This is a genomic window from Arthrobacter sp. APC 3897, assembly GCF_030407495.1.
In the GTDB taxonomy this organism is placed as follows: Bacteria; Actinomycetota; Actinomycetes; order Actinomycetales; family Micrococcaceae; genus Arthrobacter_B.
Genome location: NZ_JASDDG010000016.1, coordinates 1 through 57,671 on the forward strand (window position 1 = coordinate 1; position 57,671 = coordinate 57,671).

48 protein-coding genes and 3 tRNA genes (1 of these 51 running past the window's edge) are annotated in these 57,671 nt (G+C 64.4%); 28 read left to right on the top strand and 23 right to left on the bottom strand.

The genetic code is table 11. From position 1 onward, the window contains the following. Positions 1 to 1,830, top strand: a 1,830-nt coding sequence (locus QMA10_RS09245; RefSeq protein WP_290167736.1) for a sugar-binding domain-containing protein, incomplete at its 5' end; no start/stop codon positions are given. Between the two features lie 229 nt (positions 1,831 to 2,059). Further along, positions 2,060 to 6,562: an ExeM/NucH family extracellular endonuclease gene (locus QMA10_RS09250; RefSeq protein WP_290167739.1), complete on the top strand. Its 4,503-nt coding sequence runs from the start codon at positions 2,060 to 2,062 to the stop codon at positions 6,560 to 6,562. Positions 6,563 to 6,658: 96 nt separating this feature from the next. Here the strand turns inward: QMA10_RS09250 and QMA10_RS09255 are convergent, their stop codons facing one another. Together QMA10_RS09255 and ctaD are read right to left on the bottom strand one after the other, a co-directional pair. Further along, positions 6,659 to 7,609, bottom strand: a complete 951-nt coding sequence (locus QMA10_RS09255) for a zinc-binding dehydrogenase (protein ID WP_290167741.1) — start codon at positions 7,607 to 7,609, stop codon at positions 6,659 to 6,661. A 118-nt stretch (positions 7,610 to 7,727) separates the two neighbouring features. Continuing rightward, positions 7,728 to 9,482 carry a cytochrome c oxidase subunit I gene (gene ctaD / locus QMA10_RS09260; RefSeq protein ID WP_290167744.1) on the bottom strand — a complete coding sequence of 585 codons (1,755 nt, stop codon included), beginning with the start codon at positions 9,480 to 9,482 and terminating at the stop codon, positions 7,728 to 7,730. 221 nt (positions 9,483 to 9,703) lie between these two features. Between ctaD and QMA10_RS09265 the strand changes: the two genes are divergently transcribed. Then, positions 9,704 to 11,197 carry an aldehyde dehydrogenase family protein gene (locus QMA10_RS09265; protein WP_290167746.1) on the top strand — a complete coding sequence of 498 codons (1,494 nt, stop codon included), beginning with the start codon at positions 9,704 to 9,706 and terminating at the stop codon, positions 11,195 to 11,197. 119 nt (positions 11,198 to 11,316) lie between these two features. Then, complete coding sequence (locus QMA10_RS09270; RefSeq protein ID WP_290167747.1) at positions 11,317 to 12,237, top strand: alpha/beta fold hydrolase; 921 nt, start codon at positions 11,317 to 11,319, stop codon at positions 12,235 to 12,237. Between the two features lie 16 nt (positions 12,238 to 12,253). Here QMA10_RS09270 and QMA10_RS09275 read toward each other — a convergent pair whose 3' ends face one another. Beyond that, positions 12,254 to 13,468 (bottom strand): MFS transporter, encoded by a 1,215-nt coding sequence (locus QMA10_RS09275; protein WP_290167749.1) that lies wholly within the window; start codon positions 13,466 to 13,468, stop codon positions 12,254 to 12,256. 44 nt (positions 13,469 to 13,512) lie between these two features. Continuing rightward, entirely contained in the window at positions 13,513 to 15,528 is a 2,016-nt protein-coding gene (locus tag QMA10_RS09280) for an FAD/NAD(P)-binding protein (RefSeq protein WP_356834414.1), read from the bottom strand. Positions 15,529 to 15,690: 162 nt separating this feature from the next. Between QMA10_RS09280 and QMA10_RS09285 the strand changes: the two genes are divergently transcribed. The 4 genes from QMA10_RS09285 to QMA10_RS09295 all read left to right on the top strand — a co-directional run bounded on the left by QMA10_RS09285 (position 15,691) and on the right by QMA10_RS09295 (position 19,600). After that, positions 15,691 to 17,829 (top strand): prolyl oligopeptidase family serine peptidase, encoded by a 2,139-nt coding sequence (locus QMA10_RS09285; RefSeq protein WP_290167750.1) that lies wholly within the window; start codon positions 15,691 to 15,693, stop codon positions 17,827 to 17,829. A gap of 114 nt (positions 17,830 to 17,943) precedes the next feature. Continuing rightward, positions 17,944 to 18,031, top strand: a tRNA-Ser gene (locus QMA10_RS09290). A gap of 195 nt (positions 18,032 to 18,226) precedes the next feature. After that, positions 18,227 to 18,505, top strand: a complete 279-nt coding sequence (locus QMA10_RS17675) for a CoA transferase (protein WP_356834458.1) — start codon at positions 18,227 to 18,229, stop codon at positions 18,503 to 18,505. A 66-nt stretch (positions 18,506 to 18,571) separates the two neighbouring features. Next, positions 18,572 to 19,600, top strand: coding sequence for an aldo/keto reductase (locus QMA10_RS09295; protein WP_290167751.1), 1,029 nt, complete (start codon positions 18,572 to 18,574; stop codon positions 19,598 to 19,600). Between the two features lie 32 nt (positions 19,601 to 19,632). On the opposite strand, the gene QMA10_RS09300 is transcribed toward QMA10_RS09295, so the two are convergent. Beyond that, positions 19,633 to 20,382: a hypothetical protein gene (locus QMA10_RS09300; protein WP_290167753.1), complete on the bottom strand. Its 750-nt coding sequence runs from the start codon at positions 20,380 to 20,382 to the stop codon at positions 19,633 to 19,635. An 87-nt stretch (positions 20,383 to 20,469) separates the two neighbouring features. Here QMA10_RS09300 and QMA10_RS09305 point away from each other — a divergent pair, with 87 nt between their 5' ends. Beyond that, the gene (locus QMA10_RS09305; protein WP_290167755.1) at positions 20,470 to 21,294 is read left to right on the top strand and encodes a crotonase/enoyl-CoA hydratase family protein; all 825 of its coding nucleotides are present in this window, start codon (positions 20,470 to 20,472) and stop codon (positions 21,292 to 21,294) included. Between the two features lie 266 nt (positions 21,295 to 21,560). After that, the gene (locus tag QMA10_RS09310; RefSeq protein ID WP_356834419.1) at positions 21,561 to 22,541 is read left to right on the top strand and encodes an FCD domain-containing protein; all 981 of its coding nucleotides are present in this window, start codon (positions 21,561 to 21,563) and stop codon (positions 22,539 to 22,541) included. Here QMA10_RS09310 and QMA10_RS09315 read toward each other — a convergent pair. Continuing rightward, a complete protein-coding gene (locus tag QMA10_RS09315) occupies positions 22,486 to 24,696 on the bottom strand; it encodes a RecQ family ATP-dependent DNA helicase (protein ID WP_290167756.1) in 2,211 nt (736 codons plus the stop codon). The two genes, QMA10_RS09310 and QMA10_RS09315, sit on opposite strands and share 56 nt — an antisense overlap. Before the next feature lie 128 nt (positions 24,697 to 24,824). Between QMA10_RS09315 and QMA10_RS09320 the strand changes: the two genes are divergently transcribed. Both QMA10_RS09320 and QMA10_RS09325 read left to right on the top strand, forming a co-directional pair. Beyond that, complete coding sequence (locus QMA10_RS09320) at positions 24,825 to 26,231, top strand: phosphomannomutase/phosphoglucomutase (RefSeq protein WP_290167757.1); 1,407 nt, start codon at positions 24,825 to 24,827, stop codon at positions 26,229 to 26,231. A 5-nt stretch (positions 26,232 to 26,236) separates the two neighbouring features. Continuing rightward, complete coding sequence (locus tag QMA10_RS09325) at positions 26,237 to 26,701, top strand: hypothetical protein (RefSeq protein WP_290167758.1); 465 nt, start codon at positions 26,237 to 26,239, stop codon at positions 26,699 to 26,701. Between the two features lie 77 nt (positions 26,702 to 26,778). On the opposite strand, the gene QMA10_RS09330 is transcribed toward QMA10_RS09325, so the two are convergent. Beyond that, positions 26,779 to 28,671 carry a phosphoenolpyruvate carboxykinase (GTP) gene (locus QMA10_RS09330; protein ID WP_290167759.1) on the bottom strand — a complete coding sequence of 631 codons (1,893 nt, stop codon included), beginning with the start codon at positions 28,669 to 28,671 and terminating at the stop codon, positions 26,779 to 26,781. A 305-nt stretch (positions 28,672 to 28,976) separates the two neighbouring features. Between QMA10_RS09330 and QMA10_RS09335 the strand changes: the two genes are divergently transcribed. After that, positions 28,977 to 29,052, top strand: a tRNA-Arg gene (locus QMA10_RS09335). Positions 29,053 to 29,157: 105 nt separating this feature from the next. Here the strand turns inward: QMA10_RS09335 and QMA10_RS09340 are convergent. Next, entirely contained in the window at positions 29,158 to 29,760 is a 603-nt protein-coding gene (locus tag QMA10_RS09340; RefSeq protein ID WP_290167761.1) for a helix-turn-helix domain-containing protein, read from the bottom strand. 152 nt (positions 29,761 to 29,912) lie between these two features. On the opposite strand from QMA10_RS09340, the gene QMA10_RS09345 reads away from it, so the two are divergent. Next, complete coding sequence (locus QMA10_RS09345) at positions 29,913 to 30,725, top strand: IclR family transcriptional regulator (RefSeq protein ID WP_290167762.1); 813 nt, start codon at positions 29,913 to 29,915, stop codon at positions 30,723 to 30,725. A gap of 53 nt (positions 30,726 to 30,778) precedes the next feature. On the opposite strand, the gene QMA10_RS09350 is transcribed toward QMA10_RS09345, so the two are convergent. From QMA10_RS09350 to QMA10_RS09380, 7 genes are all read right to left on the bottom strand, one after another. Beyond that, the gene (locus QMA10_RS09350) at positions 30,779 to 31,240 is read right to left on the bottom strand and encodes a hypothetical protein (RefSeq protein WP_290167763.1); all 462 of its coding nucleotides are present in this window, start codon (positions 31,238 to 31,240) and stop codon (positions 30,779 to 30,781) included. Between the two features lie 2 nt (positions 31,241 to 31,242). After that, positions 31,243 to 32,823 (bottom strand): AMP-binding protein, encoded by a 1,581-nt coding sequence (locus QMA10_RS09355; RefSeq protein ID WP_290167765.1) that lies wholly within the window; start codon positions 32,821 to 32,823, stop codon positions 31,243 to 31,245. Continuing rightward, positions 32,820 to 33,671 (bottom strand): SDR family NAD(P)-dependent oxidoreductase, encoded by an 852-nt coding sequence (locus QMA10_RS09360; protein ID WP_290167768.1) that lies wholly within the window; start codon positions 33,669 to 33,671, stop codon positions 32,820 to 32,822. The genes QMA10_RS09355 and QMA10_RS09360 overlap by 4 nt, the downstream gene beginning before the upstream one ends. 108 nt (positions 33,672 to 33,779) lie before the next feature. Then, positions 33,780 to 34,346 (bottom strand): 3-phenylpropionate/cinnamic acid dioxygenase subunit beta, encoded by a 567-nt coding sequence (locus QMA10_RS09365; protein WP_290167769.1) that lies wholly within the window; start codon positions 34,344 to 34,346, stop codon positions 33,780 to 33,782. Positions 34,347 to 34,373: 27 nt separating this feature from the next. Then, on the bottom strand, positions 34,374 to 35,585 hold the full coding sequence (locus QMA10_RS09370) for an FAD-dependent oxidoreductase (RefSeq protein ID WP_290167771.1): 1,212 nt from the start codon (positions 35,583 to 35,585) through the stop codon (positions 34,374 to 34,376). Positions 35,586 to 35,655: 70 nt separating this feature from the next. Next, positions 35,656 to 36,006 (bottom strand): bifunctional 3-phenylpropionate/cinnamic acid dioxygenase ferredoxin subunit, encoded by a 351-nt coding sequence (locus tag QMA10_RS09375; protein ID WP_104104844.1) that lies wholly within the window; start codon positions 36,004 to 36,006, stop codon positions 35,656 to 35,658. 28 nt (positions 36,007 to 36,034) lie between these two features. Then, positions 36,035 to 37,390 (bottom strand): aromatic ring-hydroxylating dioxygenase subunit alpha, encoded by a 1,356-nt coding sequence (locus QMA10_RS09380; protein WP_290167772.1) that lies wholly within the window; start codon positions 37,388 to 37,390, stop codon positions 36,035 to 36,037. A gap of 285 nt (positions 37,391 to 37,675) precedes the next feature. Between QMA10_RS09380 and QMA10_RS09385 the strand changes: the two genes are divergently transcribed. The 8 genes from QMA10_RS09385 (at position 37,676) to QMA10_RS09420 (ending at position 46,269) form a co-directional block, all read left to right on the top strand. After that, positions 37,676 to 39,055 (top strand): MFS transporter, encoded by a 1,380-nt coding sequence (locus tag QMA10_RS09385; protein ID WP_290167773.1) that lies wholly within the window; start codon positions 37,676 to 37,678, stop codon positions 39,053 to 39,055. Between the two features lie 107 nt (positions 39,056 to 39,162). Beyond that, positions 39,163 to 39,612 carry a PaaI family thioesterase gene (locus QMA10_RS09390; RefSeq protein ID WP_290167774.1) on the top strand — a complete coding sequence of 150 codons (450 nt, stop codon included), beginning with the start codon at positions 39,163 to 39,165 and terminating at the stop codon, positions 39,610 to 39,612. A 92-nt stretch (positions 39,613 to 39,704) separates the two neighbouring features. Continuing rightward, a complete protein-coding gene (locus QMA10_RS09395) occupies positions 39,705 to 40,646 on the top strand; it encodes a 3-carboxyethylcatechol 2,3-dioxygenase (protein WP_290167775.1) in 942 nt (313 codons plus the stop codon). Next, the gene (locus QMA10_RS09400; RefSeq protein ID WP_290167777.1) at positions 40,643 to 41,485 is read left to right on the top strand and encodes a fumarylacetoacetate hydrolase family protein; all 843 of its coding nucleotides are present in this window, start codon (positions 40,643 to 40,645) and stop codon (positions 41,483 to 41,485) included. The genes QMA10_RS09395 and QMA10_RS09400 overlap by 4 nt, the downstream gene beginning before the upstream one ends. A 138-nt stretch (positions 41,486 to 41,623) precedes the next feature. Continuing rightward, entirely contained in the window at positions 41,624 to 42,583 is a 960-nt protein-coding gene (locus QMA10_RS09405; protein WP_290167779.1) for an acetaldehyde dehydrogenase (acetylating), read from the top strand. Positions 42,584 to 42,592: 9 nt separating this feature from the next. Continuing rightward, complete coding sequence (gene dmpG / locus QMA10_RS09410; RefSeq protein ID WP_290167780.1) at positions 42,593 to 43,618, top strand: 4-hydroxy-2-oxovalerate aldolase; 1,026 nt, start codon at positions 42,593 to 42,595, stop codon at positions 43,616 to 43,618. Positions 43,619 to 43,692: 74 nt separating this feature from the next. Beyond that, positions 43,693 to 44,421: a helix-turn-helix domain-containing protein gene (locus QMA10_RS09415; protein WP_290167783.1), complete on the top strand. Its 729-nt coding sequence runs from the start codon at positions 43,693 to 43,695 to the stop codon at positions 44,419 to 44,421. Positions 44,422 to 44,553: 132 nt separating this feature from the next. Next, a complete protein-coding gene (locus QMA10_RS09420) occupies positions 44,554 to 46,269 on the top strand; it encodes a bifunctional 3-(3-hydroxy-phenyl)propionate/3-hydroxycinnamic acid hydroxylase (protein WP_290167785.1) in 1,716 nt (571 codons plus the stop codon). A gap of 85 nt (positions 46,270 to 46,354) precedes the next feature. Here the strand turns inward: QMA10_RS09420 and QMA10_RS09425 are convergent, their stop codons facing one another. Then, entirely contained in the window at positions 46,355 to 47,221 is an 867-nt protein-coding gene (locus tag QMA10_RS09425) for an alpha/beta fold hydrolase (RefSeq protein WP_290167787.1), read from the bottom strand. A gap of 193 nt (positions 47,222 to 47,414) precedes the next feature. On the opposite strand from QMA10_RS09425, the gene QMA10_RS09430 reads away from it, so the two are divergent. Next, on the top strand, positions 47,415 to 48,887 hold the full coding sequence (locus tag QMA10_RS09430) for an NAD(P)/FAD-dependent oxidoreductase (protein WP_290167788.1): 1,473 nt from the start codon (positions 47,415 to 47,417) through the stop codon (positions 48,885 to 48,887). Positions 48,888 to 48,943: 56 nt separating this feature from the next. Here QMA10_RS09430 and QMA10_RS09435 read toward each other — a convergent pair whose 3' ends face one another. The 3 genes from QMA10_RS09435 to upp form a co-directional block, all read right to left on the bottom strand. Next, complete coding sequence (locus tag QMA10_RS09435) at positions 48,944 to 49,468, bottom strand: histidine phosphatase family protein (RefSeq protein ID WP_290167790.1); 525 nt, start codon at positions 49,466 to 49,468, stop codon at positions 48,944 to 48,946. A gap of 58 nt (positions 49,469 to 49,526) precedes the next feature. Further along, positions 49,527 to 50,390, bottom strand: coding sequence for a winged helix-turn-helix domain-containing protein (locus QMA10_RS09440; RefSeq protein WP_290167791.1), 864 nt, complete (start codon positions 50,388 to 50,390; stop codon positions 49,527 to 49,529). A 517-nt stretch (positions 50,391 to 50,907) separates the two neighbouring features. Next, positions 50,908 to 51,543, bottom strand: coding sequence for a uracil phosphoribosyltransferase (upp, locus tag QMA10_RS09445; protein WP_290167792.1), 636 nt, complete (start codon positions 51,541 to 51,543; stop codon positions 50,908 to 50,910). Between the two features lie 98 nt (positions 51,544 to 51,641). Here upp and tadA point away from each other — a divergent pair, with 98 nt between their 5' ends. The 3 genes from tadA (at position 51,642) to QMA10_RS09460 (ending at position 52,820) form a co-directional block, all read left to right on the top strand. Continuing rightward, positions 51,642 to 52,109, top strand: coding sequence for a tRNA adenosine(34) deaminase TadA (tadA, locus tag QMA10_RS09450; RefSeq protein ID WP_290167835.1), 468 nt, complete (start codon positions 51,642 to 51,644; stop codon positions 52,107 to 52,109). 62 nt (positions 52,110 to 52,171) lie between these two features. Beyond that, a complete protein-coding gene (locus QMA10_RS09455) occupies positions 52,172 to 52,657 on the top strand; it encodes a pyridoxamine 5'-phosphate oxidase family protein (RefSeq protein ID WP_290167794.1) in 486 nt (161 codons plus the stop codon). 75 nt (positions 52,658 to 52,732) lie between these two features. After that, positions 52,733 to 52,820, top strand: a tRNA-Ser gene (locus QMA10_RS09460). Positions 52,821 to 52,893: 73 nt separating this feature from the next. Here QMA10_RS09460 and QMA10_RS09465 read toward each other — a convergent pair. Beyond that, the gene (locus tag QMA10_RS09465; protein WP_290167795.1) at positions 52,894 to 53,913 is read right to left on the bottom strand and encodes a DUF808 domain-containing protein; all 1,020 of its coding nucleotides are present in this window, start codon (positions 53,911 to 53,913) and stop codon (positions 52,894 to 52,896) included. Positions 53,914 to 54,058: 145 nt separating this feature from the next. Between QMA10_RS09465 and QMA10_RS09470 the strand changes: the two genes are divergently transcribed. Both QMA10_RS09470 and QMA10_RS09475 read left to right on the top strand, forming a co-directional pair. Beyond that, positions 54,059 to 54,379, top strand: coding sequence for a DUF1905 domain-containing protein (locus tag QMA10_RS09470; protein WP_290167796.1), 321 nt, complete (start codon positions 54,059 to 54,061; stop codon positions 54,377 to 54,379). Positions 54,380 to 54,455: 76 nt separating this feature from the next. Next, positions 54,456 to 55,097 carry a hypothetical protein gene (locus QMA10_RS09475; protein ID WP_290167797.1) on the top strand — a complete coding sequence of 214 codons (642 nt, stop codon included), beginning with the start codon at positions 54,456 to 54,458 and terminating at the stop codon, positions 55,095 to 55,097. Positions 55,098 to 55,663: 566 nt separating this feature from the next. Here the strand turns inward: QMA10_RS09475 and QMA10_RS09480 are convergent. From QMA10_RS09480 to QMA10_RS09490, 3 genes are all read right to left on the bottom strand, one after another. Further along, positions 55,664 to 56,068: a hypothetical protein gene (locus tag QMA10_RS09480; protein WP_290167799.1), complete on the bottom strand. Its 405-nt coding sequence runs from the start codon at positions 56,066 to 56,068 to the stop codon at positions 55,664 to 55,666. 578 nt (positions 56,069 to 56,646) lie between these two features. After that, the gene (locus tag QMA10_RS09485; protein WP_290167800.1) at positions 56,647 to 57,111 is read right to left on the bottom strand and encodes a hypothetical protein; all 465 of its coding nucleotides are present in this window, start codon (positions 57,109 to 57,111) and stop codon (positions 56,647 to 56,649) included. 248 nt (positions 57,112 to 57,359) lie between these two features. Further along, positions 57,360 to 57,671, bottom strand: the 3' end of a protein-coding gene (locus QMA10_RS09490; protein WP_290167802.1) for a hypothetical protein. It continues 429 nt past the right edge of the window; only the last 312 of its 741 coding nucleotides appear in the window; the start codon falls outside the window, past its right edge; the stop codon is at positions 57,360 to 57,362.

Consider the following 57,671-nt stretch of genomic DNA (forward strand, 5'->3'; position numbering starts at 1 on the left):
CAGTTTGTCCGGGAGCAGTGGATCAATCTCAATGGTGCCTGGGACTTCGAGATAGACCGCAGCGATTCGGGCCTGGACCGCGGCCTCCTGCAGCGCCCCCTGCTGGGTTCGATCATTGTGCCGTTCGCTCCCGAATCCGAACTCTCCGGAATTGGAGAAACAGACTTCATGGACGCGGTCTGGTACCGCCGCACCATCACCGTTCCGTCGGACTGGAACGGATTGCGCCCCATTCTGCACTTCGGCGCAGTGGACTATGACGCCACGGTTTGGGCCAATGGCACCGAAGTGGCAAAGCATCGCGGCGGTTTCACTCCCTTCGACGCAGACCTCTCTGCTGTGGCAGGCCCGGGCGACGACGTCGAAGTCACCGTGCGTGCCCGCGACCTGCACGGTGAAGTACAGGCCCGCGGCAAGCAGGCCACCTGGTTTGCCAACACACACTGCCAGTACACCCGGACCACCGGCATCTGGCAGACAGTCTGGCTTGAAGGCGTGCCCCCCACTGCTGTCACCCGGATTCAAATCACTCCCAACGTGGCCTCAAGCAGCTTCACAGTCACCGCACCGCTGACGGGAAACCTGCCGGAGGGCCGGCTGAATGTTTCCTTGACGGACAATGACGGCCGCAGGGTGGCCGAAGCGTCGGTGGGCACCGGCTTTGACCTCGCTCCCACGCTGGTCCTCACCCTGGCCGAAGCTGACGTTCGGCTCTGGGATGTGGGCAACCCCCAGCTGTACGGAGTGGAGGTCTCCCTGTTCACGGGGGACACCCGGGTGGACAGGATCCGCAGCTACACCGCATTGCGCTCAGTCAGCATCGATGGCAATTCCTTCCGCCTCAACGGCCGCCGGGTTTTCCAGCGCCTGGTGCTGGACCAGGGCTACTGGCCTGAATCGCTGATGACGGCGCCGTCGGACCAGGCGCTGATTGATGACATTGAATTGTCGCTGGCCGCCGGCTTCAACGGCGCCCGCCTGCACCAGAAGGTCTTTGAGGAGCGCTTCCTGTTCCATGCGGATCTGCGCGGCTATCTGGTCTGGGGAGAGTTCGGCGACTGGGGCGTTTCCGGTCAGGGCCCCATGGGCGACAACCAGAAACCTGACGCGTCCTTCATATCCCAGTGGCTTGAGGCGGTCCAGCGGGACATCAACCACCCCTCGATTGTGGGCTGGTGCCCCCTGAATGAGACCCACCAGGTGCTCCACGACCGGATTACGGTTCTGGATGATGTCACCCGTGCCATGTTCTTGGCCACCAAACTTGCCGACCCCTCCCGTCCGGTCATTGATGCCTCCGGATATTCTCATCGGGTGATGGAAACGGATGTCTATGATTCGCATTCGTATGAACAGGACCCGGAAGCCTTCCAGGCCGAGCAGCAGGGCCTTGCCGACGGCAAGCCGTTCCTGAACCGCCCGGCCACTCTGGGGGAAATCGGTCTTCCGCACGGGAAGACCGAGTACTCCCTCCCATATGCCGGCCAGCCTTTCTTCGTTTCCGAATACGGCGGCATCTGGTGGAACGAGCAGGAAGCAGTGGCCGCGGCTGAGGGACGTGCCCCGGTTGCCGTTGGCAGCGACCAAGCCGATTCCTGGGGGTACGGAGACCGCGTCCGGTCCGAGGAGGAGTTTTACGCCCGGTTTGAAGGTTTGACCAACGTACTCCTTGATGACCCGAACATGTTCGGGTACTGCTACACCCAGCTGACGGACGTCTTCCAGGAGAAGAACGGCGTCTATGACTTCAAGCGCGGGGATAAGTTCGACGTCGAACGCCTGCGCCGCGTTCAGCAGCGTCCGGCGGCTTACGAACAGCGGACGGATTAAGCCGCAATTCCCTGCATCCAGCGATAGAAAGCGCTGCCGGCTTTCCATCCGGCAGCGCTTTTCTCCTTAAATCCCACCCTCTGTTAGCTCCAGCTCCACCGGCGTGTCACCCGTTTGTAACCCAGACCACATAGTATTACGTGCGTCACTCCAGTAACCCCCCTTCGGCGCCGCTCGGCGGTGTCCACAACCGTCGGCTGGCATCCCAGCGGACCAAGGAGCAAGAGGCATGAAAAGACCATTCTGGAAGGCTGCGCTGGGAACCACCCTGACAGCCGGCCTGCTGGCAGCACCAATCACGGCGCTTCCGGCCTTTGCACAAGACAGCCGTGCAGCTGTTGCCCCCGGCATCATCATCAATGAGGCCTACCTGAGCGGCGGCAGCGCCAACGCGCCGTTCGTCAACAAGTTCGTGGAGCTGTACAACCCCACTTCCGCCGACGTCAGCCTTGACGGCTGGTCCCTCCAGTACCGGGCAGCGGGTTCGACGGCGGCTCCCACCGGCATCGGTGCACTCTCCGGCACCATCCCCGCCGGCGGTTACTATCTGGTGTCCGGCGCCTCCAACGGAGCCGCCGGAGCACCCCTGCCCGAAGCCGATGCGACCATCGGCGCCAGCTTCTCCGGGTCGGGCGGCACCCTCATCCTGTCCAGCCAGTCCACCCGCGTGGATCCGCTGCCCACCGGTTCAGTCACCGCCGCCGCCGGCGTCGTTGACCTGCTGGGCTACGGCACCTCGAACACCTTCGAAACCTTGGCCGCCGCCGCGCCGGCAGGCAACAGCGATCCCAAGTCCCTGAACCGGACCGGGTTCGCCGACACGAACAACAACGCGGCAGACTTCGTGCTCAACGCGGCCGTGACCCCCACCGGAACGGGCGGAACGGCTCCCACTGAGCCGACCCCCACACCCACACCGACGCCGTCACCCACTGCGCCCGTCGAGCCCCCTGCCGGCGCCGTGCCCATCGCCGAGATCCAGGGCTCCGGCGACACCAGCCCTCTGGTGGGACAGAACGTCACCACCCGCGGGATAGTCACCGGTGTCTATCCCACCGGCGGCTTCAACGGCTACTACATCCAGACCCCCGGCACAGGCGGCACGCTGGATCCGGCCGCCCACACCGCTTCGGACGGCATCTTCGTGTTTTCCGCAGACACCGTCGGCTCCGTCGCAGCAGGCGACTATGTTGAAGTCACCGGCGCCGTGGGCGAATACTTTGGCCTCACCCAGCTCACCGTTGCCGCCGGCCAGATGACCAAGCTCGAGGAGGCGGCCGAAGAGGTCAAGCCCGCCGCTGTTGCCTGGCCCGCCTCCGATACGCAGCGCGAAGCCCTCGAGGGGATGCTGCTGGCACCGCAGGGCAGCTACACCGTCACCGACAATTACTCCCTGAACCAGTACGCGGAGATTGGGCTGGCTGCCGGCGATTCGCCCCTGGTCCAGCCCACCGCTGTGGCTCCCGTGGGCACCCCCGAGCACGCCGCCGTCGTCGCCGACAATGCGGCCCGTGCCGTGAAGCTCGACGACGGCACCAGCATCAACTTTCTGGGCGCCGCCAACCAGGGCATCCCGCTGCCCTACCTGACCCTGGACAATCCGGTGCGCATCGGGGCAGCCGCCACCTTCACCACCGGCGTCATCCTGGACTACCGCAACAGTGCCTGGAAGTTCCAGCCGCTGACCGCGCTCACCGCTGAGAACGCCGCGGAGGCCGCCCCGGCGTCGTTCGAAGCCACGCGCACCGCCGCTCCGGAAAGCGTGGGAGGCAACCTCAAGCTCGCCTCCTTCAACGTGCTGAACTACTTCAGCACCACGGGCACGGACCTCACCGGCTGCACCTACTACAACGACCGTTCCGGCGCGCCGCTGACCGTGCGCGGCGGCTGCGATGCCCGCGGCGCCGCAAACCCGGAGAACCTGGAACGCCAGCAGGCAAAAATCGTGTCCGCCATCAACGCCCTCGGCGCCGACGTCGTGTCCCTGATGGAGGTGGAGAACTCCGCCGTGTTCGGCAAGGACCGTGACGATGCACTGGCCAACCTGACCGCTGCCCTGAACGAGGCCGCGCCGGGCACCTGGGACTATGTCCGCTCCCCCGCGGCACTGCCGGACGATGAAGACGTCATCCGCACCGCCTTCATCTTCCGCACGGCCGCTGCAGAACCGGTGGGTGAATCCGCCATTCTGAACGATGAAACCGTGTTCTCCAACGCCCGTGAACCACTGGCGCAGGCCTTCAAGCCCGCCGGCGGGGAAGACAACTCCACCATCCTGGCGGTCAGCAACCACTTCAAGTCCAAGGGATCTGCTCCGTCAACCGGCGAAAACTCCGACACCGGACAGGGCGGCTGGAACGCTGACCGAGTGCGGCAGGCCCGGGCGCTGGCAGCCTTCGCTGACGCTGAAGCGGAAGCCGCCGGCACGGAAAAGGTCTTCCTGCTGGGTGATTTCAATTCATACGCCGCCGAGGACCCGATGACCGTTCTGGCCGAGGCCGGCTACGTCAACCTGGGCAAGGCCACCGGCAAGCACTCCTATGCCTTCAGCGGACTGGTTGGTTCCCTGGACCACATCCTGGCCTCTGAGGAAGCAGCGGAAGCCGTGACCGGTGCCGACATCTGGAACATCAACTCGGTGGAGTCCCTGGCGCTGGAATACAGCCGCTACAACACCAATGTCACCAACTTCTACGCTCCGGATCCGTTCCGTTCCTCGGACCACGATCCCATCCTCGTCGGTTTGGACCTCACCCCGGCAGGGACCGAAACCGAGAAACTGAACCTGCTGAACATCAACGACTTCCACGGCCGCATTGATGCCAATACCGTCAATTTCGCCGGAACCGTTGAACAGCTCAAGGCCGCCGCACCCGAGGGCAGCTCGCTGTTCCTCTCCGCCGGAGACAACATCGGCGCTTCGCTGTTCGCGTCCTCCGTGCAGCAGGACAAGCCCACCCTCGATGTGCTGAACGCCCTCGGACTGCGGGCCTCGGCCGTGGGAAACCACGAGTTTGACGCCGGATACGCCGATCTGACCGACCGGGTTGATCCGGCTGCGGACTTCCCGTACCTGGGCGCCAACGTCTACCTCAAGGGCACCGCAACCCCGGCTCTGGATGAGTACACCATCCTGGACGTCAACGGTGTCTCAGTGGCAGTGATCGGTGCGGTCACCGAAGAGACCTCCGCGTTGGTCACCCCGGGCGGCATTGCCGACCTGGAGTTCGGCGACCCTGTGGAAGCCGTCAACCGGGTCGCCGAACAGCTCCAGGCGTCCGGAGACGTCGACGTCATTATCGCCGAATACCACGAGGGCGCCGGCAGCGGCACCCCGGACGGTGCTTCCCTGGAAGAGGAACTGGCGGCCGGCGGTGCGTTTGCCGAGATCGTCAACGGCACCACACCGCTGGTGGACGCCATCTACACCGGACACACCCACAAGCAGTACGCCTGGGATGCACCCGTTCCCGGCGCCGGCGGCAAGACCCGTCCGGTGCTGCAGACCGGTTCCTACGGTGAGTTCATTGGCCAGATCACGCTGGACTACAACCCGGCCACGGATGAGGTGCTGTCCTACACGGCAACCAACGTTCCGCGGACCACCGCGAGCGCCGCGTCACTCGTGGCCACCTATCCCGCCGTGGCAGAGGTCAAGTCCATCGTGGACGCAGCCCTGGCCTCCGCCGCGGAGATCGGCAACCAGCCGGTTGGCTCGGTCACCGCTGACATCACGACGGCGTTCAACGGCACCGCCCGCGATGACCGCAGCGCGGAATCCACGCTGGGCAACCTCGTGGCCGACTCCCTGCTGACCACGCTGTCCTCCGCGGAGCGCGGCGGTGCCGAAATCGGCGTCACCAACCCCGGCGGGCTGCGGGCCGAGCTGTACTACGGCGACGACGGCGTGATCACCTACGCTGAAGCCAACGCCGTGCTGCCGTTCGTCAACAACCTGTGGACCACCACGCTTACCGGTGCCCAGCTCAAAACAATGCTGGAACAGCAGTGGCAGCCCGAGGGAAGCTCACGTGCCTTCCTGGCACTTGGCCTGTCCGACAACATCACCTACACCTATGATCCGGACCAGCCGCGCGGCTCCCGGATCCAGACCGTCACCATCAACGGTGCCGCCATGGATCCGACCCGCGCCTACCGGGTGGGCACTTTCAGCTTCCTGGCCCAGGGCGGCGACAACTTCAGCGTCTTCTCCGAAGGCACTGACACCCGCGACTCCGGACTCGTGGACCGTGATGCCTGGATCAGCTACATCGAGGCGAACAGCCCGCTGTCACCGGACTTTGCCCGCCAGGGCGTCATCACCAAGGGCGCCCCGGCAACTGCGAAGGCCGGAACCGCGGTGTCCTTCACCGTATCCGGCCTGGATCTGACCTCGCTGGGCAGCCCCGCGAACACCGGACTGGCCGCCAGCTGGGTGAATGCAGCCGGCACCTCCACCACTCTGGGCACCGCTTCCGTGGCGTCGGGCACGGCTACCGTGAACGTCACCCTTCCGGCGTCGGCTGCCGGCGCCGGAACCCTGGTACTCACCGCGGCTCCGTCCGGAACCACTGTGACTGTTCCCGTCACAGTGGAGGCTGCGCCGACCGTTCCGCCGGCTCCGGTGTGCAAGGCTCCGGTTCCGCCCCAGTACTGGTGGGACGTCCGGGGCTGGCTCCGATACGCCATCGAATGGGCCAAGTATCTGGTCTGCCTGAGCCAGCGCGGCTAATCCCGCACTGACACGAGGCCCAGCGCCTGAGCACTAAAGGGCGGTGCCGCCCGGACCCGGGGTCCGGACGGCACCGCCCTTTTTGTGTGTAACCCGCTAGTCCCCGAAGCGGGCGACGAGCCGGCCGAGCACCTGGTTGTTCTTCAACCGCTCAAGTCCTTCGCCCACCTGATCAAAGGAGATTTCCTCGTAGCCCGGGGTGATCTCGCCGCGAAGCATCAGGTCAAAGACCTCTTCGATGTCTGCCACGGTGCCGCCGAGCGAACCTTCGATGGTCTTACCCAGGACGGAGTTGGTGGCCACGGTAAAGGTGGGCCGCCCGAGGCCCACCTGCACCACCTTGCCGCCGCGTTTGACCGCGTTCACGGCTTTCTGAGTGGTATCGAAACCGGCGTAGTCAACAATGAGGTCGAAGTCGCCGCCCCGCCGCGGATCGGTCACCCATTCCGCGGCGTCTTTAACGCAGGAAACCGCACCGGCTTCCTTTGCAGCAGGCCAGGCTTCCTCCTTCATCTCGGCCACGTGCACCTCAGCACCGGCAAGGACTGCAGCGCGTGCACCTATCTGCCCCAGGCCGCCAAAACCGATCACGCCAACCTTCATGCCTTCCTTGGCACCGCCGGCCTTGATCATGGCGTGATAGGAGGTCATGCCGGCGTCGGTGGCCAGCGCGGCCAACGAGAGGTCCAGTCCGTCCGGAACCCGGGCAAGGTCGCGGTAGTCCGCAGCCAGCTTGTCCGCGAAGCCGCCCGGGGTGAACATCCCCAGCGGCGGCTGAACGCCGGAGGAGCAGACGCCCACCACGTCGCCCACCTTGAAGCCCGTGACCTCCGAGCCCAGAGCCGTGATGACTCCCGCGTTTTCGTGACCCTGTGTCATAGGAAGGAACGGCATGGCCTGGTCCCCCACCTCCATGTACATCACGTCGGAGTGGCACAGGCCTGCAGCCTTGACGTCGATAATCACCTGGGTGGGGCCGGGAACCGGCTCCTCAACCTCGTTGAGCTGGATCGGCTGCTGTTCCCCCATGTACTGCCAAGCCTTCATGACTCGTCCTTTCTGCCGGGGCCGAGGGCGGCGGGCCCCGTGCGTGCAGCGTCTGGACGGCACGCGTGTTCGAGAACCCTCAGAGCCAGTTTAAATCCACCGGGCAGGCACTTCCGGGCTAGTCGCGCGGGTCCGGGTCATTGGGCTTTTCGCTGCCCATGTCCGCGGCGCCGAAGACCTTCACCGCCGGGTTGTCCGTCTCCTCGTTGGGGCGCGGCTTGAGCTCCGGATGGTGCAGGTCCAGGGCCGGACGCTCGGACCGGATACGGGGCAGGGAGGTGAAGTTGTGGCGCGGCGGCGGGCAGGAGGTGGCCCATTCCAGCGAACACCCGAAGCCCCAGGGGTCATCAACGTCCACCCGGCGTCCGCGGCGCCAGGTGATGTAGACGTTCCAGAAGAACGGAATCATTGAAACGCCCAGGATCATGGAGGAAATCGTGGACAGCTGGTTCATCGCGGCGAAGTTATCCTCCACCAGGTAGTCGGCGTAGCGGCGGGGCATGCCGATAACACCCAGCCAGTGCTGGACCAGGAATGTGCCGTGGAAGCCAATGAACAACAGCCAGAAATGGATTTTGCCCAGGCGCTCGTTCAGCATCTTGCCGGTGAATTTTGGCCACCAGAAATAGAAGCCGGCGAACATGGCAAACACCACGGTTCCGAAGATCACGTAGTGGAAATGGGCCACCACAAAGTACGTATCAGAGACCTGGTAGTCCAGCGGGGGCGAGGACAGGATGATGCCGGTCAGGCCGCCGAAGAGGAACGTGATGAGGAAGCCTATGCTCCACAGCATGGGGGTCTCAAACGTGATGGATCCCCGCCACATCGTGCCGATCCAGTTGAAGAACTTCACGCCCGTTGGCACCGCGATCAGCATGGTCATGAAGGCGAAGAAGGACTGCATGATCGCGCCCGTGACGTACATGTGGTGGGCCCACACGGTGACGGACAGTGCGGCGATGGCAATCGTGGCGAAAACGAGTCCCTTGTAGCCAAAAATCGGTTTTCGGCTGAAGACCGGAAGCACTTCCGAAATGATGCCGAAGAACGGCAGCGCGATGATGTACACCTCGGGGTGGCCGAAGAACCAGAACAGGTGCTGCCACAGGATGGCGCCGCCGCGCTCGGGGTCGAAGATGTGCGCTCCGAACCTCCGGTCCGCGCCCAGTGCAAACAGCGCGGCGGCCAGCGGCGGAAACGCCATGAGAATCAGGATGGCTGTGACCAGGGTGTTCCACGTGAAGATTGGCATCCGCCACATGGTCATCCCGGGGGCACGCAGGCAGATGATGGTGGTGACGAAGTTGACCGCACCCAGGATGGTTCCGAATCCGGACAGCGCCAGTCCAAACACCCACAGGTCTCCGCCGATCCCCGGCGAGAACGTGGTGTTGGACAGCGGGGCATAGGCGGTCCACCCAAAGGACGCCGCACCCTGGGGTGTGATGAATCCGCTGACCGCAATGGTGGAGCCGAAGAGGAAGAACCAGAAAGCCAGTGCGTTCAGACGGGGGAAGGCCACGTCCGGCGCTCCGATTTGCAGCGGCATGATGACGTTGGCGAAGCCGGAGAACAGCGGGGTTGCGAACATCAGCAGCATGACCGTGCCGTGCATGGTGAACAGCTGGTTGTACTGTTCCTTGGTCTGCAGGATCTGCATTCCGGGTTCGAAGAGTTCGGCGCGGATCACCAGCGCCATCACCCCGCCCAGGCAGAAGAAGATGAATGATGCGATCAGGTACATGTACCCGATGGTCTTGTGGTCCGTCGAGGTGATCCAGTTGACGACGATGCGTCCTTTGGACAGCGGAACGACGCGCGGCGCGACGAAGGTGCCGGATTCATCTGCGGAGTACTTGAGCGTCGACATGCAGTGCCATCCTTGGGTGCATAGGCCAGAACCACGTACTTCCAGCGGCCCTTTCGGAGCCGGCCGTTTCTGTATCGTAGGTCTCCGCTTTTGCTGCCGTCCAGAGGTTTGTGCTCCCGGCTCCTCCGGAAAGCCCACGCAAAGCCGGAGGCTGCAGGGAATGAAAGTCTTTCGAGTCCGGTTGTGACGGGGACATGCATCGAGACTCCAAGGAGAAACACATGACAACGCAGGTTCAGTCACAGACTCCGGCCCGCACGGACTGGATTCCTTCGAAGCAGTACATTGCCGGTCAATGGCGCGACGGCGGTTCGGAAAAGACCCTCTCCGACAAGAGTCCCTTTGACGGCACCGAGCTGATGAGCATCCGCCAGGCATCCCGGGAAGACCTGAACGAGGCCTACACCGCAGCGGCCAAAGCCCAGCTGGAGTGGGCGGCGCAGACGCCGGCCGCCCGACGCGCCGTCATGGAACGCGCAGCAGAGATCTTCGACGAGCGCCGCGACGAAATCATCGCCTGGCTCGCCGCCGAATCCGGCAGCACCGTCATCAAGGCCAACATCGAAGTGGACTCCGCGCGGTCCATCACCAAGGAATCGGCCACCTTCCCGCACCGTGTATCCGGCAAGATCCTGCAGTCCGATGTTCCCGGCAAGGAATCCCGTGTGTACCGCGGCCCGCTCGGCGTCGTCGGCGTCATCAGCCCCTGGAATTTCCCCCTCCACCTGTCCCAGCGCTCCGTGGCGCCCGCGCTGGCACTGGGCAACGCCGTCGTCCTCAAGCCCGCGTCGGATACCCCGGTGACCGGCGGACTGATGATCGCCCGCATCTTCGAAGAAGCCGGGCTTCCCGCCGGCGTCCTCAGCGTCGTCGTCGGCGCCGGGTCCGAAATCGGTGACGCCTTTGTGGAGCACCCGGTCCCCTCGTTCATCTCCTTCACCGGATCCACCCCGGTGGGCAAGAATCTTGGCGCCCTGGCCGCCTCCGGACCCACGCTCAAGCATGTCGCCCTGGAGCTCGGCGGCAACAGCCCGTTTGTGGTCCTCGCCGACGCGGACGTGGACCAGGCGGTCAAGGCCGCCGTCATGGGCAAGTTCCTGCACCAGGGACAGATCTGCATGGCGGTGAACCGGATCATTGTCGAGGACGCCGTTTATGACGAATTCGTGGAGAAGTTCGCCGCGCACGCCAAGACGCTGAAGTCCGGCGACCCCACGGACCCGCAGAATACTGTGGGGCCGATCATCAACGCCAAGCAGCTCGAAGGCCTGCAGAAGAAGATTGAGCTGGCCAAGGAGCAGGGCGCACGGCTTGTTGTTGAGGGTGAAACCAACGGACAGGTCCTCTCCCCTTACGTCTTCGCGGACGTTACCCGGGACATGGAACTGTTCCAGGAGGAAATCTTCGGTCCGATCGCAGGCATCATCCGCGCGGCCGACGCCGAAGATGCCCTGGCGCTGGCCAACGCCAGTGACCTCGGGCTGGCAAGCTCGGTCTTCACCTCGGATCTGGACCGCGGCGTCCTGTTCGCCCGCCGCATCAAGGCCGGTATGACCCACGTCAATGACATTCCGGTCCAGGATGAAGCCCATGTTGCCTTCGGCGGCGAGAAGAACTCCGGTCTGGGCCGTTTCAACGGCGAATGGGCCATCGAGGAATTCACCACCGACCACACGGTGACCCTGCAGCGCGAGCCGCGGCAGTACCCGTTCTGATCGGTGCCGCTTCCCCGCGGAGCTGAAAGCTGAAAGGATGCCGTCCCGGATGAATGCCGGGGCGGCATCCTGCTTTTGCCCGGCGCCAAGTACAAGACAAGTACAGGAAAGGGATTCCCATGCAGACCAGGCGGCAGTGGACAGTGGAGAACGACGGCGCCCGGCTGGCCGTTTTCGAGTACGGCCTGCCGGCGGCACCGGCGACTCCCACAGTGCTGCTGGTCCACGGCTACCCGGATGACCATACGGTGTTCGGCAGCGTCATCGAGGACCTGGCCACGGACCACCGGGTCCTCGCCTACGACACGCGCAATGCCGGTGCATCGCGGGTGGACGCTGTGCCGGCCGGGGGAAATCCTCTCCAGCCGTACCGCCTGCCGCTGCTCGTCAACGACCTCTACGCCGTGCTGGCATCGGCCAACACCGGTGGCCCGGTGCATCTGGTGGGCCATGGCTGGGGGTCCATCCAGTGCTGGGCCGCAGTCCGCGATGACCGCGCCGGCGGCAGGATCCGCAGCTTCACGAGCATTTCCGGACCCGACATCGGACACCTGCGGCGTTGGTTCGCCGCGTCCCTGCGGTCCCCGCGCCGCTGGCTGCTCGCTGCCGGCCAGGCCATGCGCAGCACGTATGTGGCGTTCTTCCAGCTGCCCGCCCTGCCGGAGCTTCTCTGGCCGCTGCTGGGACCGCGCTATGCACAGCGCGCCGGAACCAGTGCACGGACCGCCTCGGACAACGGGGTCCGCGGCCTGCAGCTGTACCGCGCCAACCTGCTCGGCTCAGGCGTGAGCGCAGCAACCGGGCAGCCGCCCCTGGAGGTACCCGTTCACGTGGTTGTCCCGCTGCACGATCCCTTCCTCTCGCCGCGGCTGACGGACGGGCTGCGTGAGGAGGTAAAGGATCTGCGGATCAGCGCCGTCGACGGGGGACACTGGTGGCCCGTCGAAAACAGCGGGGCGTTTTGCCGGCTGCTGCGGCAAAACGCTCCGGCCCCGGACAGCGCAGACGGGGCTGGCCAAACGGACCAAAGCGGCCGATAACCTGATCAGCCCGAAACTACCGGGGTTCTTCGGCAGGAACATCGGCCGCACCCAGCTTACGAAGAGCCCAGGGGCCCAGCACGGCACCGCTCAGGATCAATGCCCCGGAAACCAGACACGCCGCCTGCCAGGAACTGAACTCATAGAGCACGCCTGCGGCCACGGCGCCGGCGGCCGCACTGAGCAGTCCCACCGCGGTGTAAACGCCCATGGCCGTGCCGACACTGTTCGGGGCTGCTTCGGCAACCACGGACTGTTCAATCGGCATGAGCACGGCAAACGCCACTCCGCTGAGAATCCACAGGATTGAAATCAGCACCGGGCTGCCGACCCACGCCAGCGATACGGCAAAGGCCGCGCTAAAAACAGACGCGGCCATGACCGCCCGGCGCCGCCCGATCCGCACAACGGCCCGGTGCAGGACGGGAGGCAGGACCATCATGGCAATGGCTCCGGGAAGAAAGACATAGGCGGCCTCAATGACCTCCAGTCCCATCCCGCGCTGCAGGTGCAGCAGCAGCAGAATGGAAACGGCGGCTTCGGCCACCGTGGTGGTTGCCGAAGCGATCAGCATGGGCTGCACAAGCCGGGCAACAACCCCGGATCCCGCTCGTCCTGTGGTTTCCGCTTCAGTGCCGTCCGGCACCCGGGCCTGCCGGACGGGGCTCGCGAACAGCGCCACAGCGCCCACCAGGCAGGCCACACCGCATCCTGCGAGCACCGGGGCGAAGAGGGTGGTCTGTCCCAGTAACATCAAGCCGGCGACGAAGGCGATCCAGGAACCGGTTGACTGCACGGACATAAACCGCGCAAAGACGCCGGAGTCAACCGCCAGCCGTTCGCTCACAATGGCACGCAGGGACACCCATAGGACGGCTCCGCCGGCACCGCCTACAGCAGCGGCAGCGAGGGCCAAAGGCAGGGAATCTGCGATGGCGTATCCGAAGCAGGAGATCCCGTAGACAACAGCACCGGTTCCGGCCAGAGTTCGCCGTTCCCTGCTGTCGGCCAGCCGTCCCGCCAGCGGGCGGACAAGGACTGAGACCAAGAGCTCCGCCGCTATCAGCAGTCCAACCTGCGAGGCGCTGGCGCCGAGGGCAATTCCGGCCCACAGCGGGATGAGGAAATCGATCAGTTCAGCAGGACCGTAAGTCAATCCGGCAGCGAGCAGTGCAGACCGTTCCCGCCGCAGCACGCTTCCTGATTCCCCGGCAGAGGTTTTCGCAGACATCGCCTGAGCATAGGCACGCATGCGTGTGCAGGCAAGGAAACGGGTCAGCTGGAACTGGCGAGGCCCGCTCCCTGGCGCTCATTTTCCCCGCCGGTCCGGCTGCCGCCGGCCGCCGCCGCCAGGACCGCGGCCGCAATATCGTCCGCATCCCGCAGCGTGCGGGCCCCGGCCCCGGCCGAAGAACCCGCTTCAGCGGCAATCGCGGTTCCCCACTGCACCGATGACAACTGGAGTCCCAGTACATACAGGTCCTCCTGCGGCTCACCGCTGATGCCCACCGGCCGGTATGGCGGCGCGGTGACGTCCAGCCCGGGAGTGATCACCGCCGTCCCGTCCGCTGCCATCATGACCTTCGGCCGTGCCTGGCCGTCGCGCAGTATCCCGCTGAGCAGCGGAGAGATGTTCCGGTCCACCCGGTTTGGCGGCATCATCGCTTCCACCAAAGTCCGCGCCGCATATTCCGTTCCCGCCCACGGCGACGTACCGGTGAACACACCGCGCGCTTCATCCACGTCGAACCGCGGATCCGGGCCCACAAAGTGCACGACGCCGGCACGCACCAGAGCCGCCAGCTGTTCGATCCGCTCGGGCGGAGGACCGCTCGCCAGCCCCTCGACCAGCGGCTCAAACCAGCCCCGCAGTTCGGAGAGCCAGGACGCGTCGGCGAGTCCGCCGTCGGCCACTATGGATTTCAGCAGCGTGCGTCCGGCGTTGAGGGCACCGATGGCCATCTTCAGGGGATCGTCTTCGCCCGCGGCCGATCCGGCGGCGTCGTCCTCCAAGTAGGTGAGGATTGCGTTGTCCAGGTCCTGCGCGTCCCGGTATGGACGGCGGCCCAAAGGCTGGGCCAGGGCTTCGAGGTTGGTGCGCCGATCCGCCGGCACAAAGCGGTCCAGGACCTTTTCCTTGGCCCGGTCCCATTCGGCGCCGGGCAGTTCCAGGGCTGCCCGCAGTTCTTCGAGGAACAGCTCGGCCGGTTCCAGCAGTTCGTGTGATGACACCCGGGCCAGCGTGGAGTAGTAGGCCCAGACGGCGTCGCGGTGCAGCAGCGGCCACAGATCATGGTCGAAGCCGGGCAGAATACCCTGCCGCTTGAAGGCCTCAGCTGCTTCCGGAGTGAGATAGCGCAGCTGAACACTGCGCGGCACGTAGGAGTCCAGCCGTGCCTTGGCCCGGTACGGGGTTCCCCGCCGCGAGGCCGCTACCAGGACGGGTTCGCGGCCGCTGGGCTCGTAGCGCAGTGCCCGGCCCGCCGGGAGTCCGCTGGGCAGGAAGCGTCCGCCGCGGCCGGTAGTCACCTGGATCATGATGTCGAAAAAGTTCAGGCCGAGACCGCGGACAAGCACCGGCTCACCCGCAGGAAAGACGCTGAAGTCCACATCCGAGGGAACAGCAGGCGGCAGGTAGCGCAGATTGTGGCGGTCCGCGGCGTCCCGCAGCCTGTCCTGATCCGCGCTCAGCGCTGCGGGAAGGTGTCCCAGGGCAAGCACAACGGCGTCAGCGTCGATGCTGCCTTCGCCCGCCACATCCAGGACCCAGCCCGAACCTGTGTCCGGCCGGACCAGGCTGAGCACCTCGGCGCGGACGTGTTCCAGCTCCACTCCGGCAGCGAGCGCCGCCTCCTGAAGCTGCGCGTAGGTCCACTCGAGGTAGCGTCCGTACACGGCCCGGCTCGGGAAAGCCCCCGATGTCAGGCCGGCCAGTTCCTCCCGGTCCGCGGCGGGCAGGTCCGCCGCGTTGCGTGGTTCGGCCATCAGCATCCGCCACTGGTCAAAGGACAACCCGCCGGACGGCGACGCCGGCAGCTCATCCGCCGTGGCACCGGCCGGAACCACGGTCGGAAAGAGGCAGGGCGTGTTCATCAGGAACAGCCGGGACTGTCCGGTGCGCCAGACGTGGCCCGGTCCGGGGTTGAACGGGTCAAAGACCGTAATTCTGAGGGCGGGGCGGCACTCAGGCGGCAGGGCCAGGTGCCTGGCCAGGATGCGTTCCACAACAGAGATTCCGCGCGGTCCCGCACCAATCACGGCCACCTGGAAGCTCTGCGTGGTATTCATCATGCTTCAAGAGTATCTGCCCGGTAGCCGCGGCTCAGGAGAGGTGCGGGCGAAGGCACCCCGGAACTGCAGGTATCCGCGCGCCCATCTCCGCCGTAAAAGGGTGGACGGGCAGCCCGACACCGGTGCAGCCGCCGCCGGTCTCATCGCCCCTAGGATGGGCTCATGACTTCCTCGACTCATGACCAGTCCCCCGCACCGTTTGCCGATGATGAGTTCCTGTGGCTGGAGGACATTTACGGCGACAAACAACTGGATTGGGTGCGCGCCGAGAATAAGGTCACCGAGGAGCTGCTGTCCGAAACAGGCTTCCGGGACACCGAGAAGCGTCTGCTGGAAGTCCTGGACTCCACCGACCGGATACCGATGGCCGCGAAACGGGGCGGTCATTACTACAACTTCTGGCGAGACGCCGAGCATCCCAAAGGCTTATGGCGCCGCACCAGGTGGGAAAGCTACTGCACGGACAATCCGGACTGGGAAATCCTGCTGGACGTGGATGAACTCAGCCGCGCCGAGGATATCGACTGGGTCTGGGGCGGCTCGGCATTCCTGCGCCCAACCGAAGGCGGCCCTTACCGCAGGGCATTGGTGGCCCTCTCCCCCGACGGCGGTGACGCCGCCCGCTACCGTGAGTTCGACGTCGTCGACCGCGCCTTTGTTCCCGGGGGTTTTGACATTCCTGCGGCGAAAAACCGGATCAGCTGGGCCGGGCCGGATGAGCTCTACGTCGGCACCGACTTCGGCCCCGGCTCCATGACCAGCTCGTCCTATCCGCGCACCAGCCGAATCCTTCGCCGCGGGATGGAACTGGCAGACGCGGTTCCCTATTTCGAGGTTCCCGAGGACCACATGATGGCGGTGGTGGCGCACGACCAGACTCCCGGATTTGAACGGGATCTCGCCGTGGACATCGTGGACTTTTACAACAGCTCCACCTTCCTGCGCCGCGGTGATGCCTGGGTGCGCCTGGACGTTCCGCTGGATGTGACTGTGGATGTGCACCGGCAGTGGCTTGTGCTCCGTCCGCGCACGGACTGGCAGCCGGGCGACACCGTGCATGCGGCAGGTTCCCTGCTGGCGGTGGAACTGGAGGCCTTCCTCGCGGGCAGCCGGGATCTTCTCACGCTGTTTACGCCGGACCCGGCCACCTCGCTGCAGTCCTGGAGCTGGACCCGGGACTACCTGCTGCTGAACCTGCTGCGCGATGTCTCCTCCCAAATCTCGGTGCTGGATCCGGCTAACGGGTGGGCCGCCTCCGAACTGGAGGCCTGTCCTCCCCTGCACAGCGTCGATGCCTACGCCGTGGACGATGAGGATGAGGAAGCCGGCAACGATTACTGGCTCATCAGCACCGGTTTCCTGACCCCGTCCACGCTCTCCCGCGGAGTCCTCGGCCAGGCTGAAGGTGGCGAAGCAGCGTCGGTTAAGACGTCGCCGTCGTTCTTTGATGCTTCTGCCTGCACCGTGGAACAGCACTTTGCGGTCTCCGCTGACGGCACCAGGGTGCCCTACTTCCAAGTTGGCCCCAAGGACCTGGCGCTCGACGGCGGCAACCCCACGCTGCTGAACGGGTACGGCGGCTTCGAGCAGGCGCTCACTCCCGCCTACAGCGGACTGGTGGGCAGGGGCTGGCTGGAGCGCAGCTTCACCGACGCAGCCGGGGTGCAGCGCGGCGGCGTGTACGTGCTGGCGAACATCCGCGGCGGCGGGGAATACGGCCCCGAATGGCATCGGGCGGCCCTGCAGGAAAACCGGCACCGCGCCTACGAGGATTTCGCCGCCGTGGCGCAGGACCTGATCGACCGCGGCGTCACCTCGAGGGAGCATTTGGGCTGCACCGGACGCAGCAACGGCGGTCTGCTCGTCGGCAACATGCTCACCACGTATCCGCACCTGTTTGGAGCCGTGTCCTGCGGGGTGCCGCTGCTGGACATGCGCCGCTACACCAAGCTCTCCGCCGGGTACTCCTGGATTGCCGAATACGGTGACCCTGATGATCCCCGGCAGTGGGAATTTGTGCAGACCTTCTCCCCGTATCACCTGATCAAAGAGGATGCCGATTATCCGCCCGCACTGATCTGGACCGCCACCAGCGATGACCGTGTTGGACCGGTGCAGGCGCGGAAAATGGCAGCACGGATGAAGGCCATGGGAGCGGAGAACGTCTGGTTCCACGAAGCATTGGAAGGCGGCCACGCCGGCGCTGCCGACAACCGCCAGGCCGCCCGTATGCATGCCATGTCCTATGAATTCCTCTGGGAAGCCCTCACCGGCGGCCTCCGCGGGGGCGGTGCGGCCTAGGAAGCCGGCTGTCCGGAGCCGTTCCGGCCTGCGGCGTTTTGCTCTAACCCGCCCCTTATGGGTAGTCTTGTCAGGCTGGCAGCGGAAGCTGCAAGCCATGTTGAGAAGCATGTTGGAGACGTGCCAGAGCGGCCGAATGGGCTTCACTGCTAATGAAGTGTGGGCCTAAAGCCCACCGGGAGTTCAAATCTCCCCGTCTCCGCGCTAAAACCCCCGGGCAACCGGGGGTTTTTTTGTTTCTTACGACCGCCGGCCCACCGTATTGGCCAGTGCGCCTATACCGGCGATTTCAACCTCCACCCTGTCTCCGGGCTTCAAAGTGATCCACCGGGTTATCCACTCAAGAAGCTCGCCCACGCCAAACACCATGTCGGAGGTTTGGCAGTCCTGAACAATCATCAACGGCGCGGGAATCCCCTGCGGCCCCGTGCTGTCAGTGGACGAAGTTTTCAACCACCCCCTCGCAACGGAATTGGAATTGGCCGGCACGGTGCGTCATACAACGTTGGGCGACTTGCAGGTGCTGGGCCGTCCTGCCGACACAGGTGACGCGCCGTGGCTGCACTCCGCTCCCCCGCTCCTGGGCGAACACAGTCATGCCGTGCTATCCGACCACGGCTTTTCGGATGCCGAAATCGCTGGGTACACGCAGCGCGGCATCATCGCCCAGAGATAGGGAGACAAGTACCGGCCGACCACGCATATGCTGTCAGTCCGACAGAATCAAGCAAAGGACCCTTCCATGGAAATGCGCCTTCTGGGCCGCAGCGGCACTGTTGTCAGCAGTTACGCCCTCGGCACCATGACCTTCGGCAACGAATCGGACCAGCACGTCTCCCACGCACTGCTGAACGCCTACGTCGAAGCCGGCGGCAACTTCATCGACACCGCGGATGTCTACACCGAGGGTGCCTCTGAGGAAATCATCGGCCACTGGCTGCAGGCCCGCCCGGAGGCGGCGAGGAACCTGGTGCTCGCCACCAAGGGCCGGTTCCCCATGGGCGCCGGACCGAATGATCTGGGCACCTCGCGCAGGCATCTTCGCCAGGCACTGGACGCGTCGCTGAAGCGGCTGGGTGTGGACCACATTGACCTGTACCAGCTGCACTCCTGGGACCCGCTGACCCCTCTGGAAGAGACCCTTGGTTTCCTCCAAGACGCCGTCACAGCCGGAAAAATCAGCTATTACGGCCTCTCCAACTTCACCGGCTGGCAGCTGACCAAAGCGGTGTACACCGCCCGGATGCACGGCTGGAACGAGCCGGTGACCCTGCAGCCGCAGTACAACCTGCTGGAACGCGAAATTGAGTCTGAAGTAGTGCCGGCAGCGCTCGACGCCGGACTGGGCCTGTTGCCCTGGTCGCCCCTGGCAGGCGGATGGCTCACGGGCAAGTACCGGAGGGAATCAGTTCCGGCGGGCAAGACGCGGGTTGGAGACAACCCCGCCCGTCAGTTCCAGGGCTGGGATCTGCGCAGCAACAATGAACACACCTGGCAGATCATCGATGCCTTGAAAGCCATTGCCGATGCGCATCGAGCCAGCTCTGCCCAAGTGGCCCTGGCCTGGCTTGCCGCCCAACCGGGTGTCACCTCGGTGATCCTCGGTGCCCGCACGGTGGAGCAGCTCACTGACAATCTTGGTGCTGCCGCCCTCCGGCTCACTGCTGCCGAGGAAAAGCAGCTTACCGAGCTGAGCCGGCCGGCCGTTGGCAACTATCCCTATGGAGCAGACGGCCGAAACCAGCGCTCCCGGCAGCTTCCCCCGGCATAACAGGCGAACGGGCAGGACATCTGCGGCAGATCCTAGAAGTCCTCCGGGCGGAGGTTCTTGACCCACTTGCTGATTTCGTCTTCTTCAGGAGTGGCGGAAGGTTTGGCTGCCGGACCCTGGCGGGGCTTGTCCGCGGAAGCGAGCGGGCCCTCCGGCGCTGCATCCTTCGGATTGATATCCTCCCGGTCTGATTTCCTGTCCGCCTCCAGGTCAGGGGCGTGCAACGTGTCAGGGCCCAAATGCTGATCCGCTGCTGTCCGGCCAGTGACCGGTGAACCGGTGTCCCCGATTTTCGGAGACCCCGGTTCGCCGGCTTCCCCCGGTTCAGCCGCTGCAACCGGTTCAGCGGCTGCAACCGGTTCAGCGGCTGCAGCACCGGCAGGAGCGTCCGGGGCCGGACGCTGCGGCTTTTGCGGCTGCTGAGGGTGGTGCGGCTGCGGGTGCACCGCGAGATTCTCCACTGCGGCGCCTGCGGCACGGACCCCGACGCCGGTGAACTGGGCGTAAAGTTTGACGGCCTTAATGGGATGCCCCTGGGCAATCGCTGCGTACACCTGCTGGTGCTGGGTCTCGTCCAGCCGCGCATTGGCCTCGCGCGCCGCCTCAACGGAGGTCCGGGGCGTTCCCGGAGCAGCTTTGGCCGCTCCCTTGGACGCACTCCGGCTTTCTCCGCCCGCCGGAGACTCGCCGTCGGTCTGCTTCTTCCTCCGCTGGGCGCGGCTGATCACGAAGTTGACCGCAACAATGGCTACGACAAAAAGAACAATCACCAGGAACTCCATATACCGATCCTAGCTTTGCCCGCGGCAGCGGCACCTTCCTGCCGGTATATTGACGTGCAGCCCTGCCCGCTGATCATTGGAGACGCCATGAGCCTGAGCACTTCCCTGCGTTCGCTGAGCCTGCGCATTGCTGACGGAGTAGCCGACGTTGAGCTCATAGGTCCGTCCAAGGGAAACGCGATGGGACCGGATTTTTGGCGGGAACTCCCCGAAGTCTTTGACGCCCTGAGCGCGGATGAGAGCGTGCGCTCCGTGCTGCTGTACGGTTCCGGCGGAAACTTCAGCTACGGGCTGGATCTGCCGGCCATGGCTCCGGTTTTTGCTCCCATGCTGTCTGCCGACGGCATGGATGCCCGCCGGCGGGAAGGCTTCCGGCGCAGTATTCGTGACCTCCAGGAGTCAGTGAATTCTCTGGCCCGCTGCGCGAAGCCCGTCATCGCAGCCGTGGACGGCTGGTGCATCGGCGGTGCGATTGACGTCATCGCTGCCGCAGATATCCGTATTGCGTCCCCGGCCGCCAGGTTCAGTGTCCGGGAGGTGAAGGTTGCCATAGTTGCGGACCTGGGATCCCTCCAGCGGCTTCCCGGCATCATCGGCGAAGGACCTACCCGACATCTCGCTCTCACCGGCGAAGATTTCGACGCCGGCCGCGCCCACAGCCTGGGGCTGGTCACAGAACTGGCGGACGACGTCGTCGGCCGCGGACGCGAACTGGCCGCCGTGGTTGCCGCTAATCCTCCGCTGGTGGTGCAGGGTGTGAAACAGGTGATGAACCACGGCCGCGAAGCCTCCGTCCGGGCCGGGCTCGATTACGTTCAGGTCTGGAACTCGGCTTTTCTGGCCAGCCGTGATTTCCATGAAGCGGCAACCGCCTTCGCTGAACGCCGTCCCGCAGTCTTCACCGGCGACTGAAGTTTCCTGCACCGTCCCGGTCGAGTGTGGGCATCCCGCCGCTCACTCCCGCCGACTGTAGACATCCCGTTGACTTAGCCCGCCGGATTCCGGCAGGAGCTCGACACTCGACCAGCGGAAACAACATCTGCTCGACATTCGATGGGTGACTGACTCCCACACCAGCGACACTCAACGGGCGACATTCAAAGGGCCGGCGCCGCACGGCACCGGTTCGCTCTTCCTGGCCCGTCGGGCTGTCCCACAGCAGACCCTAAGATAGTCGGGTGGCTGTTACCGATGAAGCGATTACCAAGATCAAGGAGATGCTCATCAGCGGGCAGCTCAAGGCTGGTGACCGGCTTCCGCCGGAGAATGAACTGAGCGAACAGCTCGGTCTGTCGCGCAGTTCTCTTCGGGAAGCCGTAAAGGCACTGGAGTTGATCCGCGTACTTGATGTCCGCCGAGGCGACGGCACCTACGTGACAAGTCTGGAACCCGGTCTCCTGACGGAAACCATGGGCTTCATGGTGGAGATCCACCAGGAGAGCTCGGCCGCTGAGCTGCTGGAGGTGAGGCGCATCCTTGAGCCCGGGGCTGCCGCCCACGCTGCCGGACGGATCGATACCCGTTCCGTGGCGGCTCTGCGCAAGTGTCTGGAGTCCGTTCCGCCGGAAGCCTCAGCCGCCGATCTGGCCGCCCACGATTTCACCTTCCACTCGCTCATTGCACGCGCCTCCGGAAACCCTTATCTGGCCGGGCTGCTGGACTCGCTGACCGGCAGCGCATTGCGGCTGCGGACCTGGCAGCGGATTACCGAGGCAGGAGCGGAAGAGACTGTCATTGGGGAGCATGCGGCCATCCTCGAAGCCCTGACCGTGGGCGACGCCGAGCTCGCGCGCTCCCTCATGACCGTCCATGTTTCATCCGCTGAGCGCTGGCTCCGCCGTCCGCCGGCGGACGATTTACCCCGCACTGTTGCCTCACCCCGAACCGGTTCGCCGCCCAGTCCCGTGACGCCGGACCAGCACCGGGCGGCAGTGATTCCGGCTTCAGCGCCGAAGGAAACACCCCGTAGGAAAACCAAGGACGCAGCACGAAAGGAGCCGGAAACGGCCCCCGCCCCGCTTCCGTCAACACCACCGCAGGTCCGGACTCCGGCACCGCAAATAGCCCGCATCGCCCCCGATCCGGCCGTGTACGAGTTGTTCGCTATGCCTTCAACGCCAGGACAAAAGGCAGCACGGAAGCCGCGCCGGCCTGCCTGAGCACCCGACCGGCCTCGGTCAGGGTCCAGCGGCTGTCCGCGAAGTCATCCACCAGCAAAACCGGACCGGGGTTGGCAGCAAACCAGGCTGCTCCCTCTTCAGGAACAGCAAACTGGTCCCAGACGGATGCCAGCCTAAAGGCGCTGTTTCCGCCGGACCCTCCGGTGGGGCCGCCGTGCGGCAGCTGCAGCGCCCCCAGATACGGGATCCGTCCCAGACGTGAGATGCCGTGTGCCAGCGACCCGACCAGTTGGGGCCGGGAGCGGGAGGGAATGCTGACCACGGCCACCGGCCGCTGGTCCCAGCCCCACTGCGCCAGCACCTGCACACAGCCTTTCAGGAGAGCATCATCCACGGTGGTGTCCGCCGCTTCCGGGCCGAAAATCTCCCGCAGCCGGCCACCCCAGCCGAGGTCGGTCAGGCGGGCCAGCGCACGGCCGGTGGACAAGGCCAGATCGGGCTTGATCTTCCCCTTCACCGGAACCCCCAGGCGATCCATGCCGGAGGGGTACATGCCGCGCGGATCCACATCCACTCCCACCCGGCTCAGAGCCTGTCCCGCACTGTCAGTGGCTTCTTCCGCCACCTCTGAGGAGAACCAGCGTCCGGCGCAGTTGTCGCACCGCCCGCACGGAGCTGCAGCGGGATCATCGAGCTGAACGGAAAGAAACTCCATGCGGCAGCCGGTGGTGCTTTCATAATCCAGCATCGCCTGCTGTTCGCGGACCCGGGCGGCCGAAATCCGTTCATAACGTTCCCGGTCATAACTCCATGGTTCTCCCGTGCCGCGCCATCCCCCCGCGACCCGTTCAACCGCGCCGTCCACTGCCAGAACCTTCAGCAGCAGTTCCAGCGGCGAGCGCTTCAGGTTGACCCGTGTTTCCAGGGCTCCCGTGGACATGACGGCACCGGCTGCGAGCTCCGACAGCACCGCAGTGGCCGGGCCTTCCGCGGGCATGGACGAAGTGGCGAAGTACTCCCAGATGTCCTTGTCCTCGGCACCGGGAAGAAGAAGCACATCGGCGCTCGGGGTGCCGCGGCCGGCACGGCCCACCTGCTGGTAGTAGGCCACCGGCGAGGACGGAGCGCCGAGGTGAACCACGAACCCCAGGTCAGGCTTATCAAACCCCATGCCCAGGGCACTCGTGGCCACCAGGGCCTTGACCTCGTTGTTCTTGAGCGCCGCTTCAGCCTGTTCCCGGTCCGCAGGATCGGTGCGCCCGGTGTAGGCGAGGACGGGATGTCCTGCCTTTTGCAGCAGGCGGGCTGTATCCTCCGCGGCGGAGACAGTGAGTGCATAAATGATGCCGGAGCCGGGCAGCTCGTCGAGGTGGGTAAGGAGCCATCCCAGCCGGGCCTTGGCTGTGGGCAGCCGCAGCACCCCCAGACGGAGGGACTGCCGGGCCAGTGCCCCGCGGATGGTGAACACGTCTTCACCGCCGGAGGCCAGCTGCTCCTCGATGTCCTTCACGACGCGGGAGTTGGCCGTTGCGGTGGTGGCCAGCACCGGAACCGAGGCGGGCAGCTGCTCGATCAGGCTGCGGATGCGCCGGTAATCCGGGCGGAAGTCGTGGCCCCAGTCGGAGATGCAGTGCGCTTCATCAATGACCAGCAGGCCGGAGCGGCGAATCAGCTCCGGCAAATGGGTTTCCCGGAACCCCGGATTATTCAGGCGCTCGGGCGAGACGAGAAGAACATCCACTTCATCGGTTTCCAGCTTGGCGGAGATGTCCTGCCATTCCAGCTGATTGGCGGAGTTGATTGCCGCCGCACGCACACCGGCACGGGCGGCAGCGGCCACCTGGTCCCGCATCAGCGCCAGCAGCGGCGAGACAATCAGTGTGGGACCGGCACCGCGGGCACGCAGCAGCAGGCTCGCGACGAAGTAGACGGCCGACTTTCCCCAGCCGGTGCGCTGGACCACCAGGGCCCGCCGTCCGCCGGAGACCAGGGCCTCGATGGCTTCATACTGCCCCTCATGGAACTCGGCCGTGTCATTTCCTACCAGGGCACGAAGCAAGCCCACGGCTTCAGCCCGCAGACCGGCATCAGGCGCGACGTCATAACCGGACTCTGAAGCCTGCCGTGCGGGTTCCTGCTCTGTAAGTTCCTGCTGTGCGGTTTCTGGGTGGGTGATGTCTTGCCGGATATCCATACCTTCCACTATTCCAGCTGGTACTGACTGTTTCCTCCGATCCGATACGCCCCTGTGGACAAAATCCTCTGTGGACAGGCAACGGATTCGGCAACCGAGCTGCCGGAGCTGGCCTATAGACTGTCGGGGTGACTAGTGCATTCGATCTTTCCGCGTCCTTTAAGGCCTACGACGTCCGCGGTGTCGTAGGCGAGACCATCACCCCGCAGATCGTCAAAGCCGTAGGTGCCGCATTTGTGGACGTGCTTGATCTTGCCGGTCAGACCGTTCTGGTGGGCGGAGACATGCGCCCGTCCTCTCCCGAATTCATCAAGGACTTCGCTGCCGGCGCCACCATGCGCGGCGCCAACGTCCTCCTGCTGGATCTCATCTCCACAGATGAGCTCTACTACGCCTGCGGCGCCCTCAACGCGGCCGGCGCCACTTTCACGGCCAGCCACAACCCGGCGCAGTACAACGGCATCAAGATGGCCAAGGCCGGAGCTGTTCCCATCTCCTCTGAGACGGGCCTCCACGAGATCCAGGCCCTGGCCGAGCAGTACCTCAACGACGGCAGTATCCCCTCCGTCGCCACGCCGGGCCAGATCAGTGTCCGCGACATCCTGCGCGATTATTCCGAATACCTGCGCAGCCTCGTGGATCTGACCGCCATCCGGCCGCTGAAAGTAGTTGTGGACGCAGGCAACGGCATGGCCGGCCTCACCACACCGGCTGTCCTGGGCGACACGCTGCTGGCCGGGCTTCCGCTGGACATTGTTGACCTGTATTTCGAGCTGGACGGTTCCTTCCCGAACCACCCGGCCAACCCGCTGGAGCCGGCGAACCTGGTGGACCTGCAGGCTGCCGTCGTTGAGCACGGCGCGGACCTGGGCCTGGCCTTCGACGGCGACGCCGACCGCTGCTTCGTGATCGATGAGAAGGGCGACCCGGTGAGCCCTTCGGCCATCACCGCCCTGGTGGCCCGCCGCGAGATCGCACGGGCAAAGGCCGCCGGAGAAGCGACGCCGGTCATCATCCACAACCTCATCACTTCGCGCGCCGTTCCCGAGCTGGTGGAGGCCGACGGCGGCCGCGCCGTCCGCACGCGCGTGGGCCATTCCTTTATCAAGGCTTTGATGGCCGAGGAAGGCGCCGTCTTCGGCGGCGAGCACTCTGCCCACTACTACTTCCGCGACTTCTACAACGCTGATACCGGCATGCTTGCGGCCATGCACGTGCTCGCGGCACTGGGCGAGCAGACGCTGCCGCTCTCCGACCTGGCCCGTGAATATGAGCCGTACTTTGCCTCCGGCGAGATCAATTCAGAGCTCTCCGACGTTCCCGCGGCCGTGGCCCGGGTCCGGGCGGAATTTGACCGCGACGGCGTCACCGTGGATACGCTCGATGGATTGACTTTCACCGCCGATGACGGACAGTGGTGGTTTAACCTCCGCGCGTCGAACACCGAACCCTTCCTCCGGCTGAACGCCGAGGCCGAAGACCTTCCCACCATGGTGCGGGTCCGCGACCGCGTACTTGAACTAGTTAGGAACTAAAACCAATGGCTGATGTTGAACTGAACGGCTCCGAGCCCTCCGCCCAGGTCCAGGAGGACCTGAATTCCCTGCTGGGCACCGCTTTGGGTGTCGCCCAGGAGCAGCTGGAAGCGCAGGGCGCGTTCCTGCCCGCCGCTCTGGTGGTCCAGAACGACGGCGAGCTGCGGATGATTGCCGTGGCTCCGGAGGAAAGCGACGAGGACCTCGACGCCGATGCCATGATCGATGACATCTACCAGGTCCTCACGGAGCAGAAGGGCGACAACCGCGCCGCAGCCGTGTTCTCCGACATCCACCTGCCGGATGAGTCCACCGATGCCATCCACGTTGTGGCCGAGCACTCCGAGGGTGTCTGCATCTCCGCGATTCAGACCTACTCCGAGACCGACGGTGAGTGGACCTTCAACGAACCGCAGTGGGAGTCCGGCGACCGGCTGGTCTGGGGACCCGAAGAGTCCAGCGAAGCCTAAGGCTTCCCGCACGGACCAAAAGGCCGGCGGTACCGCGCATCTGCGCAGTACCGCCGGCCTTTTGGCTGCCTGTCGGATTAGGCGGCCGCGAAGCGCTCCTTGAGCGTCTGCAGCTCCGCCACAAGATCCTCCGGCAGGGATTCACCGAAGCGGGCGTACCACTCTTCGATGCCCGCCAGTTCCTTCTTCCATTCCTCCGGGTCAACATGCACAGCGGCGTCAACATCGGCCGGCGTCATGTCCAGGCCGGTGAGGTCCAGTGACTCCCCGGTGGGCACGTAACCGATCGGGGTCTCGACGGCGTCGGCGGTTCCTTCGATCCGCTCGATAACCCACTTGAGCACGCGGGAGTTGTCGCCGAATCCGGGCCAGGCGAATCCGCCGTCGGCGGTGCGGCGGAACCAGTTCACCAGGAAGATTTTGGGCAGTGTCTCCTGGTTGGCCTTGCCGCTGAGCGTGATCCAGTGCCGCAGGTAGTCACCGGCGTCGTATCCCATGAACGGCAGCATGGCCATCGGATCGCGGCGCACCACGCCCACCTGGCCTGCCGCGGCAGCCGTGGTTTCCGAGGACAGCGTGGAGCCCATGAAGATGCCGTTGGTCCAGTCTCGGGACTGGGTCACCAGGGGAACCGTGGTCTTGCGGCGTCCGCCGAAGAGAATGGCTGATACCGGCACGCCGTCGGGAGAGTGGTATTCCTCGGCCAGCATGTCGATCTGGTCGATCGGCGTGCAAAAGCGCGAATTCGGATGCGCAGCGGGACGCCCGGATTCCGGCGTCCACTCATTGCCCAGCCAGTCGGTCAGGTGCGCCGGAGCTTCGTCGGTCATGCCTTCCCACCAGACACCGCCGTCGTCGGTCAGTGCCACGTTGGTGAAGATGGAGTTGCCCTTGGCAATCGCCCGCATGGCGTTGGGGTTGGTGCTCCATCCGGTGCCCGGAGCGACACCGAACAGACCGGCTTCCGGGTTGGTGGCGCGCAGTTCGCCGTTGTGGCCGAACCGCATCCAGGTGATGTCGTCACCGAGGGTCTCAACCTTCCAGCCCTCAATCGTGGGATCCAGCAGGGCAAGGTTGGTCTTGCCGCAGGCGGAGGGGAAAGCCGCCGCCACGAAGTAATCCTTCTTTGCCGGGCTGGTGAGCTTCAGGATGAGCATGTGCTCGGCCAGCCAGCCTTCGTCGCGCGCCATGATGGAGGCTATGCGCAGGGCATAGCACTTCTTGCCCAGGAGGGCGTTGCCGCCGTAGCCGGAACCGTAGGACCAGATGGAACGGTCCTCGGGGAAGTGCACAATCCATTTGTCGTCGCTGCAGGGCCAGGCCACGTCCTGCTCGCCCTCGGCCAGGGGCGCCCCCACGGAGTGCAGGGCCGGCACGAAGAACGCGTCCAGCTCCTCCATCTTCCGCAGTACGTCGGTCCCGATGCGGGCCATAATCCGCATCGATGCCACCACGTAGGCGCTGTCCGTGATTTCGACGCCGAACTTGGGGTCCTCGGCTTCCAGATGCCCCATGACGAAGGGAATGACGTACATGGTGCGCCCGCGCATGGAACCGGAGAAAAGCCCGTTGAGCTTGTCCCGCATTTCAGACGGGTCCATCCAGTTATTGGTGAAGCCGGCGTCTTCCTTCTTCTCGGAGCAGATGAAGGTCTGCTCTTCGACGCGGGCCACGTCCTTCGGATCCGAGAAAGCGGCAAAGGAATTGGGGAACGTCTCCGGGTTGAGCCGGACCAGGGTTCCAGCATCCACCAGCTCATCGGTGAGGCGCTTGTTTTCCGCCTCGGAACCATCCACCCAATAAACGCGATCAGGCTGCGTCAGCTCGGCCACTTGCTGGACCCACGCAAGGAGTGCCTGGTGGGTGGTGGGAGCATCCGCGGAGGCCCCCGGTGTGTTGCTGTCCAAATGGCTAGGAGCAGCGTTGTCGCCGCTCTCATTGAGAACTAGCTGACGCGCGTCATCGCCCATGACTCTTCCCTTCGTTGGGCCAGTGGTGTGGTTTTGATGCTAGTTGCCGGTGTGCCGTGGACCACGGCACCTAAGGTATTACCAATATTTGGCGACACCTGAGGTTCAGCTAGATTTCAGGGAACTTTCAGCTCGCACCCTACCGTTAAGTGACGAAGGTCATATAGACCGGTCTAGTAACTTTACGGCCGGCGGTCCCGATTAGGCGCGTCTGTAAATCTGGGCTATAGTTATTTACGGCAAAACAGCCACGGAGAAACTTTGAAGGAAGGCCTCACCGGCCGGAAAATAAAGAAAATCCAGATGCGTGCGTAGCTCAACGGATAGAGCATCTGACTACGGATCAGAAGGTTGGGGGTTCGAATCCCTTCGCGCGCACCACTGAGAAACCCGGTCCCACCAGTATAAATGCTGGTGGGACCGGGTTTTTTATTGCCCGGTTTTTGGCGCCCTGAACTCCATGACAAAACTAGCTGCTGCTCAGGGCTACCGGACTTTCCCCTGCGGTTCGGCCGGATCATCACCTTGCCGTGCAAACTGCGGAACAGACGGCGCCGTGGTGGTCAGATGGGAAACCGCCGGGCCGCCCACTGCGCGGTAACAGTGCCGGACATCCCCGGGGAAACGCAGGAAATCTCCGGCGCCAAGGACCCGCAGCTCGGCTTCGGGCCCGGCCTCCAGCGTTCCGCTGACGACGTACAACTGATGAAGTGTTCCCGTCCCGTCCGGCTCAACCACGGAGAGTTCGGGGCCCGCTTCAAGACGCAGCAGCTGGGTTCGTACATATCCGGACCCGTAGACACGGTCCAGATGCCGGGCCTGCCCTGCCGGTGAGGCCCGCCAGGACGCCCCGTCCGCCGGCGACAGATGCACCTGCGTTCCCCATTCGGTGAGAAGCCGGAGCATGCCCACACCCAGCCCCCGGCCCACGCGCTCGAGGGTATCCACCGTGGGGTTGCCCACTCCGGCCTCGACTTTGGACAGGGTCTGCTTGGAGATGCCTGCGCGGGCAGCGAGCTCACCGAGGGACAGTTCCCGCTCGAGCCTGAAGCGCCGAATATTCCGGGATACCAGCTCGTTGGTCTGCATGCCGGCCAGTCTGTCACATATAAGTGACAATATGTCATGTTTGACACGCCTATCTGTGGCGGGCAACACTGATATTGCCCGGTTGTTCCACAGGCCGGCACGTTGCCCCGCTCCATCCGGGCCAGCACCCACTTCCAGCGTCGGAGGAACCGATGACCCGCAGCACTCCACCTGTCCGTGATTCGCGGACGGCCGTCGACAAAGCCATGTCACTGCTCAGTGCCTTCGGAGACGACGCGTATATCGGCGTCGGGGTCAGCGAACTTGCACGCCGGGCCTCGCTGTCCAAGTCCACTGCCTTCCGGCTTCTGGCCACGCTGCAGGACAACGGCGCGGTGGAGCGTGCCGGCAACAACTACCGGCTCGGCAAGATGATCCAGGATTTGGGTGCCACACAGGAGGACGCCCTGCAGGGCCGGATACGGGACGCCCTGACACCCTTCCTGGCGGACCTTTACGTACTGAGCAAGCAGACGGTGCATCTGGCAGTCCTGGACGGCACTGACGTTGTTTATCTGAACAAGCTGTACGGCCACCTTCAGGTCCGCAGCCCGTCACGCATCGGCGGACGGGCTCCGGGCTACTGCACGGCAGTGGGCAAGGTGCTGTTGGCCTACAACCCGGACGCCGCTGAGCAGGCTATGGCAGCGGGAATGCTCAACTGGACTCCGGCCACCATCACCAACCCGTCCCGGCTCCGGGCTGAGCTGCTGGAGGTACGGCGCACCAACCTCGCCTACGACCGGGAGGAGATCCTCACCGGCCTCAACTGCATCGCAGCCCCTGTCTTCGGCCCCAACGGGCGGCCGGTTGCCGCGCTTTCCGTCTCCGGACCGGTGGGCAAGTTTGTGCCGGAGTCCCAGGCAACGCCGCTGCGCAAGGTTTGTTACGCGGCGTCACGGGCCGTTGCCGCGGTCAGCGGCCAGCAGCACCAGATGCGCCGCCCGCTCGTCCAGAGCGCCTAGCGCGGCAGGTGCGGCCGGCGCGGCCGCTGACACGCAGTACGACGGCGGCCGTGTCAGCGGGTGGGAACGTCGTCGATCCTGCGGGATTCCTCCAGTACCCAGGCCGGTTCAGCCGCCATCAGTGACACTGACCGGTCCGGCAGATCCACGTCCACAACGTAGCGGTAACCGGCCCGTTCCGCGCGGGCGATCTCTGCCACATCGCCTTCCGCTGTAGCGATCACCAGGCGGCGGCACTGCCGATCCGCTGCCATTACCTTTTCCGAGACGAGCTGCAGGGCTTCCGCAGCTGCGTCCGCCGAAGGCTGCAGGACACGGTCACGCACCGACGCGGGGTAGGCGGCATCCAGCTCTCCGCGGACCACGAAGCCAACCTGCACAACACCGCGGGGCTCGCCCGCCTCTGTGACGGCAAAGGCTTCGGCAAAACCCGCTGCCGGCAGGACCGGATCGGCGGACCAGCACGCGGGAAGGCTGGCGGGCCACTTCAAAAGGTCAACTTCGTCGGCAGACATGGTCAGTTCTCCTCCGATGCCATCTCGCGGATGGCGATTTTGTTCAGTTTTCCGGCACCGTTGCGGGGAACGGAACCCGTCAGCACCAGTTTCTTCGGCAGCTTGTAGCGGGCAAGGTACGTTCCGGTGAAAGCACGGACCTCTTCGATGTCCGGCACAATTCCATCCACGCAGCTCATGACGGCAACAACGGACTCTCCCCATTTGCTGTCTTCAACGCCGACGACGGCGACATCAAGGACGCCCGGAAACTCCATGAGCGCGCGCTCAACCTCAGCGGGATAGACGTTCTCTCCGCCGGTTACGATCATGTCCTTGAGCCGGTCGACGATATAAAAGAATCCGTCCTCATCCTGATATCCGATATCCCCGCTGCGGAACCATCCGTCGCTGAAAGCCGCTTTAGTGGCCGAAGCGTCATGCCAGTAGCCCGGCGTGACGTTGGGTCCCTTTACCCACATCTCACCGGTGCTGCCGCGCTCAGCAACGTCGCTGCCGGTTGCGGGATCAACGATCCGCACTTCCGTGTACGGCATGGGGATGCCGCACGATCCGGCTTTGGCATAGGTCAGTTCAGCCGGGAGGTACGTGGCGAACGGCGCCGTTTCCGTGAGCCCCCAGGCCTGCTGGACACGGACGCCCTTGCCTTCATACTGCTTCAGCAGCACCGTCGGAACCGGAGCCCCCGCGCAGATGAGGGCCCTCAGGCTGGAGATATCGGCATCCTCGAAATTCTCTGCCTGCTGCATGGCGGAAAGCTGTGCAGGCACGAGGAAAGCCTGGGCAACGCCGTGCTGCTCAATGTCCCGCAGCGTTTGCCGGGGATCGAAGGCACGGCGGATGACCGTGGTTCCTCCCCGTGCCAGGACGCGGAGCGTGAGGGCGTTCAGTCCGCCGATATGGAACAGCGGGGCGACGGCGAGGTTGACGTCTCCGCGGCGGGTATCCACCAGGGAATCCACGTTGACGGAGTTCCACCACAGGTTTCCGAAAGAAAGCTGCACTCCCTTGGGAACTCCGGTGGTCCCCGAGGTGAACATCAGAATGGCCAGATCTTCCTGTACCCGCGGGGTAACCTCCGGGGCCGGGCCTCCCCCCTCGCCGAGGAAATCGCTCAGCAGGGTCCAGATCGGGGAGTTTTCGGCTGCCGCGGGAACAGCCGGATCATTGTCGACCAGCACCAGCGTCAGGTCGCCGGCATCGAAACCGTCATATCCGGACAGGATTTCCACAACGTCCTGATGGCACGGCTCAACAACGAGAACTTTCGGGGTGGAACGCTGGAGCAGGACGCTCACTTCACGCGGGGCAAGCCGGAAATTGAAGGGCTCAAAAACCCCGCCCACCCACCAGGCGGCCAGCATGGTGCTAATGAAGGTTCCGCTGTTAAGGCCCAGGTAGGCCACCCGGTCCCCCTCGGTCACGCCCCTGGCACGCAGAGCGGCAGCAAGCTGCCCGGCTTCCGCAAGCAGTGACGAATAGCTGATCTCCCGGTCCTCGTAGATCAGAGCCGTCGACTCCGGGGCATACGCGGAAACGCGGTGGACTGCCGCCACCGGATTGAGGTTGGTTGCAGTGCTCACAGCTGGTCTCCTCCTGCTGCCCGGTCTCCGAAACCGCGCACCGCGATGCCGCCGTCAACGGGAACAATGGCGCCGGTGATGTTGCCGGCGTTTTTGCGTGATGCCAGCAGCACGTAGGAACCCGTGAAGTCCTGCGGCTCCACGGAGGCGTCATGCAGGGGTATCAGCGGATTGTTGCCGGTGATCTCCGACCGGGCAAACGAGTCGGAGATGGTCCGTTCATTCAGCCCAATGGAGGCCGGGCCGCGCAGATCGGTGTTCATGGCACCCACAGCCACCCCGTTGACGCGGACCTTCGGAGCCAATTCGTAGGCCAGCTGGTTGACCAGGCCCCGGCCGGCAAACTTGGACGCCGTGTACACGGGCCCGCCGCCGGCAGTATGGAAGGAGGCGTTGGACAGTGTCATGACAACGCTGCCGCGGGTTTTGACCAGTTCCTGCCATGCGGCCTGCACGGTCAGCAGGTAGCCCAGGACATTGATGGAAAACAATTCATTGAACGTGTCAGTGAGCTGCTGTCCGTCCAGGCGCGTGATGGACCGGTTGTAGTCCCAGATCCCGGCATTGGGCACCAGGATGTCCAGTTTTCCGAAGCGCGCTACAACCTGCGCGACGGCAGCGTGCAGGTCTTCGCTGCTGCGCACGTCGCCGGGAAGAGCGAGCATACGTTCCGGGGCGGAGGATGCCTCCACCACCGCTTTCAGTTTGTCGGCGTCGCGGCCAAAGACGGCAACGGAAGCCCCTTCGGCAAGATAACGCTCGGCCACCGCCTGTCCGATGCCGGAGCCGCCGCCGGTGATCAGGGCTACGTCGCCCTGCAGCCAGCCGGCCTGCTGTGTTGCAAACATGTGTACCTCTCATACGCAGATGTGGAAGGTGCTGGTTTGACGCGCAGCGGAACAGAACCCCGGAGAGATGGTTCCGGAGTTGGCTGGCCACCGGCCCTGTTGGTTGGCTTAGAAGAACGTGCTGAGGTTTTTGGCCTGCAGTACATTGGCGTCGAACATGATTTCCCTGCGCGCCACCTTGAAGCCGCCGTCGGGCTGGATCCGAAGGATGTCGGTGCGGCCTCCGGCATAAATGTCGGTTTCCGTCTGCAGCCGGTTGCGGTACACCAGGAAGGCGCATCGGGCGCTGAGCGTTCCGTCCGATTGGTGGTGGACGGTGACGTTCGAAATCAGGTGCCGGGTGCGCGAGGGCGGGTCTTCCGCCCAGGCCATCCCGGAGTCGTAACGGCGGATTCGCCAGGCCAGCGATTCCTTTGTTTCATCGAAGTACGCGGCTTCGCCCTGGGCTCCCACGGAGAGGGCGGCCTGGCGGCGCAGCCTGTTGGTCCGCAGCGGCGCCCAGTAGAACAGATCGTCGTCGAAGACTTCCAGCCAGTCCGCAAAGCGGCCGTCATCAAGCAGCTCGGCTTCCCGGAAGTAGAACTGCTGGACGCGGTACGCCAGCTCGGAGTCGACCAGCCGGCCGTCCGTCGGTGGAATGTCGGTGCCCGCAGCCGGGGCCATGGTCTCGGTCATCGTGTCAGCTCACGTTTCGTCAAAGGGTCAGCGGGCAAGTTTTTTGAGGTCGACGCCGGGATCCGCGAGGAGCACGGGATCCACCCGGATGCCGCGGTCGATAATGCGGCGCGCAGCGCGGACGGTCAATCCGCCGTCGATGGCGGCACAGCCGGCCATGGTGCCGTCAGCCGCCAGCCGGAAGCTCGCCACAGGGACTCCGTCCTTCTCGCGCACCACAATGATCCCGTCGCCGAGCATCGATCCGACGCCTTCAACGTGCACGCCGTGACGGTCGGACCAGAACCAGGAAGCGCCGTGCACCGGCAGGTCCTGGCCGAGCAGCGCCGCGGCCGCCGTCGATCCGGTGTGCATGGCATGTTCCCAGTGCTCGGCCCGGCGCAGGAGCGTACCGTCCGGCTGCCGGGTGCGGGAGGAATCACCTACGGCATAGACATTGGGGTGGCTGGTGCGCTGGTGGTCGTCAACCAGGGTTCCGTTATCAATGTCCAGCCCGGCAGATGCGGCCAGTGCGGTTTCCGGCACGATGCCGATGCCCACCAGTACCAGATCGGCCGTGATCGCTTCACCGCTGTCCATCTCGATGCGGTGTGCGGCTTCGTCGGCGCTGATGGCCAAGGGGACGCCGGTGACCACCTTGATGCCGCGGGCGCCGTGCATGTGGTGCAGCCGCTCGGCAAGGGCAAGCCCGACGGCGGGAACCAGCGGCGGCTCCACGGGATCGATCAGGGTCACCTCGGCGTCGAATGCCAGCGCTGAAGACGCCGTTTCAGCACCGATCAGCCCGGCCCCGATGATGGCCAGGTGCACTCCGGGCCGCAGCAGGCTGCGCAGATTGTCCGCATCGGCACGGTTGCGCAGTTCAAGGACTGACTCGAGATCTCCGCCGGGGATATCCAGCCGCCGGGCAGCTCCGCCGGTGGCCAGCACAATCTTGTCCGCGGACAGCTCCCGGCCGCTTTCCAGAATCACCATGCCCTCGTCCGGGCGCAGGGCCACGGCCTTGCCGGTGATCACCTGAACGTTCTGTTCCTCGAACCAGGAAGCGTCCGCCAGCTGGATCTGCTCGCCGGTGCGGGTGCCCAGGAGGTAATCCTTGCTGAGCGGGGGCCTGTCGTAGGGCAACCCCTCCGGATCGACGATCGTCAGCGTTCCTTCGAAACCGCGGGCTCGCAGGTCCTTGACCGTAGTGAAGCCCGCCATCCCGCCGCCTACGACGATGACTGATTCAAGCGCCATGAAATGTTCTTCCTTGCAGATCGGTACAGCTCGGTGCAGCGGTGGCCGGTTCAGGCCGCAGTGCGGGTGGTCAGGCAGACGCCGGCACTGCTGAGGTGTTCGGGTAGAGCAGCACCTCTCCGTCTTCAACAACTACCTTGTGGGTCCGCGCAGCAATCGTTGCCGGCATGCACAGCGCGGCTCCGGATTTCAGGCAGAACTTCGCGGAGTGCACCGGGCATTCGACCTCGGTTCCCTCAATCCAGCCGTCCGCCAGGGACGCGGTTTCGTGGGTGCAGTTGTCATCGAGGGCGTAAAAGTTGCCGTCCTCGGCGTGGAAAACAGCGATGTCCTCCCCGGTGCCGTTTTCGGCGCCGGAAACCACCTTCGCTTCGCCCTCATCGATGTCGTCGATGCTGCCCAGGTTGATTGCTTCGCTCATGATAAAAGTCCTAACTCAAAAGTTGCTGTTACTGGCCCGGCTGGCCCTGCTCATGCCAGGCCGGCGTGTTCATCAGCCCGGCCCAGTGCTTGTAGAACGAGCGTCCGGCGGCATCGGAGTACAGCTCGGAAGTCTGGCCGGGGTACACGCCGTCGTTCCGTTCGCTGCCAATTCCCATCTGGAAGTTCAGCGGCACGCTGTTGGTCACGAACCCGTGCGAGATGGCCTGGACCTCGGACCAGTTCTCGCCGTCGTCGGCCTCGAAAATGCCCGAAGGCCCAAAGGTGCGCAGGTTGTACAGCCGCTGTGCATCCTTGACCTCGTCCGGCATGGACTTGTCCACCAGGATCCAGGCCCAAACCTCTATCTTGTCAGGTCCCTTGGGGTGCCAGACGCGGATGGATCCGTTGACCGGAAGGTAGGAGAAATTTGGGAACACCGTGGCGTGCCCGGTGGTCATGGGACCCTCCACTGCGGCGTCACCGAGCCGCTCGCGCAGGGCGGGATAGTCGTAGTACTCGTGGACGGGGCCGGCGTCGAACCGCGATTTCGGATGGGTGGGGAACCCTGCGCCGTGGCCGTTCGGCGCCACGAACTGCCGGCCCGGGGTGGCGGCAATTTCTGCCTTGGGGCCGCGTCCGGTGGGGGACATGACCATCAGCGCCGAAGCGTGGGACATGTTCACGTGGTACCAGTCCGTGGCAAACTGCTCTGCGGCGAGCTTCCAGTTGCCCTCCAGCTCCCACTTCATGACCCCGCCCATAACCTCGGTGCCCTCGGGATCACGGTCCAGCATGGCGTCCATGTAATACCGCATGTCCCCCAGGCTCTCCTCAAGGGGTTCGGCGTTGGGGTCCCAGTTGCCGAAGATGAGTCCCTTGTACGTAGCCAGGCTGGGCACGTCGATGAGGCTCCAGTCCTTCCGGTCGAAATCCTCCGGGTAGGCCTTTTCATTGGGCACGGACTGCAGTGCGCCGGCCAGGTCAAAGGACCAGCCGTGGTACGTACAGGTAAACATCTTGGTGGCGCCGGCATCAGCCCGGCACAGGCGGACCCCGCGGTGGCGGCAGGAGTTCAGGTAGGCGCGGATGGTCTTGGTCTTGTCCATGGTGACAATCACCGGGTCCTCACCCATGAATGTGGTGAAGAAGTCGCCGGGCTTCTTGAACTGGCTCTCATGGGCCAGGAACAGCCAGCTGCGGGCAAACACGCGGCGCATCTCCTGGCCGTAAAGACCACGGTCCGTGTAGATGGAACGGTCGATCATTCCGCCGTCGGTGTCCACCAGCGCGGACACATCAACATTGGTGATCATGGAAGCCGGGCGCGGCAGCCGACCAATAGCCGGATTGGCCTTCGACGGGCAGGAGTCCTCGGTACTCATGTGGATCATTCCTTCTGACGGGTCGACGGGTAGGCGCCGGTCGGCACGATTGCGTTGGTTCAATCTCACCGCGACCGCCGGGCAGACACCAGCCGGCGTTCCGAACACTAGGACGAACTTCTTTGTCAAATAGGTTTCAGCCGCGCGGAGACGGGCGATACTCCTCCCGAACAAGAGAAATCCCACACCCGGATGTTCCACACTGCGGCACGAGGGTTCGGGTGATGGCCGTCACACGCATCAGGCTCATAGAAGACATCCGCACATTTCTTCCGGGAGACCCCCATGCCATCAACACCCGAATCCCTGCCTCCGTCCCCGCGGGCAGCAGGTCAGCGCACCTCCGCGAAGGACTCGCGCCGCGCACTGGTTTCCAGCTTCCTGGGATCGACCGTTGAATACTACGATTTCCTTCTCTATGCCGCCGCCGCGGGCCTGGTCTTTCCCAAGCTGTTCTTCTCCGCGGAGATGGATCCCACGCTGGGCACCATCCTCTCCTTCGTCATCCTGCTGGCCGGCTACATTTCGCGGCCCATCGGCGGCGTGCTCTTCGGCCATTTCGGTGACAAGTACGGCCGGAAGAACATGCTGTTCATTACCCTGATGATGATGGGCCTGGTCTCCGTTGCCATTGGACTGATGCCCACCTACGCCGCCATCGGAGTGGCCGCACCGCTGCTGCTGGTGCTCCTGCGCGTAGTGCAGGGACTCGCCGTCGGCGGCGAATGGGCCGGGGCCACACTGATGGCGGCCGAGCACGTGAAAGAAAAGAACCGCGGCCTTGCCGCCTCCATCGCCGTGACCGGCGGGCCCACCGGGTCGGTGCTCGCCACGCTGATCCTGGGTCTCTTCGCCGGCCTGCCCGAGGATGACTTCCTCAACTGGGGCTGGCGCATTCCCTTCCTGCTCTCCGCGGCACTGGTGGTTATCGGCCTGTACCTGCGCTACCGCGTGACCGAGTCCCCTGACTTCGTGGAAGCACGGGCGGCCGGGACGGTGCACACGGGCGTGCCGATCGTGCGGGTCCTCAAGAAGTACCCGTTGTCCTCGCTGTACGGCATTCTCGCCGCCGCGGGCCCGCTCTTCATGCAGGCGCTGCTCGGCGTCTTCATGGTTCCCTACGTTGTTGGCACCGGCGCCCTGGACCGGCAGACCGCGCTCATGATGCTCACCGCCTCCTCCTTCGTGCACATCTTCGCCATTCCCTTCTTCGCCTGGCTGTCCGACAAGCTCGGCCGCCGACCGGTCATGCTCGCCGGTGCCGGAGTCTCGGCTGTGCTGGTCTTTCCCATGTTTGCCATGTTCAACTCGGGCAGCTTCTGGCTGATTGCCCTGGCGTTCATGGTGGGCAACCCCATCATCCAGGCCTCCATGTACGGCCCCATCGGCGCCTTCCTGGCGGAGAAGTTCGATACCCAGGACCGCTACACGGGTGTCTCCCTGACCTTCCAGCTGGGTTCGGTCGTTGGCGCCGGAACGGCTCCGCTGCTGGCCACCTGGCTGATTGACCTGGACAACGGGCGCGGCACCGACAACATTGCCTGGTACTTCATCGCCCTCATTGCGGTGGGCGCGGCTTCGGTGATCCTTTCCAAGGAGACACGGGGCAGGTCTGCCCGCGCTCTGACGGCCCGCGACGACGCCGGTTTGACGCCGGTCAGCTAGTCCTGCCCCTTCATCTGTTCTGCCTGGCGGCACCCGGCTTCAAAAGCCGGGTGCCGCCGTCTTTAGGGTGGAAACAGATACCCGCAAACCGTTCAAAGGAACCGCCCATGGCATTGCCCGCCAGCCTCGAAGAGTTCAAGACCTACGTGGACAAGTTCGCCGCCAGACGCGGCTTCGATGACATTGCCGCAACGCTGGACCTGCAGCCGCACGCCGTGGATGCCGACTCGATCAGCATGAGCATGCCGCTGACCGAACCTCTGGCCCAGGCCAACGGCATGTTTTCCGCAGCCGCCCTCTTTGGCGCAGCGGACATTACCGGCACGTTCCTGGCCATGCAGGCCTACGCCGGGTCCGGCCAGTTCCCCCTGGCCGTGCAGTCCAGCCTGAACTTCATGTCCAACTCCAAAGCCTCGCCCGCTGTCGCCACCGCCCGTATCCTGCGCGGCGGCGGATCCGTGGCCGTGGCAGAGGTGACGGTTCGTGACGCAGACGGCAAGGACCTGGTGCACTCCACGTTCACCTACGTGCTTAAGGAACGGTCCCTGGGCAAGTAAGCCCGGCGCGTACCGCAGGACGGAACAAGCGTGCGGAAGACGCGCACCGCCGGGTGTGCAATGAATGCAGGACGATCCAAAGGAGTAATGCCATGAAGCAGGCCCTCGTGTGCATGTCACACAGCCCGTTGCTCGAACACACCGATCCGCCGGCCGAAGTGAAGGCCGCCGTTGAAGCTGCCTTCGACCAGGTGCGGGCGTTCGCCGCCGAATTCAAGCCGGACCTGATCGTGAACTTTGGTCCGGACCACTACAACGGCTTTTTCTACGACCTGATGCCGCCTTTCTGCATCGGCTACGAGGCCCACGGCACCGGCGACTACGATTCATGGGACGGCCCCCTGAACGTCCCCACTGACATTGCCCATGAGCTGGCGCAGTACGTCATCGACCAGGACATCGAGACCGCAATTTCGCGGAAGATGGAAGTTGACCACGGCGCCGTCCAGCCGATGGAGATTATCTACGGAGACCTGAGCAGCGTTCCGGTCATTCCCGTGTTCATCAACTCGGTGGCCCCGCCCTTCTCCAAGATGAGCCGGATCCGCGAGTTCGGCACTGCGGTGGGCAACTACTTCAAGAACACCGACAAGAAAGTCCTGTTCATTGGTTCCGGCGGACTGTCCCATGACCCGCCCGTTCCCCAGATCGCCACGGCCACCGAAGAGCAGCGTGCCTTCCTCACCGACGGACGCCGCCCCACCGCCGAAGCGCGGGCAGCCCGCCAGCAGCGCACCATCGACACCGCCAAGGCTTTTGCCCGCGGCGAGGCCGACATCATGGAGCTCAACCCGGAATGGGACCGTGCCTTCCTTGACGTTTGCCGGTCCGGCGACGTGTCCCGGTTCGACGCCTACATCCCCGCGGAAATGGACGCCGTTGCCGGCCATTCCTCCCATGAGGTGCGCACCTGGGTTGCCGCCTACTCCGCACTGCGGGCCTGCGGCGAATATGAAGTGACATACGAGTTCTACAAGCCCATCAAGGAATACATTGCCGGCTTTGGTGTCACCACGGCGGTGCTGGTCCCGTGACGGCGGCGGCAGAAGCCGGCGCAGCGGACTGGACCTCCAACCAGTCCGGTGACGCCACGCGCAGCGAGCAGATGATCCGCCTGGCCGATGAGCTCTTCGAAGCCACCCGGACACTGGTTCCCGTAGCTCCTTTGCGGAACCGGGTGCCGGACCTGACGCTCGATGACGCCTACCTGATCCAGAGCCGCCAGCTCGAGCGGCACCTTGCCGGCGGCCGGGTCCTCGCCGGCCGCAAGGTGGGGCTAACGTCCCCGGCCATGCAGCGGCAGCTCGGCGTGGACTCACCCGACTTCGGCTATTTCTTCACCGACATGGTGCACCGCGACGACGACGCCGTGCCCGCCGACGCTTTCATCTCGCCGAAGGTGGAGCCCGAGTTCGGGTTTGTGCTGAAAGAGACCCTGCAGGGTCCGGGCGTCACCCTGGAGCAGGCCCGCGCCGCTATCGGCGCCGTCTACCCGGCCATCGAGATCATCGACTCCCGCATCGCCGACTGGGACATCAAGCTCCTGGACACGGTGGCGGATAATGCCTCCTGCGGCGCCATTGCGGTGGGCGCCACGGCGCTGCCCGTCTCCGTCGAGGACCTGACCTCGGTCACCTGCTCGCTGCTCATCAACGGCGAGATCCGTGAAACCGGAACCGGTGACGCCGTCATGGGCGACCCGGTGGCCCCCCTGGCCTGGCTGGCCAATGTCCTGGGCGAGCAGGGCGTGGCGCTGGAAGCCGGACAGCTGGTCCTGCCCGGTTCCTTCACCAAGGCTCTTCCCGTTGTTGCCGGCGAATCGGCGACGGCTCATTTCGGGGATCTGGGGTCCCTCACCATCCGGTTTGTTTGACTCCGCTTTAGAGATCGCCGCTCTTCAGATCAGCAATTTATAGAACGTTCATCGACCTCAGGGCTGCCGGCGCCCTTCAGCGCCGGCCCCGCTGCACCTTTCCGCAGCCGCCCCCCCTTCCGCAAAGGAACAGCTCCCGTGACTCCAACGCCCAAGAAAACCGCCGCGATCGTCGGCTCCGGCAACATCGGCACAGACCTCATGTTCAAAATCATGCGCCGCAGCAAGAACGTCGAGGTGAAGTACATGATCGGCGTGGATCCGGCCTCCGACGGCCTGGCCCGTGCCGCCCGCCTGGGCCTGACCACCTCCGCCGAGGGCGTGGACTGGCTCCTGGCCCAGGACGAACTGCCGGACTTCGTGTTTGAGTGCACGTCCGCCAAGGCCCACGAAGCCAACGCCCCGAAGTACGAGGCTGCCGGCATCCGCGCGATCGACCTGACCCCGGCCGCCGTCGGCCCGTACCTGGCCCCCGTGGTGAACCTGGATTCCCTCACGGACGTCATGAACGTGAACATGATCACCTGCGCCGGCCAGGCCACTACGCCGATTGTCGCTGCAGTGTCATCGATCGTTGAGGTGGAGTACGCGGAAATCGTCGCCTCCATCGCCTCCAAGTCCGCCGGCCCGGGCACGCGCGCCAACGTGGACGAGTTCACCGAAACCACGGCAAAGGCCCTGGAAGCAGTGGGCGGCGCGAAGCGCGGCAAGGCCATCATCATCATCAACCCGGTGGAACCGCCCATGATGATGCGCAACACCGTTTACTGCTCCATCCCGGCAGAAGCCGCCGAGCCCGGCGAAACCCAGGACCGCATCCGCGCTGCCATCGAGGAAGCGGCAGCCAAGATCCGCGACTACGTCCCCGGCTATGAGCTCCGCGTCGCCCCGCAGTTCGACGCCGCGCGCGAGGACTGGGGCGGCAACGGCCGCGTAGGCATCTGGGTCCAGGTGGCCGGCGCCGCCGATTATCTGCCGGAATACGCCGGCAACCTGGACATCATCACCGCCGCCGCCACCCGTACCGCCGACCTGCTCGCACAGCGCATGGACGAGCGTTCCGCCGAGCTGGCCGCCGCCGGCACCCAGAGCAACTAGGAGCATCCCTTGAGCACCACGACTGCGCCCTTCAGCGTCCGTCTCACCGACACCACTCTGCGCGACGGCTCCCATGCCATGAGCCACAAGTTCACCGAACGCCACGTCCGCGACGTGGTCCGCGCCCTGGATGACGCGCGCGTTGACGTCATTGAAGTCACCCACGGTGACGGACTGGGCGGCTCCTCCTTTAACTACGGGTTCTCCCTGACCCCGGAACTGGACCTCATCAAAGCGGCAGTGGACGAAGCGAAGCGGGCCCGCATCGCCGTCCTCATGCTGCCGGGGCTGGGCACCATCCATGACCTGAACCAGGCGCACGACGCCGGTGCCTCGGTGGCGCGCATTGCCACCCACTGCACCGAGGCGGACATTTCGATCCAGCACTTCCAGCACGCCCGCAAGCTGGGCATGGAGACCGTGGGCTTCCTGATGCTCTCGCACCGCACCTCTCCGGAGAACCTGGCGAAGCAGGCGCGGATCATGGCCGACGCCGGCTGCCAGTGCGTCTATGTGGTGGACTCCGCGGGCGCCCTGATCCTGGAAGACGTGTCCGACCGCGTTGAAGCCCTGGTATCCGAACTGGGCGATGACGCGCAGGTGGGTTTCCACGGCCACCAGAACATGAGCTTCGGCGTGGCAAACTCGGTGTTTGCCGTGCGTGCCGGAGCCAAGCAGATTGACGGCACGCTGGTTGCCCTGGGCGCCGGCGCGGGAAACTCCCCCACCGAGGTCCTCGCAGCTGCGTTCGACCGCCTGGACATCGCCACGGGCGTGGACACCCAGGCCCTGATGGCTGCCGCCGAGGACATCGTGAAGCCGTTCATCACACGCATGCCGGTCATGGACCGTGCCTCCATCATGCAGGGTTACGCCGGGGTGTATTCCTCCTTCCTGATCCACGCTGAACGGGCAGCCGAGCGCTACGGCGTTCCGGCCTACCGGATCCTCGAGGAAATCGGCAAGGCCGGGTACGTGGGCGGCCAGGAAGACATGATCGTGGACGTCGCCGTCCAGCTTGCCGGCGCCAGGTAACCAGCAGCACACGAGGCAGGGTTCCGCATTCCGCGGCACCCTGCCTCCTGCGTTCCTGTGAAAAGATCGTCACCGTGGCCCAACACCAGACCGATGCAGCACGCGCTGCAGATTCCCAGCCCGCCCAGTCGTCCCGTACCGCGGGGTCCCAGACCCTCGCCCGGGGCCTGGAGGTGCTGCGTGCCGTTGCCGCGGCACCGGACGGCATGGCAGTGGCGGATGTCGCCGCGAATGCCGGTGTGCACCGGACCGTGGCCTACCGGCTCCTGAACACCTTGGAGGACGCGCGCCTCATTCACCGGGGCGGGGACGGCCGCTACCGCGGCGCGGCGGGGCTGCTTTCCCTCTCGTCCGCTGCGCATTCCTCCCTCGCCGCAGCGGCGAGACCGGTGCTGCGCGGGCTGGCTGACCAGCTGGGTTCAACGGTGTCTCTCCTTGTCCGGCAGGGGCAGGAGGCCGTTGCGCTCGCCGTCATCTCACCGGCGGACGGCACTTACCATGTGACCTTCTCCGAAGGCAGCACGCACCCCCTGACCCGCGGTGCCGCCGGACACGCCCTGCTTGCCGCAGCACCCGGCTCAGCGGATGAAGCAGAATCCGTGACCCGCGTCCGGCAGCTGGGCTTCGCCAGCACCTACGGCGAAGTGGAACCGAATATGCACGGGCTCGCAGTACCCCTCGACGCCGCAGCCACCGGAGTTCCGGCCTGCCTGAATGTTATTTCAGCACGCAGTGACGCTGCAGGGAACCCGGTTGCCCTGCTGCAGTCCGCTGCTTCCCGCATCGCTGCCCTTCTCCGCTAAACCGTTCCGCCCCTCAGAACGCCACATTGACCTGCGTCACACAGGATGCTGTGATGTGGGTCTAGTTCTGTGTAAATAACGAATCTAGATGAACATTATTTACACATTGTTGACGCTTTGAAAGGGCCTTCCGTGAACAAACCGCAGGACACCGCACCCCGGGACAGTGAAGTCCTTATTGTCGGAGCCGGTCCGGCCGGCTTGATGCTGGCCAACATCCTTGGCATGTACGGCCGGCGGGTGACGGTGCTGGAAGCGATGGACACCCTCATCGATTTCCCCCGCGGGGTTGGCCTGGATGACGAATCGCTGCGCACCATCCAGACCGTGGGCCTGGTGGATTCCGTCCTGCCGCACACCACGCCGCAGCACATCATGCGCCTGGTCAACGGGGCCGGGAAGGTCATCCTGGTCAACAATCCGCAGACGGACGAGTTCGGGTGGGGCCGGAAGCACGGGTTTATCCAGCCCGCCGTGGACCGCGTCCTGTTTGAAGGCCTGAGCCGTTTCGACAACGTGCAGGTCCTGTTTGGCCACCGCGTCGAGGATGTGGAGGAGACCGCAGACGGCGTCACCGCCACAGCCCTGGTGTCCGGGCCTGACGGCACAGTGCAGGAACGCCTGTTCACGGCGCAGTATCTGGTGGGCTGCGAGGGCGGCAAATCCCCCACCCGCAAGCGCCTGCGCACCACGTTCGACGGCAAGTCCCCCGCCACCCGGTGGCTTGTCGTGGACGTCAACAATGACCCGCTGGGCACGCCCAATGTGTTCCTCGGCGCCGACCCAAAGCGCCCGTATGTCTCCATTGGCCTGCCGCATGCCGTACGCCGCTGGGAATTCATGCTCCATGACCATGAGACGGAGGACCAGGTCACCGATCCGGACTACGTCAACGCACTCCTGAAGGACCATGTCCCGGATCCCTCGCAGCTGTCCTTCATCCGCCGCCGGGTGTTCACCCACCACGGGCGGGTGGCCGGCACCTTCCGCCGGGGGCGCCAGCTGGTGGCCGGCGACGCAGCCCACCTGATGCCGGTGTGGATGGGCCAGGGGTGGAACTCGGGCATGCGAGATGCCACAAACCTCGGCTGGAAGCTGGCCTCGGTACTCTCCGGACAGGCCGGCGACGCGCTGCTGGACACCTACACTTCGGAACGCCGCGAGCACGCCCAGGCCATGGTCGATCTGTCCCTGACCTTCGGCAACATCATCAAGATCACCAACCCTCTGCTGGCGGCAGGGCGGGACGCCGCCTCTTCGGTGCTGAACCTCTTTCCGTCAGTGAAGAGCTACTTTTCGGACATGAAGTTCAAGCCGATGCCGCGCTACACGCAGGGCGTCCTGGCGGACCCGGGAACCAGGACGGCAGGCCGGGCAGCAGCGCGGATCGCCGGGAACCTGATCCCGGTCCGCACTGCCAACAGCAGGGTTTCTCCGGTGGGCGTGCAGTTCCCCCAGCCGCGGGTGAACTTCCGGCACGGCCGCGATGTCCGGCTGGATGACGCCGTCGGCAACTGGTGGTCCGTGATCGTCTGGGGCAACAGCCCCAAGGACGTACTGCCGGACGCGTCGCTGGAAAAGCTCCGCGCCCTCGGCGCCAAACTCGTCTGCATCCTGCCGGAAACGCAACGCGAATGGGCGGAAAAGAGCATGGGTGAAGACGTGCTTGTGCTGGGTGATTCCACCGGCCGGATGAAGAAATGGTTCGACGACCGCCCCACACCCATGGTGTTCCTGCGCCCGGACCGCTTCGTTGCCGGCGCCTGCCTGACCCAGGACGGTCCGGCCACCCTGGACGCAATTCTGGCCTCCATGTCCTTCAACCCGCAGCCGGCCGAGCTGCACTGACCTGCCTGCGCTGACCGTACGACGACGGCGGCCTGCCTCCCCCGGGAAGCCGGCCGCCGTCGTCGTACCGGATTGAAGGCGCGTCCTACTTGGCGCCGATGCCCTGCGCCGTGAGGTACTGCTTAACCACGGTGTTGAATTCTTCGGCGCGCTCCACCTGGGACCAGTGGCCGCACTGGCTGAAGATGTGGGCGTCCGCCGTGGGGATCACGTTCAGCAGCTCCCAGGTCCGCGACGGCGGGATCACCACGTCCTGCATCCCGTGGATGAGCAGGACGGGGACGTCGAGCTTGGCCAGCACGTCGAAGTCCAGCGGAAGGGCATCCCGGTCACGGTCGCGGGCCGTGACAACTTCCACCAGCCGGTCCGAAGCGGTGTCATTGAGCGCGGCCTGGTACCGCAGGGAAACCAGCTCCTCGGTCACCAGTGACTTGTCGACCACAAACTGTTCCAGCGTGCGGCGGATACCCGCTTCGGAGAGCTCAGGCTTGGCGTGGCCGGAGAGTGCCGCGGTCTTCTTGGCACCGCCGGTACCCATGGAAACAATGCCCAGCAGGCGTTCCGGGAAATCGATGGCGAACTGCATGGCAACCCAGCCGCCGATGGAATTACCCACGATCCAGGTTTTCTCGATGCCGAGCGCGTCGAGCACACGCACCGCGTGGCGGACCCATTCCCTGATGCCGTATTCCGTGCCGGGCGCGACGATGGACTGGCCGTAGCCGATGGAGTCGATGGCAATGCAGCGGCCCAGCTCGGAAATATCCGGCAGGTTCAGCCACCAGTTGGCGGCTGCGGTGACTCCGGTCCCGGAGCCGTGCAGGAACAGGATCGGGGTCCCTTCGCCGAGCTCGTGATAATGGGTTACCTCGCCGGGAGCAGTCTCAAGCCATTTATCTTCCAGGCCGAAAAACGCGTCGGTGGTGTAATCGGGAATCTGTACGGTTGTCATGGGCACTCCTGCTAACTCGTCAACGCGCCCCGGCCCAACGGTCCGGCGGCATGGATCACGGCGGTCTCTGCGCAGTGCGCAGCTGTCCTTTCTTCCAGCCTAGGTATGAGGGAGGCAGCAACGGTGTCCGCGTGCCGAGGGGCGGAACGATGCCGGGGTTCCGTCCGCCGACGACGCGTGCCAAGCTCTTTGCATGACTGATCAGGAAGACAGCCCCGCACCCCGGCACCCGCAGCAGCTCGAGACCGACGTCGTCGTCCTTGGCGGCGGCGCGGTAGGTGAGAACGCAGCCGGGCGGGTGGTCCAGGGCGGTCTGGAAGCCATCCTCGTGGAGCCGTCACTCATTGGCGGCGAGTGCTCCTACTGGGCCTGCATGCCCTCCAAAGCCCTCCTTCGTCCGGGCACCGCACTGCACGCAGCACAATCCGTTGCCGGTTCCCGCGAAGCGGTGACCGGCGCCCTCGATCCACGGGCGGTGCTTAAACGCCGCGACAGCTTCACCTCACACTGGGATGATTCCGGGCAGGAGGACTGGGTCCGCGACACGGGAATCGGCCTGGTGCGCGGACGTGGACGGCTCACGGGTCCCCGGGAGGTGCGCGTGGAGTACGACGACGGCGGCTCCGTCACTATTTCTGCGCGCCGCGCGGTGGTGCTGGCCACGGGGTCCGTGCCGGCGCCTCCGCCGCTCCAGGGCCTGGAAGACGTCGACTACTGGGGCACCCGCGAGGCCACCTCGGCGCAGGAGGTCCCGCCGCGGCTGATCGTTCTCGGCGGCGGCGTGGCAGGCACCGAGCTCGCCCAGGCGTGGGCCCGGCTGGGTTCGAAGGTAACTCTGCTGGCGCGGCACGACGTACTGGAGAAGTATCCGGAACCGGCACGGGAGCTGGTGAAGGCGGGACTGGCGGAAGACGGCGTGGACGTGCGCACCCATACCGGGGCGGAATATGTTCGTCCGGCCGGAGACGGCGGAGTGGAACTCGGGCTTGGCGACGGTTCGGTGCTCAGTGCAGACCGGCTGCTCGTGGCCACCGGCCGGACGCCGGCACTGGCCAATCTGGGACTCGAGGAACTGGGACTGGATGCGCTGCGGCCGGATGCGCACAGGCCGGAAACGGATGACTCCGGGCTGGTGCACGGCACCGACTGGTTGTACGTGGTCGGTGATGCCGCGGGCAAAGTGCTGCTGACCCACCAGGGAAAATATGAAGCGCGGGCCGCCGGGACTGCCATCATTGCCCGGGCCCGCGGAGAACTCCCGCCTTCCGGGGCACCGGAGCCCTGGAGCCGGGCGGCAGCCACCGCGGACCGCGCTGCTGTTCCCCAGGTGGTCTTCACCGATCCGGAAGTGGCCACTGTCGGCCGGACCCTGGAACAGGCGCGGGCTGACGGCATCAATGCCACGGAAACCTCGCTGGAGCTTTCCGTGGCGGGTTCCGCGCTGCACAGCGACGGCTACCGGGGCTGGGCCCAGATGGTGGTTGATGAAGACCGCAGGGTTCTGGTCGGTGTGACCTTCGCCGGCCCCGACGTATCCGAACTCCTGCATGCAGCCACCATTGCCGTCACCGGCGAAATGCCTCTGGACCGGCTGTGGCACGCGGTGCCCGCCTACCCCACAATCAGCGAAATTTGGCTGCGGCTGCTGGAGAAATACGGCTTGTAGCGCAGTCACCAGCCACCCCGCTGCGTTTGGCGCCGTGCCGGGATTTGCAGGTCAGGCTAGGCCCTGCGGACAATAAAGTCAGTCACCCGGGCGTCGCGCCCGTCGAGTTCGGCCCACGGCTTGTCCGTCTGCATCACGGTCAGGCCGGACGTGGGATAGCGCGTGGCCATTTCCATGACGGCGTCTTCATCTGAATCGACGGAAGCCAGCCGCATGGCCAGGTCCTGCACGCCGGGCAGATGCGAAATGACCAGCAGGCTGGTCACGGTCTCCGGCACGTTGTTGATAATGCTCAGAATTTGGGTGGCCGGGGCGCTGTAGAGCCCGTCCTCAAGTTTGGGCGTTGGCCCCTTGTCGCCGAGTTCCTCGCAGATCCAGGTGCAGGTCTGCCGGGTCCGCAGTGCGGAGGAGCAGAGGATGAAGTCCGGGATGGAGTTGTGTTCCACCATCCAGCGACCGGCCAGCGGGGCGTCGCGGTGTCCCCTGCCGGACAGGGGGCGTTCGTGGTCGGAGACATCCCGGGGCCAGTCCGCCTTCGCGTGCCGCAGGAGCATCAACTTTTTCAGGTGGTGGCCGCTCATGGGCCCAGTCTATCGGCGGTGCCGGGATCCGATCTCCGGCCCCGGCACCGCCCCGGCATCAGATGCTGTATTCAGGCGCCGCCCACACAACAACCTCGGGGTGCTCATAGAAGCGGTAGCCCTGGCCCCGGACCGTCCGCACCGTGTTGGCCAGCCGGCCCAGCTTGGAACGGAGCCGGCGGATGTGAACGTCGATGGTCCGCTCATTGGGCACTTCCTCGGCGTTGCGCCACAGCCCGGCCAGCAGTTCTTCACGGCCAACGGTGCGGGCGGCGTTCTCCACCAGGTAGTTGAGGAGCTCAAATTCCTTGAAGGTGAGGTTCAACGTGTCGCCGTCCAGGTGCACTTCCCGGCGGGAGAGGTCAATCAGGACCCCTGAAGGCCTGGGTGCGCTCTGGGCCTGGACCGGCTGGGCCGCTTCAGCGCGGGGGCGGCGCTGCACCGTGGGGTCTCCCAGGGCCTGGCGGACGACGTCGATATCGGACCCGGCCGCTTCCGCCGGCGCCAAGGCAACGGCAGCGTGACTCTGGGCACCGGGGCACAGCGTCTGAATGTAGGCGCGGACTTCCTGGGCGAGCTTGGTCAGCGACGTGCCGTTGGCTGCCGCCTGGCTCTCGTCCAGACCGACGTAAATCACGAATCCACGGGCAACGGTGTCATTGCTGACCGGCTGGGGACCCGGAATCCCGTTGGGCGCGACTACTGCGGTGGGTGCCGTCATGGGCGAAGCCTCACTTGTGGGAGGAACGGACTGCAGGCGGGTCTCCGGCCTGCCGAACCCCTGGGCACCGTACTGCTGCGGCGCGTACCCCTGGGCCCCGTACTGACGGGGGAACTCCCCCATGGCACCCTGCCGCACTGCGGCGGCCCGGTTCTGCGAATTGCGCAGTGAGATGTGTACGTACCCTGATGCTACTGACATGTTGCAACCTCAATGTGAATTACCGTCATCACGCTCGAATGCTGGGGGTGTGCCCAAGTCGAGATGGCGCAGTTTCGCCCGTCATTGGGCCTGAGTGGTGCCTGAAAGATGGGGGTGGGTCAGTCAGGCGTGCATTCGACAACAGCACGTCTTCCCAACGGCGGAGCCGGAGAGAAGGACTGCGACAGGTGCTGCCGTGTGGATGTTCACATTACGGATTATTGCATGTAACAAAGGTTGTTGCGCAAGTAACAATGCAGCAGTTGTCTCACCATGTGGAACGTTTGGGCCCAAATGTGAGCTACTTCACTAAATTTCACCATCAGGTGCAGGGCGTTCTGTTTTTGCGCCGAGGCTATATTTAGGCCTTCCAGAGCCGCCGGGGGACGTCTCAAGGCAAAAAAACGCACCCGTTCATAAGTGATCTTATAAACGGGTGCGAGTCAAGTAATGCTGCAAGTGTCCAAATAATGGACGGCTCTCTTGACCGGGCAGGCGGTCCTGACGAAGCGGCGGGTTAGTCTACGACGCCGTACAACCGGTCTCCGGCGTCACCCAGGCCCGGCACAATGTAGGACTTCTCATCCAGGCGCTCATCGATGGAGGCCAGCACGATGGTGACGTTGGCGTCGGCCAGCTCGGACTTCAGCACCTCGAGGCCCTCCGGGGCGGCCAGCAGGCAGATGCACGTGATGTCTGCTGCTCCGCGCTTGAACAGGAACTTGATGGCTTCGCGCAGGGTTCCGCCGGTGGCCAGCATGGGGTCCAGGACAAAGACCTGACGGCCGGTGAGATCATCCGGGAGCCGCTCGGCGTACGTGATCGCTTCGAGGGTTTCCTCGTTGCGGGCCATGCCCAGGAAACCAACTTCGGCTGTGGGGACCAGACGGGTCATGCCTTCCAGCATTCCCAGGCCGGCGCGCAGGATGGGCACCACCAGCGGGGTCGGCTTGACCAGACCGGTGCCGACGGCGGAGGTTACCGGCGTCTCGATCTCAACGGGCTCAACGCGGACGTTGCGGGTGGCTTCGTAGGCCAGGAGGGTGACGAGTTCTTCCGTGAGCTGGCGGAACACCGGTGAAGGGGTGTCCTTGTCGCGGAGAACGGTGAGTTTGTGGGCAACTAGGGGGTGATCCACTACAAGTACGCGCATGCTTCAAAAATACCACTCGCAGCCGGCCCCTCCCCTGCCGCGCGGGGATCCCGTCCGCTTTCCGGGCACTGCCGCAACTGCGGGAAGATAGGACCATGATGCCCCCCACCGCACAGCACGAGTCCTGGATGGATCTTGCCCTGACCCAGGCCCGCGGCGCCCTGACAACGCAGGACGTGCCGATCGGCGCCGTCGTCGTAGGTCCGGACGGAACCGTGATCGGCACCGGCCGCAATGAACGCGAGGCCACGGGTGATCCGACCGCCCACGCCGAGGTGGTGGCCATCCGTGAGGCTGCTGCCGCTGTTGGCGAATGGCGGCTGGACGGCTGCACGCTGGTGGTCACGCTGGAGCCGTGCGCCATGTGTGCCGGGGCGATTGTCCTGTCCCGGATCCCCAGGGTGGTCTTCGGCGCCTGGGATGAAAAGGCGGGGGCCGCGGGGTCGGTGTTCGACATCCTCCGTGAACGCCGGCTGAACCATTGGGTGGAGGTCTTTCCGGAGGTTCGTGAGGCGGAGTGTGCCAGGTTGCTCACGGACTTTTTCGGCTCTCGGCGATCAGGCTGACAGCCGGGGGATTCCTACGTAGGCTTACTAACTCAGAATCCGATATCCCAAGGAGTTCAGTAATGAGTTCAGACCAGGACGGACTGGCTACAGTCGTCAAGATTCTCGAGCACGCCGACATTGCACAGCTGACCACGGAGGACCTGAGCGGAAAGCTGGTCAGCCGGCCGCTTCAGCTGCAGGAAACGGATTCCGACGGCAACCTTTGGTTCTTCACCCAGGACCCCTCGCCCAAGGCGGATGAGATCCGGGCCAACCCGAACGTGAACGTCTCGGTGCATGATTCCAAGGGATACCTGTCCATCAGCGGCACGGCAACCATCACCAAGGATGAGGGCAAGATCGAAGAGCTGTGGAAGTCCTCGGTTTCCGCCTGGTTCGACGAAGGCCGCGAAGATCCCTCGATTGCCCTGATCAAGGTGGATACCGACACCGCCGAGTACTGGGCTTCAGACGAACCGCGGGTGGCCACCATGTTCAAGATCGCCAAGAGCGCCGTCACCGGAGACACCCCCAACATCGGCAAGAATGACGTCGTCGACCTCTAGTTTCATGAGCCGCTCAGGACTGCGGGGCCGGCCGTTTTGGGGCATCGGCCCTTCACCCGGTAAGGTTGACGCGATGGTGACGTGTCCGAGCGGCCGAAGGTGCAACACTCGAAATGTTGTTTGGTGAAAGCCAACGTGGGTTCAAATCCCACCGTCACCGCCAGATGAGAAAGACCCCGTTTCCCTTGTAACTCAAGGGAAACGGGGTCTTTTGCTTTGCTGGAGGCCAGCCGCGCTTATTCGGCGTCGGTGTCCGGCTTCTTCGGCCGGTGCCCGGCAATCGCCGCTCGGGTGTCACCGGGTTCGTGCCCGGCCTTCTTCTTGCCGAACGGCAGGACCTTCTTCAGCGGCACCAGGACAGCCATGACCACCAGGCCCCAGGCCAGTCCCACCACAGCCGAGCACAGCGTGTTCACGAGCCAGCCCAGGAAGCCGCCCACCACCGCAATACCGGCGAAAGGATGCTCCAGGGCATGGACGAGGTCATACGGGGCATGCCAGCCGAGATCGGAGACCCCCACCAGCATGATGTGTCCGCCGACCCAGAGCATGGCGATCGTGCCGATGAGGGTGATGGCAGCCAGCACGGCCGGCATTCCCTTCACCAGCAGGCCGCCAAACCGCTTGGAACCTGCAGAGTCCTTCTTGGTCAGATGCAAGCCAATGTCGTCCATCTTGACGATCAGTCCAACAGCCCCGTAGACGAGCACCGTGATCGCTATGGCCACGACCACCAGGATCACAGCCCGGACCCAGATGGAGGCATCCGCTACCTCGTTCATGGAGATCACCATGATCTCGCAGGACAGGATGAAGTCGGTGGTGATGGCGCCCTTGACGACCTTGGACTCGGCGTCGGGTCCCCGCTCCACCGCCGGTGCCTCTTTGGTCTCGTGATGACCGAAGAACTTGTGCCACACCTTTTCAGCACCCTCGTAGCAAAGGTAGGTGCCGCCCAGCATGAGGATGAACGGGATCACGCCGGGGATGAAGGCGCTGATGAGCAGCAGTGCGGGCAGGATGATCAGCAGCTTGTTCCGCAGCGATCCCCAGAAGATCTTTTTGATCATGGGCAGTTCGCGGGACGGATCGGCGCCGGACACGTACTGCGGGGTCACTGCGGCGTCATCAATAACGACGCCGGCCGCCTTGGCTCCTGCTTTCGCGGCGCCGGCAGCGATGTCGTCAACCGAGGCTGCGGCGATGCGGGCCAGGGCGGCGACGTCGTCCAGCAGGGCAACGAGCCCGCCGCTCACAGCCGGACTCCCTGCTGGTGCGGTGCAGTCAACTGCTTCTGGAGGGCGCCCTTGAGGCGTGGATTTTGCATACCGAAATTATAGGTTGCCGGGCTTTGGCACCGGCTATTCCGTTGGCTGTGCCTCTCGGACTACCTTCGACGATGTGGACACAAATTTTTGTGCTGAGGTGTTCGAGTGGCGCGGACCGGCACCGTTCTATTGGCTGCGCCTGTCCGAAGACGCGGCTGACTACGTGCGCATCCAGGCTGCCGCTGCCAGCTACGGGTGGGGCGCCGTTCCCGTCCGTGTCAGGATCGGATCCACGGATTGGGAGACTTCACTTCTCCCCCGCAGCGGAGGGTATGCATTGCCGCTGCGGAAGGACGTCCGCCTCAAGGAACGGATAGACGACGGCGACACGGTGTCCGTTGGGTTGAGCGTAGCCACCCGGGGAGGCCGGGCTGCCGCTGCCCCGGGACGATGAACCCCGCAGCGATTCCGGAATGCGACTGCACATCCTCTTTTAAAGTAACTCCAAAGGATCGAATACAGTCCTATTCATGATCTCCACGAAATTAATGCCCAAAACTCATTTCGGCCGCAGTTCATCAGGCATCGCATTGGCCATGGCCGCCGTGTTCATCGTTTCGGGCTGCGGCGGTAATACTGAACCGCAGGCTGAAGCTGTCCCGACAGCAGAGGAAACGTTCACGCCGCAGGCGCAGTGGCCAGAGGGGGACGAAAAGGGGACGCTCGCCAACCCGTACAGCATCGGCGAGGAAATGGTCGACGGCGACTGGTCCCTCACCATTGATGACATCAATCTGGATGCCAATGCTGAGATGGCAGCCAAGGACAGCATTATCTCCAAGGTTGATCCGGAACCGGGCAATACCTGGGTGATTCTCACGGCGACGTGGACATACAACGGTGACGAGCCGGCGGAGGGTGGCACAAGCTTCGCTGTGGTTAATGAGAACTGGAATGACGCCTTTGACACCGAAAATAGGTACGGCACCACCTTTAATGACGTTTCGACGCTGAAACCCGACGAGTCAGAGGCAGGTCCTGCGGAGCCCGGCTCATCAGTGACCGGCGAGGCTATCCTGCAGATGCCGGTGGAATATGCGAACGATTCAAGCATGATCGTCGCCAAGTTCAATTATGACGGCCTCGACGAGCACCTCGTCAAAATCGATTAATTCTTCCGGTTCACTGGAAAACGGCCGCATGCAGTACGGCGCGGGCCGTCACCCATGAGCCGATGACTCCGCGGGGATCGTCTGCGCCGCGATCCCCGCGCCGGGCTACGGCTGCCGGCCGGTCTGCCCCTCCCATGCAGGACCATAGGGGGGCCATGAGGCCAAAACGGACCTCAGCCGACTGCTCGGAACGATCAACCTCGGCATCATCCCTAGAAATTCATGCACCCCACGGTGAGTCCGCACCTGCCACCATGAAGCCGCACCACGACCACTGGCTGATCCGTCCGCTCCAGTCACAGTGCACTCGACCGATGCTCGTTGACTGTCGTTGTAACCAAAAACCCAACCGTCCTTCCGCTGTTACGTGACGATTTCGCCTGGGCAAAGAGCGCGGGGTGGGACAGGAAATTCGCATGCCTGCATAATCCGCTTCCGTCTGGTCAAGCGGTTTCACGGTTCCTGCTGTTGTCACGCCAAGGAGCACCAGCGTTCATGCCAGCCATCGGTGCCCGGCATCTGCATCATTTATACCTCGATCGTCTGCCAAGAAACGCCCGTTCAAACTAACCGGAAAAAGCTCCCGCATCATTAAGCATTGACTGAACAAGAAAGCATTGACCGAAGAGGAAAAAGAGAAGCATGGGTACACCGATGCAGTAGATGATCATTCGCCCACCCTTATCCATGTAATCTATATCGGGTTTGGGATTCAGCAGAGGCCGCACCGTAAAGAAAACAGCCAAGGGCATTATTGCTACTACTAAGGGCATGGGAAGGCCGCTTCGACCAAGCCTTCCGCTATAAGCAAGTCTTGTGTCAAGGGGAAGAACAATAAACGCAAAAACCGCGATGGCCAGGCACAGGATCAACACCCAAATACCCAGCAGCTTGGCGATTTTGTTCGCTCGGCCGCCAAGCTCAATGTCACGCTCCGTATACTTCGGGGAAGTACTTGTGTCGTCACTCATCACGTGGTGCCTCTATGGGCAGACCCTCCCTGCGTTTCATCGACGGTAGGCAGCGCCTCAAAAGCTAAAAGCTGAGTATCAGTAGCTGTCATCATCCCACGTCCATTAAGGTTTCAGCCCCGTTCCTCGCCAAACACCTCTGGAGCTTTTCGCCAGAACGCTGGCAACCAACAGCGATCGAGATACTGACCAGAAGCACCAGTACGGCCAGGACAACGAGCATTATCCGCGGCCATGCGAACGGCGCGAGGTTTCGGAGCCAGGCGGTTTCCTTCAAGGTCTGGTAGTGAACAAAGATCAGGCACCGGGACGGGCCGTGCATTTTGGTCATTCTCTATTCCTCTAGTTAGGGACAAGCGCGTGGCTTCTGCTTCTGCACCTGTGACCCATTCCGGCCCCAGCTTCGCAGCCCCCGGTTCCTGAGGAAGTCGCCCAAAGCTGCTGCCGCGGAGTCGAAGTCATTCACCAGCCTCGACGGCATGTAGCCCACGATCTTTCCCATGGGGACCTCCACCGTCTCATCCGGCAGGTGCCCTCGACGCGTCAGAACCGCCCATGGGCGCTCATCGGCAGCAGCGTTACTGCGGTGGCACACAATCCCTGACTCGGAGCACCCGACCACCTCCAGCAACAGTGCTGAAGCCACGCCCGTCGACCTGCCACACCGCTTTCTTGACGGGCGCCGTCTTGCGGCGCTGCGCCGCAGTCCGCCAGGCGACGCCGATGTTCGATCCGCCGACAAGCGCACCCATCCACGCCACGCCCGCCGGCCCGAATGCCTCCACCTCGGCCAGCAGGGCGACACACACCACCAGGGCCGCAATTAAGCACACCAGGGTCACCCAGGCATGGCGCGCTCCGAGGCGGAACAGCCAGACTCCCAGGACTGTCCCGGCCGCAAAGGCCACCAGGGCGAGCCAGGTGACGTCTTGCCGCCCAAGGAACACCATGGCGATGGTGCCGCAGAGAATGGCGCTGCCCAGTACAAGGTAAGCCAGCCCTGATTCCTGACTGGCCTTGGATCGCTTAGTTGTGCTGTTCATCAATCCTGTTCATATTTACCAGCCCAATCGTCCCTAGACCCAGCACTGCCAATCCAAGCATCGTCCCCCAAAAGATCCATCGATCTTTGCGCAATTGCTGCGGGGACCTCGGTGAAAGATCTAGCATATTTCTTCTTCTGCCTGGCGGGATATCAATTCACCTCGCGAGTGATCCAGTGTCGCATCCCTTCATGCATGACAGGTCTAATCAGTTGAATGGCAATGCATCACAGACCCAAGCGGGAGCTCTAACCGAACCGAAAGTCCAGCACGTCGGTGCCGGAAACCCAGGGCAGACCTGGGTCCGGGCCTCTATGATGAAAAAAGCCGCGCAATGCCGTACTGGCGGTTTCTAAATCGACAACAAACCTCCTTGGCGCATAGGCAGGACCGGAAGGAAGCCTGATTTCAGTCTCGTCTTTCCCCGCCGTCGCCCCCAGGACCCTCCACTGGCTGTTATCCCGGAAACTAGATGTGCAGTGCACAATAAACCCCGTGGCAGCGTTACCAACCGCCTCGAAAAGGGCCTCGTTGCGCTGGACATAGAAACGACCCGTACC

Bases quoted from the DNA above. Each gene is read 5' to 3' on its own strand.
- QMA10_RS09250 (WP_290167739.1), top strand. From the start codon at position 2,060: ATGAAAAGACCATTCTGGAAGGCTGCGCTGGGAACCACCCTGACAGCC.
- QMA10_RS09255 (WP_290167741.1), bottom strand. From the start codon at position 7,609: ATGAAGGCTTGGCAGTACATGGGGGAACAGCAGCCGATCCAGCTCAAC.
- ctaD (WP_290167744.1), bottom strand. From the start codon at position 9,482: ATGTCGACGCTCAAGTACTCCGCAGATGAATCCGGCACCTTCGTCGCG.
- QMA10_RS09265 (WP_290167746.1), top strand. From the start codon at position 9,704: ATGACAACGCAGGTTCAGTCACAGACTCCGGCCCGCACGGACTGGATT.
- QMA10_RS09270 (WP_290167747.1), top strand. From the start codon at position 11,317: ATGCAGACCAGGCGGCAGTGGACAGTGGAGAACGACGGCGCCCGGCTG.
- QMA10_RS09275 (WP_290167749.1), bottom strand. From the start codon at position 13,468: ATGTCTGCGAAAACCTCTGCCGGGGAATCAGGAAGCGTGCTGCGGCGG.
- QMA10_RS09280 (WP_356834414.1), bottom strand. From the start codon at position 15,528: ATGATGAATACCACGCAGAGCTTCCAGGTGGCCGTGATTGGTGCGGGA.
- QMA10_RS09285 (WP_290167750.1), top strand. From the start codon at position 15,691: ATGACTTCCTCGACTCATGACCAGTCCCCCGCACCGTTTGCCGATGAT.
- QMA10_RS09295 (WP_290167751.1), top strand. From the start codon at position 18,572: ATGGAAATGCGCCTTCTGGGCCGCAGCGGCACTGTTGTCAGCAGTTAC.
- QMA10_RS09300 (WP_290167753.1), bottom strand. From the start codon at position 20,382: ATGGAGTTCCTGGTGATTGTTCTTTTTGTCGTAGCCATTGTTGCGGTC.
- QMA10_RS09305 (WP_290167755.1), top strand. From the start codon at position 20,470: ATGAGCCTGAGCACTTCCCTGCGTTCGCTGAGCCTGCGCATTGCTGAC.
- QMA10_RS09315 (WP_290167756.1), bottom strand. From the start codon at position 24,696: ATGGATATCCGGCAAGACATCACCCACCCAGAAACCGCACAGCAGGAA.
- QMA10_RS09325 (WP_290167758.1), top strand. From the start codon at position 26,237: ATGGCTGATGTTGAACTGAACGGCTCCGAGCCCTCCGCCCAGGTCCAG.
- QMA10_RS09330 (WP_290167759.1), bottom strand. From the start codon at position 28,671: ATGGGCGATGACGCGCGTCAGCTAGTTCTCAATGAGAGCGGCGACAAC.
- QMA10_RS09340 (WP_290167761.1), bottom strand. From the start codon at position 29,760: ATGCAGACCAACGAGCTGGTATCCCGGAATATTCGGCGCTTCAGGCTC.
- QMA10_RS09345 (WP_290167762.1), top strand. From the start codon at position 29,913: ATGACCCGCAGCACTCCACCTGTCCGTGATTCGCGGACGGCCGTCGAC.
- QMA10_RS09350 (WP_290167763.1), bottom strand. From the start codon at position 31,240: ATGTCTGCCGACGAAGTTGACCTTTTGAAGTGGCCCGCCAGCCTTCCC.
- QMA10_RS09360 (WP_290167768.1), bottom strand. From the start codon at position 33,671: ATGTTTGCAACACAGCAGGCCGGCTGGCTGCAGGGCGACGTAGCCCTG.
- QMA10_RS09365 (WP_290167769.1), bottom strand. From the start codon at position 34,346: ATGACCGAGACCATGGCCCCGGCTGCGGGCACCGACATTCCACCGACG.
- QMA10_RS09370 (WP_290167771.1), bottom strand. From the start codon at position 35,585: ATGGCGCTTGAATCAGTCATCGTCGTAGGCGGCGGGATGGCGGGCTTC.
- QMA10_RS09375 (WP_104104844.1), bottom strand. From the start codon at position 36,006: ATGAGCGAAGCAATCAACCTGGGCAGCATCGACGACATCGATGAGGGC.
- QMA10_RS09380 (WP_290167772.1), bottom strand. From the start codon at position 37,390: ATGAGTACCGAGGACTCCTGCCCGTCGAAGGCCAATCCGGCTATTGGT.
- QMA10_RS09385 (WP_290167773.1), top strand. From the start codon at position 37,676: ATGCCATCAACACCCGAATCCCTGCCTCCGTCCCCGCGGGCAGCAGGT.
- QMA10_RS09390 (WP_290167774.1), top strand. From the start codon at position 39,163: ATGGCATTGCCCGCCAGCCTCGAAGAGTTCAAGACCTACGTGGACAAG.
- QMA10_RS09395 (WP_290167775.1), top strand. From the start codon at position 39,705: ATGAAGCAGGCCCTCGTGTGCATGTCACACAGCCCGTTGCTCGAACAC.
- QMA10_RS09425 (WP_290167787.1), bottom strand. From the start codon at position 47,221: ATGACAACCGTACAGATTCCCGATTACACCACCGACGCGTTTTTCGGC.
- QMA10_RS09430 (WP_290167788.1), top strand. From the start codon at position 47,415: ATGACTGATCAGGAAGACAGCCCCGCACCCCGGCACCCGCAGCAGCTC.
- QMA10_RS09435 (WP_290167790.1), bottom strand. From the start codon at position 49,468: ATGAGCGGCCACCACCTGAAAAAGTTGATGCTCCTGCGGCACGCGAAG.
- QMA10_RS09440 (WP_290167791.1), bottom strand. From the start codon at position 50,390: ATGTCAGTAGCATCAGGGTACGTACACATCTCACTGCGCAATTCGCAG.
- upp (WP_290167792.1), bottom strand. From the start codon at position 51,543: ATGCGCGTACTTGTAGTGGATCACCCCCTAGTTGCCCACAAACTCACC.
- tadA (WP_290167835.1), top strand. From the start codon at position 51,642: ATGCCCCCCACCGCACAGCACGAGTCCTGGATGGATCTTGCCCTGACC.
- QMA10_RS09455 (WP_290167794.1), top strand. From the start codon at position 52,172: ATGAGTTCAGACCAGGACGGACTGGCTACAGTCGTCAAGATTCTCGAG.
- QMA10_RS09475 (WP_290167797.1), top strand. From the start codon at position 54,456: ATGATCTCCACGAAATTAATGCCCAAAACTCATTTCGGCCGCAGTTCA.
- QMA10_RS09480 (WP_290167799.1), bottom strand. From the start codon at position 56,068: ATGAGTGACGACACAAGTACTTCCCCGAAGTATACGGAGCGTGACATT.
- QMA10_RS09485 (WP_290167800.1), bottom strand. From the start codon at position 57,111: ATGAACAGCACAACTAAGCGATCCAAGGCCAGTCAGGAATCAGGGCTG.